Source organism: Bacillus sp. 5B6, assembly GCF_000259405.1.
In the GTDB taxonomy this organism is placed as follows: Bacteria; Bacillota; Bacilli; order Bacillales; family Bacillaceae; genus Bacillus; species Bacillus velezensis.
In genome coordinates, this window is record NZ_AJST01000001.1 from 2,655,003 (window position 1) to 2,712,673 (window position 57,671).

At 47.2% G+C, this 57,671-nt stretch carries 56 protein-coding genes, 1 riboswitch and 1 other annotated feature (2 of these 58 cut by a window edge); of the genes, 17 read left to right on the top strand and 39 right to left on the bottom strand.

Annotated features, from left to right (window positions below; all coding sequences use genetic code 11):
• The 3 genes from MY7_RS12435 to trmB all read right to left on the bottom strand — a co-directional run.
• On the bottom strand, positions 1 to 1,411 hold the 5' portion of the coding sequence (locus MY7_RS12435; RefSeq protein WP_007613173.1) for an NAD-dependent malic enzyme. The gene continues 287 nt to the left of window position 1, outside the view; the window shows 1,411 of its 1,698 coding nt (coding positions 1-1,411); it begins with the start codon at positions 1,409 to 1,411; the stop codon falls past the left edge of the window.
• A 78-nt stretch (positions 1,412 to 1,489) separates the two neighbouring features.
• On the bottom strand, positions 1,490 to 2,335 hold the full coding sequence (locus MY7_RS12440) for a YtnP family quorum-quenching lactonase (protein WP_029326242.1): 846 nt from the start codon (positions 2,333 to 2,335) through the stop codon (positions 1,490 to 1,492).
• Between the two features lie 58 nt (positions 2,336 to 2,393).
• On the bottom strand, positions 2,394 to 3,047 hold the full coding sequence (gene trmB, locus MY7_RS12445) for a tRNA (guanosine(46)-N7)-methyltransferase TrmB (protein WP_003152359.1): 654 nt from the start codon (positions 3,045 to 3,047) through the stop codon (positions 2,394 to 2,396).
• A 185-nt stretch (positions 3,048 to 3,232) separates the two neighbouring features.
• Here trmB and MY7_RS12450 point away from each other — a divergent pair, with 185 nt between their 5' ends.
• Positions 3,233 to 3,511 carry a YtzH-like family protein gene (locus MY7_RS12450; protein WP_003152357.1) on the top strand — a complete coding sequence of 93 codons (279 nt, stop codon included), beginning with the start codon at positions 3,233 to 3,235 and terminating at the stop codon, positions 3,509 to 3,511.
• Here the strand turns inward: MY7_RS12450 and MY7_RS12455 are convergent, their stop codons facing one another.
• The 4 genes from MY7_RS12455 to thpR all read right to left on the bottom strand — a co-directional run bounded on the left by MY7_RS12455 (position 3,512) and on the right by thpR (position 7,071).
• Positions 3,512 to 4,309 (bottom strand): phosphotransferase family protein, encoded by a 798-nt coding sequence (locus MY7_RS12455; protein WP_003152355.1) that lies wholly within the window; start codon positions 4,307 to 4,309, stop codon positions 3,512 to 3,514. It lies immediately after the preceding gene.
• 269 nt (positions 4,310 to 4,578) lie between these two features.
• Positions 4,579 to 5,508, bottom strand: coding sequence for a YegS/Rv2252/BmrU family lipid kinase (locus MY7_RS12460; protein WP_007613175.1), 930 nt, complete (start codon positions 5,506 to 5,508; stop codon positions 4,579 to 4,581).
• A gap of 52 nt (positions 5,509 to 5,560) precedes the next feature.
• Positions 5,561 to 6,493, bottom strand: coding sequence for a hypothetical protein (locus MY7_RS12465; protein ID WP_007613176.1), 933 nt, complete (start codon positions 6,491 to 6,493; stop codon positions 5,561 to 5,563).
• A gap of 26 nt (positions 6,494 to 6,519) precedes the next feature.
• The gene (gene thpR / locus MY7_RS12470) at positions 6,520 to 7,071 is read right to left on the bottom strand and encodes an RNA 2',3'-cyclic phosphodiesterase (protein ID WP_007613178.1); all 552 of its coding nucleotides are present in this window, start codon (positions 7,069 to 7,071) and stop codon (positions 6,520 to 6,522) included.
• A gap of 89 nt (positions 7,072 to 7,160) precedes the next feature.
• Between thpR and cysK the strand changes: the two genes are divergently transcribed.
• A complete protein-coding gene (gene cysK, locus MY7_RS12475) occupies positions 7,161 to 8,132 on the top strand; it encodes a cysteine synthase A (RefSeq protein WP_007613180.1) in 972 nt (323 codons plus the stop codon).
• Positions 8,133 to 8,169: 37 nt separating this feature from the next.
• Here the strand turns inward: cysK and pepV are convergent, their stop codons facing one another.
• Entirely contained in the window at positions 8,170 to 9,561 is a 1,392-nt protein-coding gene (pepV, locus tag MY7_RS12480) for a dipeptidase PepV (RefSeq protein ID WP_007613182.1), read from the bottom strand.
• 95 nt (positions 9,562 to 9,656) lie between these two features.
• Between pepV and MY7_RS12485 the strand changes: the two genes are divergently transcribed.
• Positions 9,657 to 10,961, top strand: a complete 1,305-nt coding sequence (locus MY7_RS12485; RefSeq protein WP_029326244.1) for an NCS2 family permease — start codon at positions 9,657 to 9,659, stop codon at positions 10,959 to 10,961.
• A gap of 31 nt (positions 10,962 to 10,992) precedes the next feature.
• Here the strand turns inward: MY7_RS12485 and MY7_RS12490 are convergent, their stop codons facing one another.
• Both MY7_RS12490 and MY7_RS12495 read right to left on the bottom strand, forming a co-directional pair.
• The gene (locus MY7_RS12490; protein WP_007613190.1) at positions 10,993 to 12,153 is read right to left on the bottom strand and encodes an ABC transporter permease; all 1,161 of its coding nucleotides are present in this window, start codon (positions 12,151 to 12,153) and stop codon (positions 10,993 to 10,995) included.
• Positions 12,150 to 12,854 carry an ABC transporter ATP-binding protein gene (locus tag MY7_RS12495; protein ID WP_014418670.1) on the bottom strand — a complete coding sequence of 235 codons (705 nt, stop codon included), beginning with the start codon at positions 12,852 to 12,854 and terminating at the stop codon, positions 12,150 to 12,152. The genes MY7_RS12490 and MY7_RS12495 overlap by 4 nt, the downstream gene beginning before the upstream one ends.
• Positions 12,855 to 13,134: 280 nt before the next feature.
• Between MY7_RS12495 and MY7_RS19310 the strand changes: the two genes are divergently transcribed.
• Positions 13,135 to 13,356: a DeoR family transcriptional regulator gene (locus MY7_RS19310; RefSeq protein WP_003152337.1), complete on the top strand. Its 222-nt coding sequence runs from the start codon at positions 13,135 to 13,137 to the stop codon at positions 13,354 to 13,356.
• A gap of 127 nt (positions 13,357 to 13,483) precedes the next feature.
• On the opposite strand, the gene MY7_RS12500 is transcribed toward MY7_RS19310, so the two are convergent.
• Entirely contained in the window at positions 13,484 to 14,203 is a 720-nt protein-coding gene (locus tag MY7_RS12500; RefSeq protein WP_007613195.1) for a pseudouridine synthase, read from the bottom strand.
• A gap of 55 nt (positions 14,204 to 14,258) precedes the next feature.
• Positions 14,259 to 15,896, bottom strand: a complete 1,638-nt coding sequence (locus tag MY7_RS12505) for a putative polysaccharide biosynthesis protein (RefSeq protein WP_007613197.1) — start codon at positions 15,894 to 15,896, stop codon at positions 14,259 to 14,261.
• 206 nt (positions 15,897 to 16,102) lie between these two features.
• Between MY7_RS12505 and MY7_RS12510 the strand changes: the two genes are divergently transcribed.
• Both MY7_RS12510 and opuD read left to right on the top strand, forming a co-directional pair.
• A complete protein-coding gene (locus MY7_RS12510) occupies positions 16,103 to 17,368 on the top strand; it encodes an NAD(P)/FAD-dependent oxidoreductase (protein ID WP_007613200.1) in 1,266 nt (421 codons plus the stop codon).
• Between the two features lie 179 nt (positions 17,369 to 17,547).
• On the top strand, positions 17,548 to 19,083 hold the full coding sequence (gene opuD / locus MY7_RS12515) for a glycine betaine transporter OpuD (RefSeq protein WP_007613202.1): 1,536 nt from the start codon (positions 17,548 to 17,550) through the stop codon (positions 19,081 to 19,083).
• Positions 19,084 to 19,118: 35 nt separating this feature from the next.
• Here the strand turns inward: opuD and MY7_RS12520 are convergent, their stop codons facing one another.
• Positions 19,119 to 19,301, bottom strand: coding sequence for a sporulation protein Cse60 (locus MY7_RS12520; protein WP_003152309.1), 183 nt, complete (start codon positions 19,299 to 19,301; stop codon positions 19,119 to 19,121).
• A gap of 200 nt (positions 19,302 to 19,501) precedes the next feature.
• Here MY7_RS12520 and MY7_RS12525 point away from each other — a divergent pair, with 200 nt between their 5' ends.
• Genes MY7_RS12525 through melA form a run of 5 tightly spaced genes read left to right on the top strand, consistent with a single transcriptional unit; the run spans position 19,502 to position 24,896 of the window.
• Positions 19,502 to 20,527 carry a LacI family DNA-binding transcriptional regulator gene (locus MY7_RS12525; protein WP_007613205.1) on the top strand — a complete coding sequence of 342 codons (1,026 nt, stop codon included), beginning with the start codon at positions 19,502 to 19,504 and terminating at the stop codon, positions 20,525 to 20,527.
• A gap of 41 nt (positions 20,528 to 20,568) precedes the next feature.
• Entirely contained in the window at positions 20,569 to 21,846 is a 1,278-nt protein-coding gene (locus MY7_RS12530) for an ABC transporter substrate-binding protein (protein WP_029326245.1), read from the top strand.
• The gene (locus tag MY7_RS12535) at positions 21,843 to 22,757 is read left to right on the top strand and encodes a carbohydrate ABC transporter permease (RefSeq protein WP_007613207.1); all 915 of its coding nucleotides are present in this window, start codon (positions 21,843 to 21,845) and stop codon (positions 22,755 to 22,757) included. The genes MY7_RS12530 and MY7_RS12535 overlap by 4 nt, the downstream gene beginning before the upstream one ends.
• Complete coding sequence (locus MY7_RS12540) at positions 22,754 to 23,575, top strand: carbohydrate ABC transporter permease (protein ID WP_007408803.1); 822 nt, start codon at positions 22,754 to 22,756, stop codon at positions 23,573 to 23,575. The genes MY7_RS12535 and MY7_RS12540 overlap by 4 nt, the downstream gene beginning before the upstream one ends.
• Positions 23,576 to 23,597: 22 nt before the next feature.
• Complete coding sequence (gene melA / locus MY7_RS12545) at positions 23,598 to 24,896, top strand: alpha-galactosidase MelA (RefSeq protein ID WP_007613208.1); 1,299 nt, start codon at positions 23,598 to 23,600, stop codon at positions 24,894 to 24,896.
• 36 nt (positions 24,897 to 24,932) lie between these two features.
• Here melA and MY7_RS12550 read toward each other — a convergent pair whose 3' ends face one another.
• The 4 genes from MY7_RS12550 to MY7_RS12565 form a co-directional block, all read right to left on the bottom strand.
• Entirely contained in the window at positions 24,933 to 25,409 is a 477-nt protein-coding gene (locus tag MY7_RS12550; protein ID WP_080266219.1) for a GNAT family N-acetyltransferase, read from the bottom strand.
• Between the two features lie 83 nt (positions 25,410 to 25,492).
• Complete coding sequence (locus MY7_RS12555) at positions 25,493 to 25,804, bottom strand: rhodanese-like domain-containing protein (protein WP_007613212.1); 312 nt, start codon at positions 25,802 to 25,804, stop codon at positions 25,493 to 25,495.
• 116 nt (positions 25,805 to 25,920) lie between these two features.
• On the bottom strand, positions 25,921 to 28,335 hold the full coding sequence (gene leuS, locus MY7_RS12560) for a leucine--tRNA ligase (protein WP_007613214.1): 2,415 nt from the start codon (positions 28,333 to 28,335) through the stop codon (positions 25,921 to 25,923).
• 109 nt (positions 28,336 to 28,444) lie between these two features.
• Positions 28,445 to 28,658: a binding site (T-box leader), on the bottom strand.
• 102 nt (positions 28,659 to 28,760) lie between these two features.
• On the bottom strand, positions 28,761 to 29,096 hold the full coding sequence (locus tag MY7_RS12565) for a DUF4257 domain-containing protein (RefSeq protein WP_015418038.1): 336 nt from the start codon (positions 29,094 to 29,096) through the stop codon (positions 28,761 to 28,763).
• A gap of 388 nt (positions 29,097 to 29,484) precedes the next feature.
• Here MY7_RS12565 and MY7_RS12570 point away from each other — a divergent pair, with 388 nt between their 5' ends.
• Positions 29,485 to 30,270, top strand: a complete 786-nt coding sequence (locus MY7_RS12570) for a PAS domain-containing protein (protein ID WP_007613218.1) — start codon at positions 29,485 to 29,487, stop codon at positions 30,268 to 30,270.
• A 41-nt stretch (positions 30,271 to 30,311) separates the two neighbouring features.
• Here MY7_RS12570 and MY7_RS12575 read toward each other — a convergent pair whose 3' ends face one another.
• From MY7_RS12575 to MY7_RS12640, 14 genes are all read right to left on the bottom strand, one after another.
• Positions 30,312 to 31,496, bottom strand: coding sequence for an MDR family MFS transporter (locus MY7_RS12575; protein WP_007613224.1), 1,185 nt, complete (start codon positions 31,494 to 31,496; stop codon positions 30,312 to 30,314).
• Between the two features lie 196 nt (positions 31,497 to 31,692).
• Positions 31,693 to 32,412, bottom strand: coding sequence for a YwaF family protein (locus MY7_RS12580; protein ID WP_007613225.1), 720 nt, complete (start codon positions 32,410 to 32,412; stop codon positions 31,693 to 31,695).
• Positions 32,413 to 32,519: 107 nt separating this feature from the next.
• Complete coding sequence (locus MY7_RS12585) at positions 32,520 to 34,460, bottom strand: FtsX-like permease family protein (protein ID WP_007613226.1); 1,941 nt, start codon at positions 34,458 to 34,460, stop codon at positions 32,520 to 32,522.
• Positions 34,457 to 35,209, bottom strand: a complete 753-nt coding sequence (locus MY7_RS12590) for an ABC transporter ATP-binding protein (protein WP_007613227.1) — start codon at positions 35,207 to 35,209, stop codon at positions 34,457 to 34,459. Before MY7_RS12590 ends, MY7_RS12585 begins: the two co-directional genes overlap by 4 nt.
• 105 nt (positions 35,210 to 35,314) lie before the next feature.
• Positions 35,315 to 36,319: a sensor histidine kinase gene (locus MY7_RS12595; protein ID WP_007613228.1), complete on the bottom strand. Its 1,005-nt coding sequence runs from the start codon at positions 36,317 to 36,319 to the stop codon at positions 35,315 to 35,317.
• Entirely contained in the window at positions 36,312 to 37,007 is a 696-nt protein-coding gene (locus MY7_RS12600) for a response regulator transcription factor (protein WP_007613229.1), read from the bottom strand. The genes MY7_RS12595 and MY7_RS12600 overlap by 8 nt, the downstream gene beginning before the upstream one ends.
• A 63-nt stretch (positions 37,008 to 37,070) precedes the next feature.
• Positions 37,071 to 38,381 carry an ABC transporter permease gene (locus MY7_RS12605; RefSeq protein WP_029326246.1) on the bottom strand — a complete coding sequence of 437 codons (1,311 nt, stop codon included), beginning with the start codon at positions 38,379 to 38,381 and terminating at the stop codon, positions 37,071 to 37,073.
• The gene (locus tag MY7_RS12610; protein WP_007408816.1) at positions 38,371 to 39,066 is read right to left on the bottom strand and encodes an ABC transporter ATP-binding protein; all 696 of its coding nucleotides are present in this window, start codon (positions 39,064 to 39,066) and stop codon (positions 38,371 to 38,373) included. Before MY7_RS12610 ends, MY7_RS12605 begins: the two co-directional genes overlap by 11 nt.
• 14 nt (positions 39,067 to 39,080) lie before the next feature.
• Positions 39,081 to 40,061: a hypothetical protein gene (locus MY7_RS12615; RefSeq protein WP_007613234.1), complete on the bottom strand. Its 981-nt coding sequence runs from the start codon at positions 40,059 to 40,061 to the stop codon at positions 39,081 to 39,083.
• Positions 40,062 to 40,097: 36 nt separating this feature from the next.
• Positions 40,098 to 41,084, bottom strand: coding sequence for an ABC transporter permease (locus MY7_RS12620; protein ID WP_007613236.1), 987 nt, complete (start codon positions 41,082 to 41,084; stop codon positions 40,098 to 40,100).
• A gap of 15 nt (positions 41,085 to 41,099) precedes the next feature.
• On the bottom strand, positions 41,100 to 42,086 hold the full coding sequence (locus MY7_RS12625) for an ABC transporter permease subunit (RefSeq protein ID WP_007613239.1): 987 nt from the start codon (positions 42,084 to 42,086) through the stop codon (positions 41,100 to 41,102).
• A complete protein-coding gene (locus MY7_RS12630) occupies positions 42,080 to 42,958 on the bottom strand; it encodes an ABC transporter ATP-binding protein (protein ID WP_007613240.1) in 879 nt (292 codons plus the stop codon). Before MY7_RS12630 ends, MY7_RS12625 begins: the two co-directional genes overlap by 7 nt.
• Entirely contained in the window at positions 42,951 to 43,343 is a 393-nt protein-coding gene (gene ytrA, locus MY7_RS12635; protein ID WP_003152275.1) for a GntR family transcriptional regulator YtrA, read from the bottom strand. The genes MY7_RS12630 and ytrA overlap by 8 nt, the downstream gene beginning before the upstream one ends.
• A gap of 348 nt (positions 43,344 to 43,691) precedes the next feature.
• Positions 43,692 to 43,964 (bottom strand): YtzC family protein, encoded by a 273-nt coding sequence (locus tag MY7_RS12640; protein ID WP_003152272.1) that lies wholly within the window; start codon positions 43,962 to 43,964, stop codon positions 43,692 to 43,694.
• A 236-nt stretch (positions 43,965 to 44,200) separates the two neighbouring features.
• Between MY7_RS12640 and MY7_RS12645 the strand changes: the two genes are divergently transcribed.
• The 3 genes from MY7_RS12645 to MY7_RS12655 all read left to right on the top strand — a co-directional run bounded on the left by MY7_RS12645 (position 44,201) and on the right by MY7_RS12655 (position 46,064).
• Positions 44,201 to 45,169 carry a TIGR01212 family radical SAM protein gene (locus MY7_RS12645; protein WP_007408822.1) on the top strand — a complete coding sequence of 323 codons (969 nt, stop codon included), beginning with the start codon at positions 44,201 to 44,203 and terminating at the stop codon, positions 45,167 to 45,169.
• Positions 45,166 to 45,747, top strand: a complete 582-nt coding sequence (locus MY7_RS12650) for a tRNA (mnm(5)s(2)U34)-methyltransferase (RefSeq protein WP_007613246.1) — start codon at positions 45,166 to 45,168, stop codon at positions 45,745 to 45,747. The genes MY7_RS12645 and MY7_RS12650 overlap by 4 nt, the downstream gene beginning before the upstream one ends.
• Positions 45,748 to 45,869: 122 nt before the next feature.
• The gene (locus tag MY7_RS12655) at positions 45,870 to 46,064 is read left to right on the top strand and encodes a hypothetical protein (protein WP_003152265.1); all 195 of its coding nucleotides are present in this window, start codon (positions 45,870 to 45,872) and stop codon (positions 46,062 to 46,064) included.
• Positions 46,065 to 46,081: 17 nt separating this feature from the next.
• Here the strand turns inward: MY7_RS12655 and MY7_RS12660 are convergent, their stop codons facing one another.
• From MY7_RS12660 to MY7_RS12670, 3 genes are all read right to left on the bottom strand, one after another.
• Entirely contained in the window at positions 46,082 to 46,891 is an 810-nt protein-coding gene (locus MY7_RS12660) for a glycerophosphodiester phosphodiesterase family protein (RefSeq protein ID WP_007613248.1), read from the bottom strand.
• 107 nt (positions 46,892 to 46,998) lie between these two features.
• Positions 46,999 to 48,078, bottom strand: coding sequence for a tetraprenyl-beta-curcumene synthase family protein (locus MY7_RS12665; protein ID WP_025285155.1), 1,080 nt, complete (start codon positions 48,076 to 48,078; stop codon positions 46,999 to 47,001).
• A 20-nt stretch (positions 48,079 to 48,098) separates the two neighbouring features.
• Positions 48,099 to 48,878, bottom strand: coding sequence for an alpha/beta hydrolase (locus tag MY7_RS12670; RefSeq protein ID WP_003152261.1), 780 nt, complete (start codon positions 48,876 to 48,878; stop codon positions 48,099 to 48,101).
• Positions 48,879 to 48,924: 46 nt separating this feature from the next.
• Between MY7_RS12670 and MY7_RS12675 the strand changes: the two genes are divergently transcribed.
• The gene (locus MY7_RS12675; RefSeq protein WP_029326247.1) at positions 48,925 to 49,440 is read left to right on the top strand and encodes a gamma carbonic anhydrase; all 516 of its coding nucleotides are present in this window, start codon (positions 48,925 to 48,927) and stop codon (positions 49,438 to 49,440) included.
• A 176-nt stretch (positions 49,441 to 49,616) separates the two neighbouring features.
• Here the strand turns inward: MY7_RS12675 and alaP are convergent, their stop codons facing one another.
• From alaP to metK, 3 genes are all read right to left on the bottom strand, one after another.
• The gene (alaP, locus tag MY7_RS12680) at positions 49,617 to 51,020 is read right to left on the bottom strand and encodes an alanine permease AlaP (RefSeq protein ID WP_007613254.1); all 1,404 of its coding nucleotides are present in this window, start codon (positions 51,018 to 51,020) and stop codon (positions 49,617 to 49,619) included.
• Positions 51,021 to 51,223: 203 nt separating this feature from the next.
• Complete coding sequence (gene asnB, locus MY7_RS12685) at positions 51,224 to 53,122, bottom strand: asparagine synthase (glutamine-hydrolyzing) (RefSeq protein ID WP_003152255.1); 1,899 nt, start codon at positions 53,120 to 53,122, stop codon at positions 51,224 to 51,226.
• Positions 53,123 to 53,265: 143 nt separating this feature from the next.
• The gene (gene metK, locus MY7_RS12690) at positions 53,266 to 54,468 is read right to left on the bottom strand and encodes a methionine adenosyltransferase (RefSeq protein ID WP_003152253.1); all 1,203 of its coding nucleotides are present in this window, start codon (positions 54,466 to 54,468) and stop codon (positions 53,266 to 53,268) included.
• Between the two features lie 169 nt (positions 54,469 to 54,637).
• Positions 54,638 to 54,777, bottom strand: a riboswitch (SAM riboswitch).
• A gap of 197 nt (positions 54,778 to 54,974) precedes the next feature.
• Here metK and pckA point away from each other — a divergent pair.
• On the top strand, positions 54,975 to 56,558 hold the full coding sequence (gene pckA, locus MY7_RS12695) for a phosphoenolpyruvate carboxykinase (ATP) (RefSeq protein WP_007613256.1): 1,584 nt from the start codon (positions 54,975 to 54,977) through the stop codon (positions 56,556 to 56,558).
• A 42-nt stretch (positions 56,559 to 56,600) separates the two neighbouring features.
• Here the strand turns inward: pckA and MY7_RS12700 are convergent, their stop codons facing one another.
• On the bottom strand, positions 56,601 to 56,843 hold the full coding sequence (locus MY7_RS12700; RefSeq protein WP_003152249.1) for a DUF2584 domain-containing protein: 243 nt from the start codon (positions 56,841 to 56,843) through the stop codon (positions 56,601 to 56,603).
• A gap of 57 nt (positions 56,844 to 56,900) precedes the next feature.
• Positions 56,901 to 57,671: the 3' portion of an alpha/beta hydrolase family protein gene (locus MY7_RS12705; protein WP_029326248.1), read on the bottom strand. It continues 3 nt past the right edge of the window; 771 of the gene's 774 nt are visible here — the last part of the coding sequence; its start codon lies beyond the right edge, outside the window; its stop codon occupies positions 56,901 to 56,903.

Sequence of the window (57,671 nt, forward strand, 5' to 3'; positions counted from 1 at the left end):
ATACGAGCGCGTTATTCGCCTGTCCGATATGGTAGGTAACGCCGTTATACGCGACAGGCGGGAATGGACTTCCCGTCGTGACAAGCGCGCGGCCTTCCGTCCATTTAATTAAATCTTCAGGTTTTGCTTCTGATAATGTGGTCGGGTTTGACATCGGCAAAATAGCGGGCCGTTTGACATGCGAGGCCATTTCTTTGACGATTTCTTCCGTAAATGCGCCTGATACGGTGGATGTGCCGATCAGAATCGTCGGCTTGGCCTGACGCACCGTCTCCGCCAGATCAATTGATCCGCCTTCACCGCTACGGCCGTACTCTTTCACTTCATCAGCAGAGCGGGCGTACGGAACCTGAAAATCACGCAAGTCCTTCATATCATCCGTTAACAATCCGTTTCTGTCGATACACCAAAAATGGCTGTAGGATTCATCTTCGCTTAATCCGTCATGCACCATGGCTTCGCGCAGCTGCTCAGCAATTCCGATACCGGCCGTTCCCGCGCCGAAGACGACGACTTTATGCTCTTTTAAAGGCACTTTTGATGCTTTCGCACACGCTAAAACAGCTGCAAGCGATACCGCGCCCGTTCCTTGAATGTCATCATTAAACGTACAGACTTTATCTTTATACCGTTTTAATATGCCGCGGGCGTTAGCCGTACCGAAATCCTCCCAATGAAGCAGCGCATTCGGGAATGTTTCCCGGGCAAGCGAGACATACTCATCAATAAAGCGGTCATATTTCTCGCCGCGCACTCTTGAATGCTGGTTTCCGACGTAAAGTGGGTCATTTAAGAGGCTTTCCTGATTTGTCCCCGCGTCCAACACGACCGCAAGCACTCGTGACGGATCAATTCCGGCCGCCGCCGTATACACCGCAAGTTTTCCGACAGAAATGGCGATGCCGCCGACGCCCCAGTCACCGATTCCCAGAATGCCCTCGGCATCTGTGGCAACGATTAAGTCAATGTTTTCATTTTTTCCGAACTGCTGAAATGCGGCGCGCATTCCTTCAGGGTCATCTATTGACAAATACAGACCGCGGGGTTTTCTGTACTCATGGCTGTAACGCTGGATCGCGGTGCCGACGGTCGGCGTATATACGATCGGCAGCATTTCGCCTAAATGATCATTTAACAGCCTGTAAAATAACGTTTCATTCCGGTCATGGAGAGCGGTCAAGTAGACATTTTTGCTCAGCTCATCAGGCTGCGAACTGAATTGTTCGTAGGCCCGCCTCGCCTGCTCTTCGATTGTCAATACTTTCGGCGGCAGAAATCCCTCGAGGCCGAGTTCCTTTCTTTCCTCCTGTGTAAAGGCCACCCCTTTATTTAAAAAAGGCGTAGAAAGCACTTCTAATCCGCGCAGAGTTGTTTTGATTTCTCCATCTTTCGTCACTTGAAATTGATTCACCTGTCTCTTCCTTTCAAAGCAATTTGTCTTAGGTTTGCTTTTATTCCCGAAATTCATACAGGTAAATCATCGATCCGCCTATTTTTTCTCCCGTCTGACAGATGCAGCCACTTCGCCGTCTTCTCCCCATTTTACCGCTCTGTAAATCGCGTCGTGATAGAAAATCAGCCAGGCGTCTTTTTCTGCCGCAAACGTCTGCCATTTCTGCTTTTGCGGAATAGAGGTCATCGGGTAATCATCATAGGCCAGCACCCATAACGGATTTTTATGCGCGTTCGTCGGCATCAGGTCGGCAAAATGCACAGCCGTTTCCCCTCCGTCTTCTAAGACGATGACGCTGTGGCCGTCGCTGTGGCCGCCGGTGTGGTGCATCGTAATGCCTTCTGTCAGCTGATACTCGTTCTCAAAGGTTTCGACCTGATCTTGTACCGCCTCCCAATTTTCTCTCCAATATGTATTTTTCGATCTGATATTAGGGTTTCTCATTTCGCGCCACTCTGTCGCAGAAGTGATAATGCGGGCATTCGGGAAAACAGAGACAAGCTCCTCTCCGCTGTATTCCGTCAGGCCGCATGCATGGTCAAAATGAAGATGGGTCATCGCCGCAATATGAATGTCCTCACAGGAAAGCCCGAGTTGACGAAGAGATTGTTTCAGATTGGATTCCTGTGTTACGCCGTAATTCCTTTTTTGTTTATCAGAGAATTTCCCTCGGCCGATACCCGCGTCAACCAATATATTCAGGCCGTTTTTTCTGATCAGAATCGGGTCTGTTCTTAATTCGATCTGGTTTTTGTCATTTACGGGGTATTTTCTCGACCATAAAGGCTTCGGGACAACGCCGAACATCGCTCCTCCGTCCATATGCGTTACACCGCCGTCCAGCCATGTTAATGAAATATTCCCAATATTCAATATCTCCATCTTGATCCCTCCTGATGTAATGGTAGCAAATGACGGCATAAAAAAACAGACTCCCGCATCAGAGTCTGTCTTTTGTTCTCCATTCAACTTCGGCCCGGTAAATCGGCTGGCCGAGCGCGGAGAATTTTTCTTCGTATTCTGTCATAATATTGCCCTTCGGATCGCTGTTGTGCAGATCAAGGCTGACTTCCGTCAGAAGCAGGCCGTATTCGGAAAAGCTTTTCAGAGAGTATTCGAATAAACCGCGGTTATCGGTTTTAAAATGAATCTCACCTGTTTCGCCCATCACTTCTTCGTATTTTTTCAAGAACGTTTTAAATGTTAAACGGCGCTTTTCGTGACGGTTTTTCGGCCACGGGTCAGAAAAGTTTAAATATACGCGCTTGATTTCTCCCCGTTCAAATACGTCATTCAGTGTTTCCGCGTCTATATTTAACAAACGGACATTGTGAGCCCCGCTGTCCTTTACTTTTTGGACGGCAGTGACGATGACGCTTTTAAACAGCTCAATGCCGATATAGTTGATATCCGGATTCTGCTTGGCCATTCCTGAAATGAACTGCCCTTTTCCCGTACCGACTTCAATATGGATCGGGTTGTCATTGCCAAAGACCGTGTTCCACCGCCCTTTATACTGAGCCGGATCACTGATGGCGATGTCAGCGTTTTCTGCCAGAAAATCATTCGCCCAAGGTTTATGGCGCATTCTCATATGATTGACACCTCTATCTATAATTTCGAGTAACAACATACCATGAAACATAAAGAGCCGCAAGCGCCTTTTAAAGGCGCCGGCTGCATAAAAAAAGAGGCTCCCCGGTCCGGAACACTCATGTGATGCATAAAACCGCACCGCTTTGCACAATGTATGACACAGAAAGGATGTGTATATGAATCATGGGCTTAACAAGCGAACATCAGGTCCGGTTATTAAAGGACATATTGGCCGACCATCAATTGGATTGCTGCGGCACGGTTGCCGAGTATGAACAGCTGGAGCGCGTCATCAAATCACTGATGGCCAACACCGGGCTTGATTCAAATATAAAAAACGTGCTCGAGGACGTCTACCGCTACAGCCAGTCCGGCATCACGGCCGATTCCATCGACACGCATATTCAGGAGCACCAAAACCATTTGTCCCAATGGGTGGAGCAGATGGATTCGTACTCCTGACTACTTGACAATCCGCTTCATCAGGGCATGAAGCTCTTCCATGGCATCATGATACGCTTTGTCGTTTCCTTTTGATTTGTGCCAGGCGATGAAGGTGATGGTCTCCGATAACATGTACCATGCCATCCGCAGCCGAAGCCCTTCCGTGAGCTTCATGCCGTACATCCCAAGCCAGCTGTCCCACGCTGGCTCTTCGACGTAATGATACAATAAAGGGCCGAGATCCATGGCCGGATCGGCTATCATGGCGCCGTCCCAATCTATTAAATACAGCTGGTTGTCTTCAGACAGAAGCCAGTTATTATGATTCACATCACAATGGCAAACGACTTTTTCACCGAATTGCACCTGATCCACATGAGCTTCCAAATAAGCAAGACCTTCCTGAATAAGCGGCGAAAATTGCCGCACGGCAAAGACGGCCTGCTTCAGCTGCGACAAAAGGGCACCCGGATCAAGCGGTTCTTTTCCCAATCTTTTCAGCATGTCGAGCAAAGCTTTTGATGTGTGGATTTTGCGGAGCAGCTCAGCCACCGGGCGTCCGCTCATATCCTTTGCCTTCAGCTCCCTGCCCGCCATCCAATGCTGAGCCGTAATGACGTCTCCGTTTTCCATCCGTTTCGTCCAAACCAGCTTCGGAACAATGCCTTCGGCGGATAACACGGCTAAAAAGGGCGAGCTATTACGTTTTAAAAAAAGCTGTTGGCCGTTATGTTTCGCATAATATGCATCTCCTGTAGCTCCTCCGGCGGGGAAGATCTCCCAATCGCTACCTAGTAATTGTCCCAACCAGTTCATATCAATGTTCAACCCATCATTTCTTAAAATATTTTAGAATAGGCCTCCAGCCTTTCTCTATTGGCGGAGCGGCCTGTCATAAACAATTTCATGAGAATAAAAAAGACAGCTATTGAGAGTCTCATATGCTAATCAATAGCCGTCCTATAAATTTTAGCGCTACAGCACAAACTTCGTCAAGCAAAACTAGCAAGAACACCTGTGAATTCTGAAGATTTATGCCGGAACCGCTCTTTGCCGTGAAACATTTGACGGGTTTCATTTGTTTATTATGTTTTTATTTTCAACGGCGTACCGCCCGGCATAAGCCGAAACGGCGTCGTTCCGATCAGCTCGCCGTCAGTGTGAAACGGAATTTTCCCATCTGTTTCAAAAACGAATTCCTTCCCCTTTATCATCGTCACTCCGTCCATTTTGATATGCCGGCCGAAGCTCATCGCCCATAAAAAACGATACAGCGAGAAAAAGGACAGGTTTTCTGCGATGACAATATCAAAATGGTTTTGACGGGGATTTGCTGAAGGCGCCGCTTTCATGCCGCCTCCGTAATAAGGGTGATTAGCCGCAATGACAAACCAGACATTGCGGAATTCACGCCTCTGGCCGTCTGCCGTGCAAACAAATCTGAACGGCTGAAACCCCGAGGCCGAATGTAAATGCGCGAGCGGGTAAATCACAAAGCCGAGACGCAAAAACCGAAGAACGCGCGAAAACGGAAAATTCGCGGCGGCCTTCAAAACTGAGGCATCGAAGCCGACAGACAGGTGGTTAATAAAATAAAGTGATTGCGCTTTGTCATGAAAAAAGTTGATGTTTCCCGCAAAAAATTTCCGTGTGAGCGGGCGGTGCAGACTTTTGATTTCTTGGAGAAGCGCCGACTTCTTAATACCGAGCCCCTTGGAAAAGTCATTGTACGAACCGGCAGGCACAAAGGTCAGCTCAATCTGATCCGTTCCTTTCAGTCCGTTAATGACTTCATGCATCGTCCCGTCACCGCCGATGACGAACAGCCGCTTAAGCTTATGATCCTGCATCATTGAAATCTGCCTCGCCAGCACCTCCGCATGTCCGGGATGCCCGGTCAAAAAAGAGCGGTGGCTGACCCCGCGCCTGGTCAGCTCTTTTTGAACTGATTTCCAGACACGCCGGCCCCGCCCGCCTCCTGAGACCGGATTAATAATAAAAAACCATTGACTCATCGTTTGTTTTCACCTGCTTCATAGATGAAGAGACAGCCGCCAAACGTCCGTTTTAATCAAGCCATTCCTGTCTCCGGCTTGAATCGCTCAAACCGTAAGACAAGAGAGCCTTCGCCGCCTTGAGCTGGTGGTGCTTGATCGGCGCCGTATTTTTCTGCTGCTTTTCCAGCCACTCTGCGGCAGTCCGTTTATCAGCTATTTCCAGCCCGTACGGCGGCTCCGGGTAATCAATATAAGACGTTCTGCTGAGCAAAAGCTTCCGCACGGGAATGTCGGCCTGCTTTTCTTTTACGATTTGCGAAACGACCGAGCCTGTCCGGTGCAGGCTGAGAGACGGATTCAATACTTGGCGCGTGCTGCCGGAGCCCCTTTCTTCCCAAAAACGGTGTTTTGATCCGATATATACGCTGTCCTCTTCCGCTTCCATAAAAGCAGCGCAGAAAATCTCCAGCGGCGAGATGATGATAATACTCAGTTCGACGGACGCCTGCTGAATTTGCAGAACCGGATGATACATCACAAAATAGGAATCGGGCAGCTTTTGAGCCAGCATTTTTAACATCCTGTCCCTTTTGACCGCCTGCGAAAGCTCAGACTTTTGAGAAAGCGTGGAGCTCGCCCATTTTAATTGAAAGTCATACAGCTGATCTTTGAAAAAAGGCGCGAGCTCAGACTTTCGAGACGGAAGATTCCCGAACAGCGCCTCTTCTCCCTCCGGCTCATCAAACCATTGGTGCCTCTTTTCATTTATATCGGCCGTATTTTCTTCTTTTCTCTTTTTTAAAGAAAATTTTTTCCTGGCCGGCGCTTGATCGGTTTCCCCGCCTGCAGCCGTTTCCGTTTCTTTTTCTTCCGTCATCCGGTCAAACGCTTCAAGAAGCGCCTCCCAGCGTTCTTTCTTCAGCCGGATAAACTGGTTCATATAATGATATGGATCAAGTTCATATCTGGATATGCAGTCGTGAATTTTGATGATCTGTGCCATGTGATTTCTCCACTCCGAATATTTGTTTATGTCAATTGAAACTGTGCGATTTCTTCGTATTTAGGCGACCGGTCAAGATGGGTCTGAAACAGGGAAAACCGGCTGACGGCACTTTGCACCCTGCCGCTTTCAAACGGCACATCGTCAGGAAACGGCCGGTCTCCCGCCCACTTCCGCGCCATCGTCATATGAGGGTGATAAGGGCGTTTTTCCACTTGAAAACCGGCTTTCAAAACAGCCTGTTTTGTTTTTTCCCGCAAATCAAAGAGCAGTTCATTCCGTTCGGGCTCAAGGTGAAGCACTCTCGGCTGTCTGCGGTCGCCGAAAATATCCAGATGCTGAAATTGTACGGTAAACGGCTGCGCTGCCGACGCAGCATCTGCGAGCAGCGACGATAATGTCGCAAGCCGTTCTTCATCCGCGGCTCCGAGAAAAATGAGTGTAATATGATAGTCATGCGGGTGCACCCATTTTTTGAATGATAACGCCGGTTCCTCTTTGGCTGCTTCCCAAATCGGTTCAGCAATGTCAGCCGGAATCGGAATGCCGATAAAATAATGCGGCAATGAAGCTTTCATACGAGGATCTCCCCCTCTTTGGTTATGGTGTTATTATAAAACGGATAAGCGGAGAGGAGAACCCTGTCCGCTCATTATGATAGGATATTATGTACCGAACGTTTTATACAGAAAGGAATGAACCGGCCTTGAAAATCGCAAACAGCACGGCGGAACTGATCGGCGGCACACCGATCGTAAAGCTCAATCGCCTTCAGCCAGAACATGCAGCGCAAGTCTATTTAAAATTAGAATCGTTTAACCCGAGCGGCAGTGTCAAAGACAGAGCGGCTTACAATATGATCATTGAAGCGGAAAACAGCGGGCATTTAAAACCCGGTTCTGTCATCATCGAACCGACAAGCGGCAACACAGGCATCGGCCTGGCGATGAACGCGGCGGCGCGCGGCTACAAGGCAATCCTCGTCATGCCTGACACGATGACGAAGGAACGCATCAACCTCCTGAAAGCGTACGGCGCGGAGGTTGTGTTAACACCGGGGGCGGAAAGAATGCCCGGCAGCATCAAAAAAGCGAAAGAACTCGCCGAACAGATTCCGGGAAGTTTTATCCCGATGCAATTCGATAACGGCGCAAATCCAGATGCCCACCGAAAAACGACCGCCATTGAAATCTATCAGGCCGTTCAGCAGCTCAACAGACCGCTCGGTGCTTTTGTGGCAACGGCGGGAACGGGCGGAACCATTACCGGAACCGGAGAAACGCTGAGGGAGCTTTTCCCGGATATGATTGTTCATGTCGCCGAGCCTGCGGGATCTCCCGTCCTGTCTGGCGGAAAACCCGGCGCTCATAAGCTTGTCGGGACAAGCCCCGGATTTATTCCCGGCATACTGAATCAGGACGTTTACGATGAAATCATGAAAATATCTGATGAAGATGCGTATACGACAACACGTCGTCTGGCCCGGGAAGAAGGTATACTCGTCGGCCCGTCTTCAGGCGCCGCCTGCTTCGCCGCCATTGAAACCGCAAAACGCCTCCCTTCCGAACAGATCGTCATCTGTATGACGGCCGATACGGGAGAACGTTATTTATCAACGGATTTATGGTCATTTGAATGATAAAAAGGGATGCCGCTTTCGGCGTCCCTTTTTATTATCACTTGGCAAGCTCATAAATGGCTTCGGCGTATAAAGCCGTTGACCGGAGAAGGTCATCAATTTCAATATACTCATCCTTTTGATGCGCGCTGTCAGGCCGGCCGGGGAACAGCGGCCCGAACGCGACGCCCGCCGAAAGGGATCTCGCATACGTTCCTCCGCCGATTGAAATCAGATCCGCTTTCTTTCCCGTCTGTCCCTCGTAAACCTTTTGAAGCGTCTTTACGAGCGGATGATCGGCAGAAACGTGGTGCGGTTTGCTGTCTTTAAATTCTTCAAGCCGGAATTCTTCAGCAGACGTAAAAGCATCACGGATGACTTTGCTGTCTGAAGTGACGGGATAACGGATGTTGATGCCGAGTTCTCCTTCCTCACCCTTTCTGTATGTAAAGGTGCCGACATTCAATGTAAGCTCTCCGCTGATGTCATCCCTGCAATCGATTTTCAGTTTTTTGCCTCGTGTATCATTTAAAAAATAGTCACTGACGGTTTTGACAAAGTGCTTTCCGGCTCCATCCAGCTCCGTTCCGTTAAGGCATTCAGCAAGCTTTAAGCCGGCATTGACACCATTATCCGGTTCCATCGCGTGGCATGATTTTCCGTATACCCGAAGCGTCAGTTTTCCATTTTCTGAAACTGCTTCACCTTGTGTTTTTGACTTCTCAAGCCATTTGCTGAAATATGCGTGCACGGCATCAAGACCGTCCCCTTCAATAACCGCTTCAGCCGCATCCGGCACCATGTTCAAGCGAAGTCCTGAACGGAATGACAGAAGCCCGTTTTTTGCGTCTTTGTCAGAAGCGCTTTTTGCAATGCGCAGTGACGCATCTATAATTCCTTTTTCCGCGTTAATGATCGGAAAATCCGCGTCAGGAGCAAAGCCGATGTCAGGCATTTTTTCGTGTTTGAAGTAGTGATCCACGCATCTCCAATCACTTTCTTCATCCGTTCCGATGATGATTCTCACGCGTTTGGATAAAGGAAGCTGCATGTCTTTGACGATTTTCAGCGCATAAAACGCCGCCATTGTCGGCCCTTTATCATCTATGGCGCCTCTGGCATATATCCGGCCGTCCCTGATATCGGCTGAAAACGGATCGCTCGTCCAACCGTCTCCGGGCGGAACGACATCGACGTGGCACAAAACGCCGACGATTTCGTCACCTGTTCCCCATTCAATATGGCCCGCATAGCCGTCAAGATTCTTTACGGTGAAGCCTTCTTTTTCACCGAATTCCAACAGTGACATCAGGCTGGCATTGACGCCTTCTCCAAACGGCCGGCCGGGACCGGCTGTTGATTCGTCCATTACGCTGTTGATCTGCAAAAACTTCTGCGTGTCACGGATCAGATCTTCTTTGTTTCTGATGACTTCAACTTCCCAGTTCATCACAAATCCCCTTTCTTGATAAAGACTTGCAAAATGTCGATAAAACGAATAATATAGATGATGTTTTGAAAAAATGTTCGTCATTGGAGGTACTTATGTTTCATCTCGACAAGCATCAAACGACAATAAAAAGAGAAATTACCGCGGGATTGACCACCTTTTTCACAATGGTGTATATCATTGTCGTCAATCCGGTAATCCTTTCCAATGCGGGAATTCCGTTTGACCAGGTGTTCACCGCGACGATTATCGCTTCCATTGTCGGAACTTTATGGATGGCTCTCGCTGCGAATTTTCCGATCGCCATTGCCCCCGGCATGGGCTTAAACGCGTATCTTGCCTTTCACGTTGTCGGCACAGGCAGCGGCATTACGTATCAGACGGCTTTCAGCGCCGTTTTTATCGCGGGAGTCATCTTTATTATTTTATCGTTAACGCCTTTAAGAAAACAACTTATAGAAGCGATTCCGGACAATTTAAAATACGGAATTACGACCGGCATCGGCTTATTTATCGCTTTTATCGGCTTACGCCAATCCGGAATCATCACGGCTGATAAATCTAATCTGGTCGCACTCGGCGATCTTCATTCGCCCGCCGTCATTTTAACGCTTATCGGACTTATCATCAGTATTGTACTGATGGTGCTGAATGTAAACGGGGCTCTGTTCATCGGAATGGCGCTGACCGCCGTCATTGCCTTTTTGACCGAACAGATTCATTTCGCGAAAGGATTCATGTCCTTCCCGCACCTGCCGGAGGGGCTTTTGATCACAAATCCGTTCGGAGCCCTCGGGGATGTCGTGCATCACGGTCTGTACGCCGTTGTGTTTTCTTTTCTTCTCGTTACGATTTTTGACACGACCGGCACCATGATCGGTGTCGCCGAACAAGCGGGACTGATCAAAAACAATCAGCTGCCAAATGCCAGAAGAGCGCTTTTGGCTGATTCAACCGCTACGACGGTGGGAAGCATCTTCGGCACCAGCCCGACGACCGCGTTCGTTGAATCTTCAGCAGGTGTGGCGGCCGGCGGAAGAACGGGTCTGACGGCGCTGACGATTGCCGTTATGTTTGCCGTTTCCATGTTTTTCAGCCCGCTTGTCAGCGTCTTATCGGAAGTGTCCGCGATTACGTCACCGGCTCTGATTATTGTCGGCAGCCTGATGATGGGTGCGGTATCGAATATCCGTTGGAATGAGCTTGATGAAGCGTTCCCGGCCTTTCTCGTCATTTTGGCGATGCCTTTAACGTCCAGTATTTCAACCGGAATCGCACTCGGCTTCATTTCATATCCGCTTGTTAAAGCAGCTAAGAAAAAATGGCGCGAAATCCATCCTTTAGTCATCATCTTCGCCATATTGTTTTTTATTCAGCTTTTTATTTTGAACGGACATTAAGAAAAATCCCTTTCCTTTTGGAAAGGGATTTTCACATATAAAGAACGGAAAGAATCGCGGCAATGAGACACCAGGCGGAACAGATGACTTGTATGACGGTTAATGCGCTGTTTCGCGCCCTGAAATAGTCATCACTGTCTCTCTTGATACCGCTTAAAACCGGTTTATCCGTGATCCGGTCAAATAAAAGCGACGCGGCATAGCGGCTGACGATCGCAAACAAAATGAGGACTGCCGGCTTCACTAAGAGCGGAAGAACGAGAATAAGAGCCGTAAAAGCCGCGGTTAAAAGGTAAAGCTGCCGGAGATACCCGCCGTTTCGGATCAGCACTTTAAAGAACAATTCTTTCCACGCCGTATACGCCGACCGTTTTGTAAAGATGTGCTTGGAGCCGGGATATAAAAACGGCTTGCTCCGCCCTTTATTTTTACCATTCGGGAGCTGCACATCATGGCTGAGCATCAAAACAAAGGCCGCGAATGAAAGCTTGCGCCTGTTCTCCTCAAGCACTTCTTCCTCAAAGGCTGATAATGTCTCCGTCCCTTTCCAAGTCAAAAGAGCGGAACAGATGAACAATATACATCCCGCCGGACAAAGCCAATACCATTCGGCGGCAAAGACGATCATGAATAACGCACCCGCCATCAGAACCATCACTTTCAGCCAGCCCGCCGCCTGGTTCCCGAATGTCCGCCTGCTGTTTTTTCTGTGCCGATGTACGGCTAATATCGCGGTATGGAAGCCGAACAGACAGCAAAACATACCTGAATATGCCGGTAAGGTACAGTCACCGTACTGGCGCCATAAGGGAAATAACAATACGGCAAGCGCACCCCATTTGATAAGGGAAAGGAGCATCGAATACAAAAGCGCGTACCGTTTCAGCTTTTGCATCAGATGTTTTGCATGCACCAAAAATACGTGATCCGCTTCCAGCAAAAAGGTATGAATAAAACCCGTGCACAACATCAGGGCACTGAATACATACAGCCAGCCCCATCCTAATACTCCTGCCGCTCCATTAAAAAGCCCCCTGCCGTTCAGCCAATCAGCATATTGATAAACGGCAAATGCGGCAGCGGGAAGAACGATATACAGCGCGACCGTCCAATCAATGACCGTCTGAAACACCTTCCATTGATACCGCCAATAATGAAACAGCCTTTGAAAAAACAAAGCCCGCCCGGTCATCGCTGACTGCTCCGAACCGCTGAATAAAAGCAATCCAGCAGTGAACGGCTCCCCGTTTTTTCCTGAAGCTCCTCTAACGTGCCTTGAAGAAGCAGAGCGCCCTGATCCAGCAAATAAAAGCGGTCGCAGATTTTTTCCGCCGTATCCAGAACATGAGTGCACATCAAAATCCCCGCGCCCCTTTCTTTCTCAGCAATCAGCATGTCGGTAAACAGCTTCGTTGAGATCGGATCAAGTCCGATAAAAGGCTCATCAATGATGTAAATATCCGGCTTCGCCAAAAATGCCTGTATGAGCATCAATTTTTGCTGCATCCCTTTTGAAAAACCGGAAGGCAAATCATGTTTTACAGACGTCAGCGAAAACTCTTCAAGCAGCCGCCCTGCCCGCTCACGGCATTCTTCCCCTTCTATACCCCGCAATGACCCGGTCAGCTCGAGGTGCTCCCAAAGCGTCAGTTCATCGTAAAAACTCGGACGCTCCGGTATGTAAGCATAAGATGAATCATTCCACTCAATACCGCCTTCTATATCCCGGGACAGCCCGAGAACCGCCTTTATCACTGTGCTTTTTCCCGCGCCGTTCGCTCCGATTAAACCGGCAATTTCACCAGCGTTGACTGACAGAGATACATCAGAAATCACCTTCGGCCTGTCAGCATAACCGGCGCAGACAATGTTTGCATTCAATAATTCTCCCAAACTTCTCACTCCCCCGTTTTCATACGGACATGTATAAAAAAAGTTTCAGTTTCCATAATAATAAAAGCGGACCGGGCATAGTAATGCACCAAGGCGGCACCTATTTGGAAAAAATTATCTGCGCTTATTCCTAGATTCATGTTGTCCATATCGTGTATAATGGAGTCAGTTAAAAGAGAAAAAACAGAATGTCATCCTTTGTTGCTTATTCGTACGAAGTTTTAGAGTCGAAAGTTGTGGTATATCAAGTCCATCCGATCTTATGATAGGGAGTGGTTTTTTGAAACCTTCAACAAATCGTATGCTGACTCGGATTAAATCAGTTTACATGTTCATCCAGGAAAAAGGCCTTGTGACAACACAGGAACTGGTTGATGAATTCGGCATTACACCTAGAACCATTCAGCGAGACTTAAATGTGTTAGCATACAATGATCTTGTTCATAGTCCTAGCCGAGGCAAGTGGGAGACAACACGAAAAAAAGTGAAAATTACATCTTAAGCGAACAATTACATAAGGCCCTTTTCGGCCTGACATGCTGCAAGGCAAAGCAGCGTCTTTGCCTTGTTTTTTGTTCCTCTATATAAAAAGCCCAAAACAAATCTGTTTTGGGCTTTTCTGATATCGATTACACTTCAGCGCCTCTCAGCGTTTCAAGCTCCTCTTCAGTCAGCTCGCGGAATTCTCCCGGTTTAAGATCCGGGTCAAGAGAAACAGCCCCCATCGAAAGCCGCTTCAAATAAGCCACTTCATTTCCGACAGCCTTTGCCATCAGCTTCACCTGATGATATTTGCCTTCTGTAATGGTCAAGTGAATCACCGTTTCATCCGGGCTTTCTGTAATGATTTCAACGGCTGCCGGCTTCGTCTTATAGCCTCCTTCAATGACGACGCCTCTTTCCAGATGAACGATGTCTTCCGGTGACAGAGGTGAAATTAATCGGACCTCATATGTTTTGGGCACATGCTTTTTCGGAGAAAGCAGGCGATGAGCGAGCTGCCCGTCATTGGTCAGAAGCAAAAAGCCTTCCGTATCCTTATCAAGACGTCCCGCCGGAAACGGTTCAAATCGCTGTTCTTCAGGCGTCAGCAGATCAACCACCGTTTGCTGGCGGCTGTCTTCTGTAGCGGACAGCACTCCTTGCGGCTTATTCATCATGACATAAATAAATTCACGATAGTCTGCCGGCTCTCCGTATACCGTGATGTCCTGTTTTTCCGGATCGACATGGGTTTTCACATCTTTCGCCGGCTCTCCGTCAATCATGACAGCCCCAGCCTTGACGATTTTTTTCACATCTTTTCTTGAGCCGAATCCGCTGTTGGCAAGCAGCTTATCAAGTCTCATCCTGATCCTCTCCTTTAAAAAGAAAAGCCCGCGATAAGCGGACTATTCATTATTCTTAATGGGCGGAATGCCTGCCTCTCCTCAAAACGCGGGGCAGACGGTTCCCAAACATTTTCTGTAAAAATCCGATTCGGTACGCGGCAAACATGTACACCGCACCGCCGACAGCGGCGCAGACAAAGACGACAATCGCCGCATGCACCTGGCCGCTTTGGTATGTTACAAAGAAGCTGAGCAGCCATTGAGTCAGCTTGACCGCGACTCCCATCACGACAGACAGGACCGCAATTAAAATGACCCGTTTCATAAGTACCGTATACGAATAGCCCGCATGGCGCTTAATCATGATAAAACCGTACAGAAGAGAAGCGATATAACCGAGCGCCGTTGCCAAGATGGCCCCGTCTCCCTGAAACAGCTTGATCAGCGGCACGTTCAGCACCACTTTTATAATGACGCCGATGAAAAGGCTCACGACAGCAAATTTCTGCTTATTAATCCCTTGCAGGATCGCCGCGTTTACGGTAAACAGAGAAAACAGAATCGCGACAGGCGCGTACCAGAACAATATATCCTGTCCGATATCCGGGCGAAGGCTTTCAGAGCCGTAGAAGAACGTATAGGCCGGACCCGATAACACGGACATCCCGACAACAGCGGGAATAACCAAAAACAGAATGATTTGCATCGTCTGGTTAATCTGCTGGTTCAAAAGCTTATAATTCCTGCTCGTAAACGATTCAGTAATCGTCGGAATCAGCGTCAGACCGAAAGCGGTCGCCAGAGAAACCGGGATCATCACAAGCTTCGGCACATAAAGGGTGACAATCGCTAGCATGTCCTGACTGATATCTTTATGACCCGCCGCAATCATCGCTTTATTAAACGTATTCGTATCGATATACGAATACAAAGGAATCGCCAGTCCGACAAATACGTAAGGAGCGGCATAACTGAAAAGCTCAATGAACATTTTTTTATAACTTAAGTTTGCAGACGGGACGAGATTCGGCTTCATCGCCAGAAGATCGCCCTTCCGCTTATTCCAGTAAATATAAAGGACGACAAGCCCTCCGAATGATCCGATCAGCGCCGCGAAAGTCGCGTATCCGACTGCGATGACAAGGCCGCCGTTGATCACTCTTAAAATCAAATACGTGGCGCCCAATAAAAAGATGATCCGGGCAAGCTGCTCCACAACCTGTGAAACGGCTGTCGGCCCCATCATCTGATGACCTTGGAAAAAACCGCGCACAAGACTCATAATCGGCACGACCAAAAGTGCCAGACTGACCATCCGGATAACATAAACGACGTGGTCAATCGTAAGTCCGTTGTTACTCGTGCCGCCGAGAGATGTTTCCGCAAAAAACGGCGCCGAAATATAAAGAATTGAAAAAGCGATCATCCCGGTTACGAGCATAACCGACATTCCCGCTCTCAGCATCCGCCTGCTCGTCTCATAGTCTCCCTTGGAATTATATTTCGAGACAAATTTTGAAACCGCGGCGGGAAATCCCATCGTGGCAATGTTTAAAAACAGTGTATATTGATTATATCCGTATTGAAACAAAGCTCCGCCCGTCGCTCCGACCATCGCTCCGAACGGGATCAGATAAATCATCCCTAAAATCCGCGATATATAGGTGCCGAGCGTCAGCACGAACGTGCCCCTTAACAATTTGCTTGACATGTTTCCTCATCACCATTTTCTACGAAGATTCAACTTTTCTATTTTAACACAACTGGGCAATTAGACGGTAATAATTACAGCGGGAAACTTTTTGGGAAAACTCTTTAAAAACAAAATACGTTTAAGGATTCCCTTTCTTTCGCTATAATAGCAGAAAGCGGACATTTCCGCCTATTATACGTGAAAAAGAAAGTTGTTGATGAAATATGAAACACTATGACGTGATTGTGATCGGCGGCGGCCCGTCCGGTTTAATGGCTGCGATTGCCGCAGGCGAAGAAGGGGCGGACGTATTATTAATCGATAAAGGAAACAAGCTGGGACGGAAGCTGGCGATTTCCGGCGGCGGGCGCTGCAACGTGACCAACCGTCTCCCCGTTGAAGAAATCATCAAACACATCCCCGGCAACGGCCGCTTTTTATACAGCGCGTTTTCCGAATTTAATAATGAAGATATCATCGCCTTTTTTGAAAAACTCGGCATTCAGCTGAAAGAAGAAGACCACGGGCGCATGTTCCCGGTGACGGACAAAGCGCAAAGCGTTGTCGATGCGCTTTTGAACCGATTAAAACAACTGAATGTCACCATCCGCACAAATGAAAAAATCAAAGAGGTGCGGTACGAGAACGGCAGGACAGCGGGCATTACGACAAACAATGACGAACACATTAACGCAGACGCCGTCATTATCGCGGTCGGCGGAAAATCAGTCCCGCATACCGGCAGCACCGGAGACGGCTATGCATGGGCGGAAGCGGCCGGTCATACCGTGACCGAACTCTTTCCGACGGAAGTGCCGGTTACGTCGTCAGAACCGTTTATTAAACAAAAAACACTTCAGGGGCTGTCTCTTAGAAACGCGGCCGTCAGCGTCCTGAATAAAAAAGGCAAACCAATCGTCACACACGTGATGGACATGCTGTTTACCCATTTCGGCTTGTCAGGCCCCGCCATTCTCCGCTGCAGCCAATTTGTCGTCAAAGAACTGAAAAAGCAGCCAGAGGTCCAACTCCGCATCGATCTGTTTCCCGGCATCAACGAGGAAGAGTTATTTCAAAAGATGCACAAGGAACTGAAAGACGCACCGAAAAAAGCGCTCAAAAACGCGCTGAAGCCGTGGATGCAGGAACGGTACCTGCTTTTTCTTCTGGAACGGAACGGTCTTGATCCGCAGACAAGCTTTACGGAACTGCCGAAGGATCAATTCAGGGCTTTCGTCAAAGACTGCAAACAATTTACGGTTGCCGCTGACGGAACGCTTTCTTTGGACAAAGCGTTTGTCACAGGCGGAGGTGTTTCCGTAAAAGAGATTGAGCCGAAACAAATGGCGTCAAAAAAAATGGAAGGCTTATATTTTTGCGGAGAAATACTCGATATCCACGGCTATACCGGGGGCTACAATATCACTTCAGCCTTTGTCACGGGGCGTCTTGCCGGTTTGAATGCAGGACGTTTCTCACGCTCGCTCTAAATGGTTTAAAGCGCACTTACCTGAGCGTCCCCGTTGATAATTGACCAAAAACATGATAGAGTTTTCTGCGTTTTGTTTCACCTGATTGAGGGAATAGGAAGAAAGGAATGATCTGCAATCGTACGACCATACTAAAACAAAATGGCGTATTGAAAAAAATAGTCAGAGGGTGAGAACGTTTGAAGAAGAACATCTCCAGTGTTTTTTGGATTGTGATTGTCATCACAGCCGCTGCGGTTTTATGGGGGGCCATTTCTCCTGACAGCCTGCAGCAAGTCACTGATACGGCACAAAAATTTATTACGGATTCTTTCGGCTGGTATTATCTGCTGGTCGTTTCTATATTTGTCGGTTTCTGTCTCTTTCTCATTGTAAGTCCGATCGGCACAATAAAACTCGGAAAACCCGGGGAAAAACCGGAATTCGGCTTATTATCATGGTTTGCCATGCTTTTCAGCGCAGGCATGGGAATCGGTTTGGTATTTTACGGGGCTGCGGAACCGATCAGCCATTACGCCATCAGCTCTCCCTCAGGTGAAACAGAAACGCCCCAAGCATTTCGTGATGCGCTCCGGTACACATTTTTCCACTGGGGGCTGCACGCTTGGGCCATCTATGCGGTTGTCGCTTTATGTATCGCATATTTTCAATTCAGAAAAGACGCGCCCGGTTTGATCAGCAGCACACTGACACCGCTTTTGGGCGATAAAGTAAACGGGCCGATCGGCAAAGCGATTGACTGTATCGCGGTGTTTGCGACCGTTGTCGGTGTGGCGACAAGCTTAGGGCTCGGAGCGACTCAGATCAACGGCGGTCTGCATTATTTATTCGGCATTCCGAAAACATTTTCTATTCAGCTGATCCTGATCGCTGTCGTGACCGTGTTATTTTTGATTTCTGCATGGAGCGGAATCGGCAAAGGGATTAAATACTTAAGCAATACCAACATGGCGCTCGCGGCTATTTTAATGATCTTTATGCTCATTGCAGGCCCGACGGTGCTGATTATGAACTCATTTACCGATTCTATCGGCCAATACATCCAAAATATCGTGCAGATGAGCTTTCGCTTGTCTCCGAATGATCCCCAAAAACGCGAATGGATTAACAGCTGGACCATTTTCTATTGGGCCTGGTGGATATCCTGGTCGCCGTTTGTCGGCATTTTTATCGCCCGTGTATCAAGGGGCCGGACGATCCGGGAATTTTTAATCGGGGTGTTGGTGACACCTTGTATATTGGCTTTCTTATGGTTTGCGATCTTCGGTGTATCCGCGATGGATCTTCAGCAGAAAGGCGTATTCAATGTCGCAGGAATGTCAACGGATACGATGCTGTTCGGCGCACTCAGCCACTATCCGCTGACAATGGTAACATCCGTATTAACGCTTGTTCTGATCGCTGTATTCTTTATTACATCAGCGGATTCAGCGACATTTGTGCTTGGAATGCAAACGTCTTACGGCTCATTAGACCCTTCAAACCGGGTGAAAATCATCTGGGGCATTATCCAGTCTGCCGTAGCAGCGGTTTTATTATATTCCGGCGGTCTTGCCGCACTGCAAAACACGGCCATTCTCGCCGCGGTTCCGTTTTCAGTCGTGATTCTTCTGATGATTGTGTCTCTGTACAAGTCATTAGCGAGCGAGCGAAAAGGAATCAAACAAGCGGAGAAATACCAAAAACCGAGAAGTCCCCGCGTCAAAAAAGCATAATGCACAAAGAAGCCCGGCATTTCGTCCGGGCTTTTTTATTTTCGGTATAAAATGAGAGCGGAAAAACAATAAAGCTGCTCACCTTCAGGATCACAGGCCGCCGCTACCGTATATTTAATATCAACGAGCTGTTCATCAGAAATCCCCTTTAAAAATGTATTGACTTCAGTCTGCAGATCCTTTTCATGCTCCTCATCAAAAACAGCTATCTTCAGCACATCACCCTCTCCTTTCTCTATCAATTTATTCCGGTTCAATTGAAATATGATAGAGAAAAACAGATTTTCTTTTTTACTGATTTTTACTAAAAGTAACCGAAAATAGTTATTGAAAACGCTTACTCACGTATGATAATATCACTTTAACAATAACCAGGTCATTGCTGTTTAGTAAATATTTAGTAAAAAGGAGATGCGAAATGGTCCGTCTCAAAGATATTGCCTTACAGGCATCTGTATCCAGCGCGACAGTATCGAGAATTTTGAATAAGGATGACTCTTTAGCCGTGACTGATGAAACAAGAGAAAAAGTTCTGAGGATCGCTGATGAGCTGGGCTATCAGCCGTCGGCAAAAAAACGGAAGAACCGCAGCCGCAGCGATTCAGCGCCCCTGATCGGCGTTGTCAGCTGCCTGTCACCCGAAGAAGAACGGCAGGATCCTTATTTTTCAGCGATCCGTAAAGGCATTGAGGAAGAATGCTTTCGGCAAAAAGTTTTTATCACATCTTCTATCCATCTCGGTTCTTTTCAAGAGCATATGTTTCACGAACTGGACGGCGTGATCGTAATCGGCAGCCTGCAAGACGAGGCGCTTACGAATATCAGCGCCGCTTTCAGGCACGCGGTATTTGTTAACGGCACCCCCGATCCCGCCCGCTACGATTCCGTCAGCGTGGATTTTTATGCCGCAGCGCAAAAGGCGATAGAACATCTTCTGTCGCTCGGTTACCAGCGGCTCGGTTATATCGGCGGCCGGGAGCGGGAGCATACCGTCATAGACGGTGTAAACAGCAATGAAACGATTGAGGATAAGCGTCTGACCGCTTTCTTACAAATGGCCGGCGCCGAGCCGGAGCATGTACTGATCGGCGAATACAGCATGCACGAAGGGTTCCGGCTGATGAATGAAGCCATCAAAGGCGGAAGTCTCCCCGATGCCTTTTTTATCGCAAGTGATTCGATGGCTGTCGGCGCTTTAAAAGCCTTGCAGGAAGCCGGCCTTCAAGTCCCGCGCGATACGGCGGTTGTCAGCTTCAACGGAATTGATGAGGCAGAATACGCCAGCACGCCGTTATCAACGGTAAAAGTATACACGGAAGAGATGGGCCGGACGGGTGTCAAATTGCTTCTCGACCGTTTAAACGGCAGAACCGTCCCGCTGGCCGTGACGCTCCCCACTTCATTGATTGTCAGACAAAGCTGCGGCTCACAAGAAAGGAGGTGACGTGTCCCGCAGCGTTTATATCATATTTAAAGGAGGAAAAGATGAAACGCTTACTGGCTTTGTTTCTTTCTTTTACTTGCATGATCCTTCCCGGCTGCTCGGCAGAACAGAGCGGCGCCGGAGAAAAGCAGAAAACATTGACAGTCTATTCCACCATATCCTCAGACAGCGAACGCGCCGTATTCAGAAAGTTGGCTGATTCATTCCAAAAAGAACATCCGGACATTCAAGTAAACGTTCATTTCCCAGGCAATGACTACGAAAATATGATGAGGGTCAGAATGGCAGCCGGTGACATGCCCGACCTTTTCGACACACACGGCTGGGCCAAAATCCGCTACGAAGAATATACCGCCGACCTCAGCGGCATGTCTTGGACGAAGCGGCTCGATCCGAATTTAAACAGCATGCTCAAAGACGCCAAAGGCAGAATATACGCCTTCCCTCTGAATCAGGCAAAGGACGGACTGGCCTACAACCGCACGCTGTTGGAAAAATACGGAATAAAACCACCGGAAACAATGGATGATTTTATGAAGGCATTGAGACAGATTAAAGAAAAAAGCGGCGGAACAGTCACCCCCTTCTGGTTTGCCGGCTATGAGAAAAGCTCATTTGCCCAATATTACGATCAATTCGCCGCACCGCTTCTCATCACAGATCCCGCACACCGTTACAAAAAACAACTGTTAAACGGAACCTTCCGCTGGACACACTTCACCTATTTATCTGACAAACTGAAAGAGATGCAAAAGGAAAACCTGCTCAATATAGATGCCGTGACGGCAAAACGGTCCCAGCTCATTGAACTGATGGCGCAAAACAAAATCGCCTTTACGCTGCAGGGCGGCACCCTCGGCCAAGATGTCGCTCAAATCAATCCGAAGGTAAAAGTCGGCATCATACCGACCCCGGCCGTCCACAAGGGAGACGCGCCGGTTTGGATCGGAGGCGAACGTTACACGCTGGCGGCGTTCAAGGATTCCCCGCGGCTTAAAGAAGCGAAACAGTTTATCGCATTTATGGCCCGCCCCGAGCATGCAAAATCAATTGCCGAAGCGACCTCGCTTCCGGCCGGATTAGTGAATGTGCAAACGGACATTTTCTACGCAAATGACTATAAGCGCTATCAGCATATTAAGGTGCAGCCTTATTTTGACCGCCTTTATTTGCCGAACGGAATGTGGGATGTGATGGGAACAGCCGGGCAGGAGCTGATGGCCGATATCTTAACCCCCGCTGAAATTTCAGCGAAACTCGGCAGGGAATATAAGCGGCTCCGGCTTCAATCTGATTCACAGGGAGCTGAAAAAGAATGAGTGATCTTGCAAGAGAAACCCAAGGATTTCAACATCAAAAGCCGGTAAAACCCGCGTCACTATGGTGGATGTACGTTCCCGCTCTTGCCACGGTTTTTATTTTCATGATTTTTCCGTTTGTCAAAGGCGCTTTTATCACATTTACAAACTGGAACGGCTTCTCACAGACGCATCAATGGGTGGGGGTCACTCAATATAAAAGGCTTTTTACAGATCCGGACACGTGGCTTGTTGTGAAAAACACTTTGCTTTACGGCATCGGAAGCACTTTTTTTCAGAATATGCTCGGACTTTTATATGCGCTGCTTTTGAATCAGAGCTTAAAAATGAAGGCGCTCACAAGAACGATCGTCTACTTGCCCGTCATTATCAGTCCGCTGATAATGGGATACATTTGGTATTTTATTTTCTCATATGACGGGGGTGCGCTGAATGATGTGCTTGCCGCACTGGGAATCGGTCCTGTCAACGCCTTGGCAAGCCCTGCGGCAAACCCGTGGATTATCGTCATGATTAACACGTATCAATACGCAGGCATTGCGATGATTGTATATTTGGCGGGGCTGCAAAGCATTCCGAAAGATTATTACGAAGCTGCAAAAATGGATGGCGCGGGAGGTCTTCAGCCGTTTTTCACCATCACCCTGCCTTTATTGATGCCGGCTGTCACCATCAACATGGTCATCAATATCATCGGCGGGCTGAAGCTGTTTGATGTCATTTTCGCGCTGACCGCAGGCGGGCCGGGCAATTCCTCTCAATCGATGTCGACGTTTATGTATGATTTATATTTTAAACGGCAGGATGCGGGATATGCCGCCGCCCAAGGCGTGTTTATGTCCGTCATTATTCTTGTCATCAGCTTTTCGGCGCTCGTGTATTTCAAGCGAAAGGAGACGGAAATGTCATGAAAACAGCCCGAATGCGGATTTTTACGCTGTTGGCAGCCGTTATCTCGTGCGTTCATATTGTCCCCTTTTATATTTTGCTGACCACGTCATTAAAAGCAAAAGGAGACTACAGTTCAAAATGGTCGCTGCCATCCGCCTTTTCATTTCAGAATTTTCGTGAAGCATGGGAACGTGCCTCTCTCGGGCAATCCTTTCTGAACACGATCATCATTACAGCCGTTTCCGCCGCTTTGTTAATTTTCATGGGTTCGCTTGCCGCATATCCGCTCGCAAGAAGAAATACAAAGCTGAACAAAATCGTCTTTGGCCTTTTGATTTCAATCATGATCATCCCGCCTTTGACTTCCATGGTTCCTTTATACAAGATGGTCGCTGATGCAGGGCTGATCAATACGCATGCGGCAGCCATTCTCATTAATACTGCTGCATATATGCCGCTGACCGTTTTCTTATATTCAGGGTTTATCCGCTCTTCCATTCCGAAAGAGCTTGAGGAAGCCGCCAGGATGGACGGCGCGGGATTGATCAGGACTTTTTATACGATCGTGTTTCCTTTGTTGAAACCGATTACCGCAACGGTCTGCATTATTTCCTGCGTGTTTATCTGGAACGATTACCAATTTGCGATTTTCTTTTTACAAGATCAAAAGGTGCAGACATTGACCGTGGCCATGGCGGGATTCTTCGGCGAAAATGCGAACAATCTTCACTTAGTCGCCGCAGCCGCAATTATGGCGATGCTGCCGATGGTCGTATTGTTTTTGGCGCTTCAAAAATATTTTATCTCAGGGCTGTCCTCCGGGGCGGTCAAAGGCTGAGAAGAAAAGGGAGGAATTTCTGTTGAAGAAAATTACGTTTATCGGAGCGGGGAGCACGATTTTCGCAAAAAATGTACTGGGGGACTGCTTACTGACTGAAGCATTAAACGGGTTTGAATTCGCGCTTTATGATATTGACGCTGTACGGCTGAAAGAATCCCAGCTCATGCTGGAAAACATGAGAGACCGCTACAATACGAGTATATCCATCATCTCCTACGATGACCGAAAACAGGCGCTTACACACGCCGGCTATGTGATAAACGCCATTCAGGTCGGCGGTTATAAACCCGCGACGGTCATTGACTTTGACATCCCGAAGCGGTACGGTCTCCGCCAGACGATTGCCGATACCGTCGGAATAGGCGGCATTTTCCGTTCCCTTCGCACCATCCCCGTTTTATTTGACATCGCAAAAGACATGGAAGAGGTCTGCCCGGATGCGTGGCTGTTAAACTATACAAATCCGATGGCCTCTCTGACCGGAGCGATGCTCAGACATACAAATGTCAAAACGGTCGGCCTGTGCCACAGCGTCCAGGTATGTACCAAAGATCTGTTTGACTCACTCGGCATGGATCCCGAAGGTACGGAAGAACGCATTGCCGGCATCAACCATATGGCTTGGCTTTTGGAGATTAAAAAAGACGGAATTGATTTATATCCTGAAATCAAAAGACGGGCACGCGAAAAACAAAAGACGAAACATAAGGACATGGTGCGGTTTGAGCTGATGGATAAATTCGGCTGCTACGTGACGGAATCATCTGAGCATAATGCCGAATATCACCCGTATTTTATAAAAAGCCGGTATCCGGAGCTGATAGATGAATTCCAAATTCCGCTTGATGAATATCCGAAGAGATGCGCGGAACAAATCAACAATTGGGAAACGATGAGAGACGGCATCATCAACAACCAAAACCTGACGCACGAACGCTCAAAAGAATACGGTTCGAGAATTATTGAAGCGATGGAGACGGGCAAACCGTTCACATTCGGCGGCAATGTGCTGAATACCGGGCTGATACCGAATCTGCCGGCGAAAGCGGTCGTTGAAGTGCCTTGCACAGCCGTCAAAAACCACATTATGCCGTGCTATTCCGGCGAACTTCCGGAGCAGCTCGCGGCGCTCAACAGAACAAACATTAACACACAGCTTTTAACCATCGAAGCGGCCGTTACATTAAAAAAGGAAGCTGTATATCAGGCGGCCATGCTTGACCCGCATACGAGCGCCGAGCTTTCCATGAATGACATCATATCTTTGTGTGATGACTTATTCGAAGCGCACAAAGACCGGCTTCCGGCTTATCACTGATCATTCGCGATCCGGTCCTGGGCGGGCTGGATCGCTTTATATGTTCAGCACCAGTTTGACCGTCTGTAAATTGTGTCCTTTAAAATCTTCTTCAAATTCACATACCCATTGAAACCCTTTCGCTTGATAAAAGGACAAGGCGATGCGGTTCTCTTTTTCTGCATGGACATAAAGCTTTTTTACCCCGCCGGACTGCCTGATGCATTCTTTAAGGAGTGCCGTGCCTATCCCGTTTCCCTGGCAATCCGGGTCAATATAGATGGCGGTCAGCTCCGCATTTCCGTCTTTTTGAACCGGGGTGGCATTTGCAAAACCGAGCACTCGTCCCTCTTCTTCTGCCACAAAGAACAGAGAATGCAAGAGCCGGCGTTCCATTATCTCATCCTGATAGGCCGATTCGAGAAACTGATCCTGAATGTGTCCGGGAATAATCCCTTCATACGTATGATGCCAGCTGCGTTCTGCGACTTGCCGGACCTGTTTGATATCGTTTGTTTTCATCGCGCGGATCATCGGTTTCACCTGATTCGCCTCCCGTTTTTTTATAAAAAAAGAAGAAAAAGACGCACGTCCTTTTTCTTCTTCACTTCAAAGCGTTATTTCTTCGGCTTTGTTTCGCCTTCCCACTCCAGCATGCCGCCTTCAACATTAACCGTACGGAAGCCCTGCTCATGTAAATACATACAAACGTTCATGCTTCTTTTTCCGGAACGGCAGATAAATACATATTCCTTGTCCTTGTCTAACGCATCCATCTTCTCAGGGATGTCTCCCATGCGGATGTGAACGGCCTGCGGAATCATTCCTTCGGCAACTTCTTCGTCTTCTCTGACATCAATCAGATACAGCTCTTCTCCCGCTTTTAATTTTTCTTCCAGTGCGGCTGTGCTGATTTCATTTATTTTCAATGTGTGACACTCCCATTCATCTTTATGGTGTTAAGTATACCAAAGCCCGCGGTGCAATTTCTATGATAGAGGCCTGATAAAAAAGCCCCTCTCTGTAGGAGAGGGGCTTCGTCCGGTCAGTTTGCCACGATATTGACAAGCTTGCCCGGTACGGCAATGATTTTTCGGATCGTTTTTCCTTCAAGCTGCTCTTTTACTTTTTCGTCAGCTTGTGCGAGCTGTTCTAACGCTGCTTTATCAGCATCAGCCGGAACCATTAATTTCGCTTTTACTTTTCCGTTCAGCTGTACGACGATTTCCACTTCATCGTCCACCAGTTTTGATTCGTCATAAGCAGGCCAAGCCTCGTATGCAATCGAACCTTCGTGGCCGAGTTTTTCCCACAGTTCTTCGGCCAAATGCGGCGCAATAGGAGAAAGCAGCTTCACAAAACCTTCGATATAGTCTTTCGGCAGTTCATTCGCTTTGTAAGCTTCATTAATGAAGACCATCAGCTGAGAAATGCCCGTGTTAAAACGAAGGGCTTCGAAGTTTTCTGTCACTTTCATGACCGTTTCATGATAGACGCGCTCAAGAGTTTCGCCCGCGCCTTCTGTCACTTTGCCCGTCAGTTCGCCGTTTTCCTCGATAAACAAACGCCATACGCGGTCAAGGAAGCGGCGCGCTCCGTCAAGACCTGATTCAGACCAGGCGATAGATGCATCAAGCGGTCCCATAAACATTTCGTACAGGCGGAGCGTATCTGCTCCGTGAGACGCCACAATTTCATCCGGATTGACGACGTTTCCGCGGGATTTACTCATTTTTTCATTATTTTCCCCGAGAATCATTCCTTGGTTATACAGCTTTTGGAACGGTTCTTTCGTCGGCACGACACCGATGTCGTAGAGGAATTTATGCCAGAAACGCGCGTACAGAAGGTGAAGCACGGCATGCTCCGCTCCTCCAATGTAAATATCAACAGGCAGCCATTTATCCAGTTTCTCAGGTGATGCGAGCTGATCCGGATTTTTCGGGTCGATAAAGCGGAGGAAATACCAGCAGCTTCCCGCCCATTGCGGCATCGTGTTCGTTTCTCTTCTGCCTTTTTTGCCCGTTTCAGGATCAGTGACTTCCACCCACTCTTTAATGTTGGCAAGCGGTGATTCACCTGTTCCGCTCGGTTTGATCTCATCGGTTTTCGGCAGAATCAGCGGCAGCTCTTCCGCAGGAACGGCTGTTGACGTGCCGTCTTCCCAATGAATAACCGGAATCGGCTCGCCCCAATAGCGCTGGCGGCTGAACAGCCAATCACGCAGACGGTATGTCACTTTTTTCTCACCGTTTTTCGTTTCTTCAAGCCAGGCGATCATTTTTTCAATCGCTTCCGCTTTATTCAGTCCGTTCAGAAAGCCGGAATTGACATGCTCTCCGTCTCCCGTGTACGCTTCTTCTTCCGTGTTTCCGCCTTTTACGACTTCTTTGACAGGCAGGCTGAACACTTTGGCGAATTCAAAATCACGTTCGTCATGCGCCGGCACGGCCATTACAGCGCCCGTTCCGTAAGAGGCGAGGACATAATCCGCTATCCAGATCGGCAGCTTTTCTCCGTTTGCAGGGTTTACGGCATATGCGCCCGTGAAGACGCCCGTTTTTGTTTTCGCAAGATCCGTCCGTTCCAGATCACTTTTCGCCTGAACTTCTTTAACATAAGCGTCTACCGCTTCTTTTTGTTCAGGTGTCGTGATGGCCTCCACAAGCTCATGCTCAGGAGCCAGTACGGCATAAGCCGCGCCGAACAGCGTGTCCGGTCTTGTCGTAAACACCGTAAACGTGTCATCAGTGCCGTCGATCGCGAAATGCACGTTTGCGCCTTCTGAGCGTCCGATCCAGTTGCGCTGCATGTCTTTAATGCTTTCCGGCCAGTCAAGTTCTTCTAAATCTTCAAGAAGCCTGTCCGCATAAGCGGTGATTTTCAGCATCCATTGTCTCATCGGGCGGCGTTCAACCGGATGGCCGCCCCGCTCGCTTTTGCCGTCAATGACCTCTTCGTTCGCAAGCACCGTTCCGAGCGCCGGGCACCAGTTGACCGGCACTTCGTCTACGTAAGCGAGCCCTTTTTCGTACAGCTTGGTGAAGATCCACTGCGTCCACTTGTAATAGTCCGGATCAGTCGTATTGATTTCACGATCCCAGTCATAAGAAAATCCGAGCGATTGAATCTGGCGGCGGAAATTATCTATATTTTGTTTTGTGAACTCAGCCGGATCATTCCCCGTGTCAAGCGCGTATTGCTCAGCAGGAAGCCCGAATGCGTCCCATCCCATCGGATGAAGCACGTTGTATCCTTGCATGCGTCTCATGCGCGAAAGGATATCGGTTGCCGTATAGCCTTCCGGATGTCCGACATGAAGGCCGGCTCCTGAAGGATACGGAAACATGTCAAGCGCGTAAAACTTCGGCTTGTCATTCTCTTCACTGACGGCGAACGTTTTATGATCCAACCAGTAATTCTGCCATTTCTTTTCTATTTTTTCGTGCTGAAAACTCAACGTAAAAACCTCCTTCTGATTGAATACGGCGTATGTAGTCCAAGTATTGACGGGATGAGAAAGATTATATTCAGATTATTCTAAAACTAAAAAAAACTCCCTCATCCCAAAAAGGGACGAGAGATTTTTATTTCCCGCGGTACCACCCTCGTTAGCGCGGTTTTAAGCCGCACTCACTTGATACTTTTAACGCAGTTATGCGTCAGCGGTTTTGCCGCTGCAACTCTGAGGCGAGTTCGGAAACAGACTTGATTGACTTGCACCGGCCGTCAACTCTCTGATTGCAAAATCTGCTTCTTACTGCTCCTCTTCACTGTTCTTATCGCTACCGTAATCTTACCTGTATTTTATAGAATTCTGTTCATAAGTGCAAGCAGGTTTGTATACAATGGGAATGTACCCGGAACGGGTCATGAGCGGGGATATTATTTTGATGGAGGATTTTTTTGCTGGTGTGGTTTTGCTTCGGCCGAATCACTGTTTTGTTCTCTGACAAAATCAAAGCTCCTGAGAACAGCTTCTCCGCCGTAGCCTGCGATTATGGATAAGATGACGAGTTGAATTCCTGAATCGGGGTCAGCGGATAAGACAAGTAAGATGGAAGCAGCCATTCCGATAAAACCATCTTCCAAAAAACCGAGATAGATAAACCGCTTTGTCATTCTGGGTTTCTCCAGCCTGCCTCTCTTTTTCACATGACCGAGAACCCCCATGATGCCTCCAATTACACAAGCAATTATTACCTGATGCAGCATCTTCATCACCTTCCTAAAGCCCTTATTTAGTAAAGCGACTTCAGGCCATCCAGCCCCCTTACGAATACGATGATATTCGATATCTACATACCGGCGATTGAGCAGGAAAGTAAAAAGCTTGTTTCTTCCATTATATGTGAACACATGATCGGTAAGCTTGATGCATTAGATTCATTTTTCACCCAGTGACAATGACCTAGTCACTTACTTAGCGATGATGTGCCTTCCCCTTATATATTCAGTGTATATGAGGACAAGCCCGAATGACAAATTGCAAACTTCGGCTGCTTGAATCAGAACATATGTTATGCTACGGTTACTGTAGATTCATTTAAAAAGGGGAGAAACAACGGCTGAAAAAGCGCACAGCTTTACGGCCAAAAGGGGGTTTTACATGGCTGACTCAAATGTATTCGGAAAACTGGAGCAGCTGGAGCTTATCAAAAAGGCGCTTGATCACGCACGCATCGGCGTGGTGATTACAGACCCCTCTCTTGAGGACAATCCCATCATATATACAAATCAGGGATTTATGGATATGACAGGCTACTCTTCCGAAGAGATATTAGGTAAGAACTGCAGATTTCTGCAAAGCAAAGAAACCGACCGTCAAGAAGTCGCGAAAATCAGAAAGAGCTTAAACCAGAAAGAAAAGATCACGGTGAGGCTGAAAAACGTCAAAAAAGACGGCACCCCGTTTTGGAATGAACTCAACATTGATCCTCTGTATGTTGAAGACAAGCTCTATTTTGTCGGTTTTCAAAAAGACATCACAGAGCAGAAAGAATACGAAAAACTCCTTGAGGATTCCCTCGCAGAAATCACGACGCTGTCAACGCCGATTGTTCCGATCCGAAACGGCATCTCCGCTTTGCCGTTAGTGGGAAACTTAACGGAAGAACGATTTGATTCAATCGTGACAACTTTGACGGACATATTAACCGCATCTAAAGATGATTACTTAATTATAGACTTATCAGGTCTGGCCGAGGTAAACGAACAGACCGCAGACCGGATTTTCAAATTGCACCATCTGCTTAAATTAATCGGCACGGAATTGATTATCACCGGGATCAAGCCTTCCCTCGCCATGAGAATGAATCAGCTTGATGCCAGCTTTTCTTCATTAAAGACATATTTAAACGTTAAGGACGCGGTCAACGTGCTTCCGGTCGTATAAACAAAAAAATCCCGCCGAAACAGCGGGATTCTTTTATGTCGTCATCGCACTTGGACGTTTTGTTTATTAACGGTTTTCAAGCGTTTGTCGTACAGCACCGTCGCTGCGATGCTGACAACAAGAAGCACCATCAGGATCAACAGCAGCACGCTCATTCCGTACTGATCAACCAGCACGCCGCCAAGGAGCGGCCCGATCATTCTGCCGCCCGTCGCCGCACTGTTGACGAATCCTTGGTAAAACCCTTCTTTCCCCTTAGGCGCAAGCTGATTGGCAATGGTAGGCACGGCAGGCCAGACAAGCATTTCTCCGACGGTTAAAATCACCATTGCGGTGAGGTACATCGGAAATTGCTTGGCGCTGAGAAGCACGCCGAACGAGACGATAAAAATACAAAAGCCGATGACCATCTGCGTTTTTAACGCACCGGACCATTTTTTCAGAACAGCTCCTATGAGAGGCTGTCCGGCGACAATTAATATTCCGTTTACGGTCCAGAGCACACTGTATAATGAAAGCGGCATACCGATGCTTTGAGTATGTGACGCAACGGTTGTGGACCACTGCGAATAGGCAATCCACCCGAGAACATACCCGCCGCTCAATATGAGAAGCGCCGTAAATTTCGTTCTGCTGCTGACAGGCTCGTAGTCCAGAACAGAGACCTGACTCGCATTTCCGGTTTTGATATTTCGAAACCCGAAAAATACGATAAGGAAAAACAGCACATACAGCAAAGCATTGGCTAAAAACACGTACGTAAACGAGTACGCCGCAACCATCCCGCCGAGTGCCGAGCCCACGGCGACACCTGCGTTCTGAGCTACATAGATCGCATTAAAAGCTCTCCGCCCGCCTTCTTTCCATACCGCTCCCGCCATGGCGTAACTGGCCGGAAACACGATACCTGAACCGAAGCCGACAATGGTGAGCAGCCAAATGTATACGGGCCATTGGTGAAACAGAACGAGTCCGAGAAGACTAGCCAATGTGATCATAATGCCCAGCATAATGGATTTGAATCCGCCGATTTTATCAAACAAAAATCCGCCGCATAAATTCCCCGCCACACTGGCCCCGGAATTCAGCATCAGAACAATCCCCGCAACAGTCAGCGATTTCCCTAAATGATTATGAATATAGATCGTATTCAGCGGCCACAAAAAAGATGCGCCCGTCACATTGATAAACATTCCGATGATTAATATCTTCAAAGCGCGCGGCATACCGATCCCCCCTCTCTCTATAAAAAACCCCATGAAAAAACGGAAACCGCAAGCCGCGGCTCCGTATCGAACACGTTATCATAGCACATTCATTCTATCGCCGCGGACGTCTTTTTTCAACATCAGAATCTGAAAAAAATAATGCCGGAATGTTGAAAAAATTACAAATGATTGGATTCGCAAAAACAGGCCGGCCTCACGCTCTTTTCCTCAGCAGCCAAAACGGAATATACAGAATGAAAAAGCTCAATATCACCGCCGCTTCCATTGATAGAAGATACCACGGCCAAGGTCCGAATACGTTCAGAAGCGAAGCGGTCTTCGGTTTTTTCATTAAATATAGGTAATTTGCATTCAGCACACGATCAATAAAAAAGACACACGCCCCGTACAGATTTACGATCAGCACCGATACCCACAGCCCGCACGCCGACGGCCTGTACCTTTCTGAAGCAGCCATGAATAGACAGGTAAGAAAAACACAGCCGTGGGAGACGAAAAACACGATGTACCGAAAATGAGGGAAAGAATACGCCCCTAAGTCAGGTGTTGCCATCGCCTGTATGGCGCTGCCCAAACCGGCAAAATAGAGGAAGGCGAACAGTTTTTTGCTTTTTGTCATGACCATCAGCATCGCCAAATAGACGGAAAGGTCGCTCAGCTGCAGCGGCAGAGCTGTTTTCAGCGACCAGGCATGATGACATAGCAGCCATATATGATAGCTGATCTGCGACACGGCAAGGAGAATGAACAGTACATAGCGGAAAACGCAATTCGACCGGCCGTGGTTAAGCTTTTTCCGGAATACGATCACGCCCGCCCCCAGCAATCCGATGATCAACAGCGTGAAAATGTGTTCCTTGGAAAAAAGATGAAAAGCCCCTGTTTCAGGTTTCAATTGAAAATACTTCTGCATAAGGCTCCCCCGCGCGAAAAAATGACGTATGTCTATTCTTTTAAAAATCGCTTTCTTCTATTCATACAAAAAAAGCCTCCGCTTATGCGGAGGCTCCTCAACTTGTTTTACAAGGCGGATTGAATGACCTTTTTATAGTATAGCACCGACAGCATGCCGAAGATGGAGTACAGCAGCGTATACAGCGCCATGACGATGATCATCGGCGTCCACACTTCCGTTCCGAATAAAAACCATCCTGACTGAACGGCAAAATAGCTATGGAACAGCCCTAGAACGAGCGGAATCCCGAAATGATACGCCTGCTTCCGGCGGATGCCTTTCAGCAGATCTCCCGTTGTGAAGCCGAGCTTCCGCAATATCGTGTAATCAGCCTTCTCATCCTCACACTCGCCCATTTGTTTAAAATAAAGGATACAGCCTGAGGTGATCAGAAAGGTCAATCCCAAAAAGCCGACAATAAACATGATCAGCCCCATGTTTTTCTTTTGAGTGTCAGCCGTTTCAAATTGCGAAAGCGCGCCGTCTGAATAGTGCTGCGCCTGAAACAGACCATCAGCTTTTTGGATGTCCTCTTCACGTTTGAGTGTAATGCCGAAAAACCGATTTGATTTTCCCTGAATGGACGGGTCGATATCTTTCTCGATCCGATCAAATACCTGCTGCGTGACGATAACGGTCGGCAGCCCTCCGCTTGTAAATGTATATGACAGGAGGAAGTCGTTCTTCAAGCCCTTATACGCCAGCGGTATTTTATCCGTTTTGCTGTTTATATCAATGGAACCTGACGTTTTCAGGTCGAGAAATCTTTTCATCATATCATTATATCCGGTAAACACGGCTTCTCCGTCAGAAAGCTCCGTCCCTTCTGCGTCTTTCTCGCTTATAATCGGCAGCGCCAAGCTGGACGGGTCTTGTTGAAAGCTTTTCATGTCGCCGTTTATGATGTTCTTCATATTGACACCGGCTTGAATGGTCTTGATTGTTTTCACTTTGTGTTCAATTCCGTTTTTCTTCAATAAAGCGGTAAATGAGTCAGTCTCCTTTTGGTTATCAAACGCAAAGTCCGCGGCTGTATTTTGCTCAGCCGATTTTTCCGCGGAATAGTACGAGATATAGCTTAGAGACAGCAAACCGATTGCCAGCGCCGAAAGAGTCGTAATAATCGTCAGCAGCACGGCGTTTGACTTCATCCGGAACATGATGGATGACAAAGACAGCACTTCACTGACATTCAGATACCCGCCTTTTGATTTTCGGATGAGATTTGCCAGAAAGCTGACCGAACCTTTATAAAACAGATAAGTTCCGATAATGACCGAGCCGAGAATAAACACCATGGCCGAAAACAGTTCATTCATGCTCGTAAAACTGCCTCCGAATAAATCCGCGGACACGGCATAGCCGGCGATAATGGCCGCAATACCGACAACGCCGATCGCCATCTGCACCCAAGAGAGCCGTCTTATGCCGCTTTCTGACGATGACGCGGTTTTAAATAAAGACAAAATGCTTTGCCGTTTAATAAATAAGTAATTCATCATCATAATCAGCAGGTAAATTGCCCCGAACACAATTAACGTCTGAACGAGCGCCTTGCTTGAAAAAAACAGTGAGACAGAGGCTTTCACACCGACTGTATGAAACAGCATCATCATACATAATTTCGAGAGAGAAAAGCCGGCAAAAATACCGATCCAAATCGATCCGAAATACAAAATGAAATTTTCTGTGCTGAGTATGCGGAAAATGTGCATTTTCGTCATGCCGATTAATCGGAATAAGCCGATTTCCCGGCCGCGCCGTTTAATAAAAATGGTGTTGGCGTATAAAAGAAATACCGACACGATCGCCACAAGCAGTACAGAGGCGGCCCGGATTGCCGCCGCTCCTTTTATGGAGCTTTTCATTTCATCAAGCGCCGGATCGTATTGCATCGTGACAAATGCGAAATAAAGGGCGGCGCTGAACACCAGCGCAAAAACGTAAAGGTAATAGTTTTTCATATTCTTTTTCAGGTTCTGGAAGATCAAATGATGAATACTCATGCCTGAACCCCGCCCAATACACTTTGCGTTTTCATAATATCCTGAAAAAAGTCCGGTCTGTCCTGGCCGCCTTTATTCAGCTGTGTATACACACGGCCGTCTTTAATGAAAACCACACGTCCGGAATAGCTGGCGGCAACCGGATCATGCGTCACCATCACAATGGTGGCGCGGCGTTTTTGATTCAGACGGCTGAGTTTATTCAGTAAATCCATGGCAGCCTTTGAATCGAGCGCTCCGGTCGGCTCATCAGCAAAAATAATGCCCGGTTCGTGAATAACAGCTCTTGCGGCAGACGTCCGCTGTTTTTGCCCGCCGGAAATTTCACTCGGATACTTATGTCTCAAATCATAGATCCCAAGCTCCTCTGCTGTCTCGGCAAATCGCAGGTCCGCCTCTTTCTTAGACATTTTCGTAATGGATAACGGCAGGAGTATGTTTTCCTTCACGGTCAGCGTGTCCAATAAATTATAATCCTGAAAAATAAAGCCGAGATGCCGTTTTCTGAATTCGGCAAGCTGTTTTTCTTTCATGGATGTAATCTCCGTCTCATTCAGTTTAATGGTGCCCGCGCTCACTTTATCAATGGAGGAAAGCACATTCAAAAGGGTCGTTTTCCCTGATCCCGACGGGCCCATAATGCTGACGAATTCCCCTTTGTGAATCTGAAGATCAATTCCTTTCAGCACCTCTTGTTTATTCAGCTTGTTTCCGTAGCTTTTTTGGATATTGCCTGCTTCTAAAATCATCGCGTTATGATTCTCCTTTTACATTGGTTATCTTTATTTTAAAAACAGAAGCCGTTTTTTTCGTTTGATTAAGCGAACAAAAGAGAAAAGCATGTGACACTTTTGTCACACGCTGAACATGCTGACGGCATCGTTCTGTTTCGGAAACACCAAGGTAAAAACCGTGCCGCTTTCCGGCTCAGAGCGCACGCTGATCTGGATGAGAAGAGGAGCCGCAGCTTTTCGAGCCAAATACAGGCCCATCCCCGTTGACGCGTGATCTCGCCTCATTCGCGTCGAGGTAAATCCCTTTTCAAAAATGCGCGGAAGATCTTTGGGCTCGATGCCGATACCGCGGTCTTCAATATCCACGTGCACCCGGCCGTTTTGTTCATAGCTTTTTACGGTAATGTCATCCGCCTCACTGTATTTGACGGCATTGCTTAACAGCTGCCTGATGATGAAGGAAAGCCATTTTCCGTCACTGAGAACGTCCGGTGAATCGAGCTGAATGTCGAACCCGATCCCTTTTTGTATACACCATGATTGCAGATTTTTAATTTCTTTGAAAACGAGCGGTCTGAGCTGAATGCGCTGGAATGATAAATCATTTTCAATAAAGGACAATCGTTTCTGATGAAGCTGCTGGTCCAGAAGATGGTGAATCCGCAGCCATTCATACAGCAAAGGGGCTTTCAGCGGCTGTTCATCAAGACGCTCAATCATGAGATGCATCGCTGTCAGCGGTGTTTTGACCTCGTGAATCCATGACATCAGATCGTCCTTTTCATGCTCTGAAGCCGCCTGAAGATGAAGTGAGCTTTTTCTTAACTGCTCTGTCTGCCCTTCAATGCTTTCTTCAACGATAGACTCAAACGGACTTTCAGGCGCTTTAAGATAAGACATGTCTAAATTGGCGTCCCACTCTCTTAAGCTTTTATAATAGGCGGTCTCTTTACGATAGCGAAACAAGAGAAATACAAGAAACACAAGGAGCGACAGGTAAACGAAATACAGCACTGAAAGAAACGGAATAGACGGATCAATATATGCCGCAAAAAGGAGCACAGCCTGCTGAAAAAGAAACATCGCAATCCAGCTTTTTCTTTCGAGCAGAAATGATTTAATCATAAAGACCGTCTTCTTCCTTTGCGATGTATCCCTGCCCCACCTTAGTTTCAATCATTTTCCCGATGCCTAATTGTTCGAGTTTTTTCCGCAGCCGGTTGACATTCACCGTCAGCGTATTATCACTGACGAAACGCTCATCATTCCATAGGCTTCTGATGAGTTCTTCCCGGCTGACGATTTTATTTTTCTGCTCAGCCAGCAGTTTTAAGATCAGCATTTCGTTTTTGGTCAGCTCGACCGAACCGTTTTTACGGCTGACCGTGTTGGTTTCTGTGTCAATGACCGCCCCGCACCATCTTTTCATCAGCGCCGGTTCTGTGCCGTATTGATGCACACGGCGGAACACCGCCTGTATTTTCGCGATTAACACATCAAAGTGAAAAGGCTTCTGAATAAAATCATCTGCCCCGAGCTGCATTGACATGACCATATCCGCGGGATGATCGCGCGAGGACAAAAAGAGAATCGGCACGTTTGATTGAGAGCGTATCATTCTGCACCAATGAAAGCCGTCAAATTTCGGCAGCTGCACATCAATAATCACCAAATCAGGCTTAATTTCGGAAAACTCCCGGATGACCCGGCTGAAATCTTTTATTCCGTGCACCGCAAATGACCAGCCCGTTAATCTCTCTTTCATCTCGTGAAATAAAGTGTTATCATCTTCTATTAACAAAATGTGAAACATGGTATCCGCCCTTTTCTGATAAATAGAGGAAAAACCGGCTGATGTCCAGCCGGCTTTTTTCCTTTACAGTTCTCTTCTTAATGCGGTCAGAACGTTGGTTTTTGTCGCTTTGCGGGCCGGGTTCATACCGGAAATCACCGCGACCCCCGCACAAATGACAACTGCGATCGCAACGAGGCTGAGCGGGATATAGGAGAAGGTATAATGAAGATCTTCAGCTCCGGTATTTCCCCCTACCGCTTTCAAAATAACCGGCACAGCCAGATTGACGGCAAAACTCACTCCGTAAGAAATGATAATCCCGATGACAGAACCTAATATCCCGATATAGGCGCTTTCCATCAGGAACATTCTGCGGATGATGGACGGGCTTGCGCCGATCGCTTTCATAATCCCGATTTCCTGCGTTCGTTCCGTCACCGCCATCGTCATCGTATTGAAAATACCGATAGCAGAAATCACGACGGCGATAAAGCCGACAAAGATCAGGCCGATTTTAAAGACGAGGAAAAAGGTGTTGACGCCCTTCAGCTCGGTAGTGACAGACCTGACATAAAAGCCGTCATCCGTGAGGTCATGGGTAAGCTGATCGACATGATCGAATTTGTCCGCATACACATTGATGCTTTTTTCCGCATTTCCATTCTTCAGATCCAAGAATGTCGAGAAGTCTTTCTTGAATTGATTACTCACAAAAATATTTGTATCCTCCATCCAATCTTGGGACGGTTTTTTTGTAATTCCGACTACTTTAAAGTCGTACGTTTTCGTTTTCTCAACGTCTCCGTCTTTGTTTGTTTTGGAGATGCTCAGCTGTATCGTTTTATTAAGCAGGTCTTTCGTATAGCCTTTTGGTTTTTTTACCTCCGACATGTCGCCTTGGTGATCCTTTAACTCTTTGTCGTAAGCGTCAGCCTCTTTTTTCGTCAATAGGTTCTTCGCAAAATCATAGCCGACCACGATTTCATTCTCTGTGCGGGCGACCCTTCCCTGATCAAGCTCCATATTGGCTTTGACTTCATCGTTCATGTTTGTCAGCACAATGGCTGAATCTTCATTTGTTCGGTTTCCCAATGACGCTTTATTCGGTTCATACACTTGTGTTCTTTCAACGACAGACTTGACATTTTTATACTTTTCCAAGTCTGATTTCTTCACGGCTTTTCCGTTTTCTTGGCCGAGTACGTTGATTTCCGTAACAATCTGCTGGCTCATCGTAATGTCTGTAATCGTTTTTTGGATGCCGAATCCGACGGAAGCCAGCACCACTAAAAACGCGCACGCCATTGTCGTCGCCAGCACCGTCATGAAAACACGCAGCCGGTTTTTCTTCATATTTCTTCTGATAAAGTGAATCTGATCCTTAAATCTCAACAGTAACGCCCCCTTTTAATACACCGTCATGCAGCTGGAATTTTGAATGCGCGATCGAAGCGACTTCATCGTCATGCGTAATGATGACAAATGTAATCCCGCGCTCCCGGTTCAGCTGCTGAATTAATGCAAGCACCTCAAGTTCCGTTTCTGAATCAAGGCTTCCCGTCGGCTCATCAGCTAAAATAATTGACGGATTTAAAATCAGCGCTCTTGCGATACTGACACGCTGCTGCTGGCCGCCTGACAGCTCATTCGGATAATGATTCGCATGATTCTCAAGTCCGACCCGTTTCAGCATGTCCGCGACTTTCTGCTTGCGTTCAGACGGTTTGACGCCTTTTAAGGCAAGCGGCATTTCAACATTTTCATAGGTTGTCAGACTCGGAATGAGCTGAAAACTTTGAAAAATAAAGCCGAAATGCCCGAGGCGGAACTGCGCCCACTCTTTTTCACTGAAGCCCGTCACATCAGTGCCGTTAATGACGATACGGCCCTTCGTCGGCGCTATGTATCCGGATATTAAATTCAGAAGTGTTGATTTTCCGGAACCGCTCCGCCCGACGATACAGGCGATTTCCCCTTTTTCAACGGTCAAAGAGACATCCTTCAATACCGGAACCTCACTCTCTCTGCCTTTCCTGCCGATTTTAAATGAATGATCAATATGCTGTACTTCTATCACGTACACCACTCCCCTTATATCTGTTTCGTTTTTTTATAGATGAAGTAATAACTGATGAAAAACCCGATAATCGCACCGAGAAGCATGCCGAATATGTAACCGGTATACGAACCGTTATAAGCATATCCGCATACCCCCGCACTTCCCAGCATACTGAGCACCATGACGAGCACTTGAATGGTGCGTTCAATGTGTTTGCTTAGGATAAAATGTCCGCTTCGTTCACTCGGCATTTTCAGGAAATTCGCATAGCCGAATAGATAGAAACAAAATCCCATTAATGCGGAGATTAACAATGCGTGTTTCATGTAATACATCCATGATATATGGATGTAAGCGGCAGGCATGAAATAGATCAGAAACCCGCTCCAAGGGAAATCAATATCCGGCACAGCCTGCCTGCCAAAAAGGAACTCAGCGTTTAACAGGTAAATCGTCATAACCACGATCGGAAAGACGGAAACCGTGAACGCTGTGATCAGCTGCGCCGCTAAATTGCCCGTTATCGTGCCGGCAGCTGTCACTAATGCATAAATCATCAAGCTGATGACCAGCATCCCTGCGCTGAACGATTGAAAATGATGGACAGCGTCAGGTTTAAGCGCTAGAAACAATATGTCAGATACTCCGTAAGAAACAAACTGCGAGCCGGCTAACACGGCTGCTCCCAAGAAAAACTTCGTATGAAATATCCGGCTTCTCGAATACGGAAGACTCAGTGTAAACATCCTTTCAGCCCGGCCTCCTCTTATCAGAAAAAGCCCCATCATAACCGGAGGAATGAAATGCAGCCCAATCAAATTCCGATTGCTGTAATCAATACTGAACGTACAAACTGAACCTGAATATTGATGAAGCGCACTCAAACAATCCTTATAGTGAAAATACTCATTTATAATTGCCAAAGGGCCTAAAATAGCTAAGAACCCCGCTGTAAGAAGCAGCAGCGTCTGCCGCTGCTTCCATTCTTTATAAAGCAAACCGCTAATCGGCACCTTGCCTTCCTCCAAACTGCTCATTTTCAAACAGATCTACATATGCTTTGACTTCCTGTAAACCGTAAAATAACTGATGAAAAACCCGATAACCGCGCCGAAGATAATGCCGGCTAAATAGCCGAACATCGTGTCTGTGACCCCATATCCGAAAACGCCGAAACCCATAACAGCAAAGGCAATCACCAAGATCTGCACCGGACGGTCCAATTTTCTCCAAAGAAAGAATCTGCCGTTCCGTTCATTCGGGTGTTTCAGAAAGCTGACATAACCGATCAGATAAAAGACAAGGCTCATCACAATCGGAATGATTAAAACCAAATCCCTTTCTCTGATCCAGTCGTTAAACACATATCCAATAGGGGTTACAAATATAAAAAGACGGGATTCGATATAACTGCTGATAAAAGAAAATTGATCTCCGACACTAAAATCGAAAACGACCTCCAAATTCGCGGCCGGCAGACCGATGAGTAAAAAGGGCAGAACCGTTACTGTAAACGCCGTTAACAGCTGGGCGAATATCTGTCCCGTTAATGCGCCGGATGCCATTAACAAGGCGTAAGCCATAAAACTGATGACAATCATTCCGATTGAAAAATGATCAAAATCGTACGTATGGCTCGGTTTCAGCAAAGATATCAGCAATGACGCCGCTCCATAGCCTAACGCCTGAGGAACAACAATGACGGCCCCGCCGAGCCAAAATTTCGTCTGAAAGATTTGGCCTCTGCTGTAAGGCATGCTTAACAAAGCATCCATCGTTCCCTTTGTCCGTTCCAAGCCTAATAAGAAGACAGCAATGATGACACTTACACTCCAGCTGAAGGAAAGAGGCGACCCATTCGTATAATTGACAACAAATTCACAATCTTGAAGAGCTGGGTTATTCAAACATTCTTGATATGTTGAGTAGTTGTTATAAACCATAAAAGGGTTTGCCGCCATTAAAAGAATGCCGCTGCATAAAAACAACCACTGATTTTTTTTCCATTCTGTGTACAACAATCCCCGCGGTATCATTCCGGTCCTCCTCTCTTACACATGCTTCGTTTTTTTATAAATCACAAAATAACTGACCAAAAATCCGATCGCTCCTCCGACCAGCATCCCGGCCACATACCCTGTCATCGTATGTCCAGTCGAGTACCCCGCCAGGCCAAAACCGAGAACGGCGATTATGATCACCACAATCTGAATGGGCCGGTCAAGCTGTCTCCAGAGGAAAAAACGGCCGTTCCGTTCCACCGGCTGCCTGACATAGCAAAAGTACCCGATGGCATAAAATACAATGCTCATCACTGCCGGGATGATTAATATATACTTGCTGGCAGATACCCAATCTGTATCAATGTACATGATCGGATTCAAGTATTGAAAAAGATTGTATACTTTGATATAAGCATCGACTGACGGCATCAGCTCATACATGCCGGCTCCGAAGATGACTTCTACATTGGACAACGGCAACGTAATGATCAAGTATGGTGATATCGACACAGTAAACGCCGTTAACAGCTGGGCGAACGTATTCCCCGTTAAGCAGCCCGCGCTCGCAACCAATGTAAAAGCCAAAACACTCACAATAATCTCTCCGACGCTGTAATGGTGAAAGAAATATACGCGCTCAGGCTTTAACAGAAGAATGAGCAGCTCAGCCAGCCCGTAGCCGATCACCTGAGCGCCGGTAATGATCGCCGCCCCGAGCCAAAATTTAGTGTGAAACACCTGAGCGCGGGAATAAGGCAGACTGAAAAGCGTATCAATCGTACCTTTCGTACGCTCCAGTCCGAATAAGCAAACCGCTAAGATGACAGCGGGCGCCCAGTTCAAGTTCAGCATTCCGCTATCCAAAGAATTCACATAAAAGTTACAATATGCTTCCGGGGTGTCCAGACAGCCTTGATAGACCAGATAGGTATTTAACACTTCAAACGGATTGACCGCCGCTAAAAAAATGCCGACCATCACAAGAACAGTTCGATTCTGCATCCATTCCCTGTACAGCAATCCCCTGTCTACCATCTCCGGTTCCCTCCAAACTTCGCGATGAAGACTTCTTCTAAGTTCACAGGAAGTTCGTTCCATACTTTCGGTTGCAGCTCTTGCAGAAAGTTCTTTTTCTTCTCATCGTTCTTTTGGATCAGCACCGTATAAAACACACCGGCATGGTCGAGAATCGGTATGTTTTGTTCTCTGATCTTCAAGGCGACGTTTTCTTCAAATGCCATTTGGATTTTCATGTACTCTTCCTTCATATCATCCAAGTCCATCACATTCGTCAGCTGATTTCCTTCCAAAAACCCGATCCGGTTGCACATTCGCTCAATATCTTCTAAACGGTGTGAGGTAATCAGAATGCTCGTTTCCCGTTCAGCCACTTCATCCACCATAAGCTGCAGCACGTCATGACGCGTTACGGCGTCAATTCCGTCCGTCGGTTCATCCAAAAGAATAAGTGCCGGGCGTGAAGCAAAGGCAAGGACGAGCGCAAGCTGTTTTTTCAGGCCTGTCGATAATTCACGGTATTTCTTCGTTTCCGGAATGCCGTATCTGTTCATCAGCTCATTGGCGTAAGTCACATCAAAATTCGGATAGATTCTGCTTACAATCGCAACAAGCTGTTTATATGTATACTTGTCATAAAAAGGATTTTCAACAGGCATATAAATGATGTTCTGTTTTACTTTCGGATGCCGCTTTATTTCCACCTGATTAAATAAAACCGTCCCTTGATCCGGCAGCAGAATCTGCTGAATGAGCCGGAGCAGTGTTGTTTTCCCTGATCCGTTTCGCCCGAGCAGCCCGAAAATCTCCCCTTTTCCGATGGTGAGCGAAATATCCTTGAGCACTTCTTTACCGTCTATCGTTTTTGAGAGATTCCGCAATTCAATCATGATCCTTGCCTCCTTTCACATCAGCGCTGATTTCCTTTATCCATTCCTGCAGCTTCTCCAGCTCAACTCCCGCGTAATGGGCATCGATGATGAGCTGTTTCAATTGCTCTTTTATCATCGTCATCTTCCCTTCAACCAATGTCGTTTTTGCATTCTCCGATATATACGTTCCTCTTCCCCTCAGCGTTTCAATGACACCATCGCGTTCGAGCTCCTTGTACGCTTTGCTGACTGTGTTCGGATTGGCGATAATGATCGTTGCCAATTCCCTGACAGAAGGAAGTTTATCCCCCGGCTTCATGATCCCTTTTAAACAAAGCTCTTTCAGTTGCTGTATGATCTGCTCATAAATCGGAGTTGAGCTTCTCGGATCGATTTGAATCATTTACTTCCCTTCTTTCTTTTACGAGCTGCTCTCTTTCTTTAAATGTTCTGCCATTGAAAACCGATGACGACAAGAACGACAAACAGACTGCTGGCCAAAACCGAGGCGGCGATAATAAGAGGCACATCTTGTTTTACGGACCTTTTGTTTTTCATGAAAGTTCCCCTTCCCTATGCTTAACATTTATATGTCGATTTCATTTTTCGAGTGTTTTATGTGTATTACATCAAGTAGTACACGTAATACAATAAACACACTCCGCCCTATTGTCAATTCTTTTTTTAAAAGAAATACAAAAAAACCCGCCGGGATTCCGGCAGGTTTGCTGAACCATTTGAAACGGCGCGGTCAGTAATCAAAATTACGCTGCAAAATCATATTGTTTTGCAAGGTCTGCAGCTGCAATCTCATTCGGTAAAGCTGCTCTCTTTGCTGATCATTCGCAGATAATGACAGCTTGTTTAATTCATTCACGGCGTTTTCAAGCATCATTTGCGCTTCACTGTACTCATTATCATTATAATGCTCTTGTTTCGAAGCGGTCATAAATTGCTCATTCGCAAATTCATACGCCTGTTCGCTTCTTTGGAGATGTTCATCTACTGATTGTCTTGTTGCCAACGAAACCCCTCCTCAGTGAATGGGAAATCAAACTTAGTTTGAGCGGACCAAAAATAATAACACCCGAAGGTTGAAGGAAAGAGAACCAAATTTTCCGTGTTTAACTAAAGGAATGAGAATCCTGCCTGCAGTCATAATAAACAAAAGAAAGCCGCATCCTGTTTTCAGATTGTGAACCCCCATCATTCATGCTACAATTTTAGGATGCATCTGATGTGAGGGAGGCTTTTTGAACATTGAACGAGAATAACCCTTTTCCTTATTCAAATACGGAAAAACGGTACCATACATTAAATTATCATCTGCGGGAGCATTTCGGGCATAAAGTGTTTAAAGTCGCGCTTGACGGCGGTTTTGACTGCCCGAATCGGGACGGCACGGTTGCACACGGAGGCTGCACATTCTGCAGCGCGGCGGGCTCCGGCGATTTTGCCGGCAATCGGGCCGATGACTTACTCACGCAATTTCACGATATCAAAAACCGCATGCACGAAAAGTGGAAAGACGGCAAATATATCGCATATTTCCAAGCGTTCACGAATACGCATGCCCCGGTAGAGGAGCTGCGTGAAAAATTCGAATCCGTCCTCAAGCTTGACGGCGTTGTCGGCATGTCGATCGCGACCCGTCCGGACTGTCTGCCGGACGATGTCGTGGAATATTTGGCCGAACTGAATGAGCGGACGTATTTGTGGGTTGAACTCGGGCTGCAGACCGTGCATGAGCGGACCGCCCTTCTGATCAACCGCGCCCATGATTTTGACTGCTATGTTGAGGGTGTCAATAAACTGAGAAAACACGGCATCCGCGTTTGTTCCCATATCATTAACGGGCTTCCGCTTGAAAACAGGGACATGATGATGGAGACGGCCAAAGCCGTCGCTGATTTGGATGTACAAGGCATTAAAATTCACCTGCTTCACTTATTAAAAGGCACACCGATGGTGAAGCAATATGAAAAAGGAAAGCTGGAGTTCCTTTCTCAAGAAGAATATGTAAGTCTTGTATGTGATCAGCTCGAAATCATTCCCCCGGAAATGATCGTTCACCGCATTACGGGAGACGGGCCGATCGAATTAATGGTCGGACCGATGTGGAGCGTCAATAAGTGGGAAGTACTGGGCGCCATTCAAAAAGAGCTGGAAACACGGGGAAGCTATCAAGGGAAGCTCTTCAGAAAGATCGGGGAGGAGACCGCCCTATGACCTTAATGCACATCCTCCCTTTCAGTAAAGAATTGCTGAAGTCCGCCGCACAGGAAGGTGATATCACGGTTGACGCGACGATGGGCAACGGACATGATACATATTTCCTGGCCGGCCTTGTCGGTGAGACAGGACATGTCCATGCCTTTGATATTCAAGCGGACGCACTCGCTAAAACGAAGGAGCGGCTCGGTGCCGACTTCGGCCCGCGCGTCACGCTTCACCATAAGAGCCATGATCAAATAAAGGCATCGCTGCCTGAAGATGCGCACGGTCGTGTGGCTTGCGCCGTGTTTAATCTCGGCTATCTGCCCGGCGGCGATAAAAGCATTACGACAAACGGTCACTCAACCATTTCCGCGATCGAACAGCTCCTTGAACTGCTGAAGGAGAACGGGCTGATCGTTCTCGTTGTGTACCACGGGCATCCTGAAGGCAAGACGGAAAAAAGTGCATTACTGGAGTACTGCAGCAATCTTGATCAGGAAAAAGCGCGCGTGCTGAGCTACGGCTTTCTCAACCAGCGAAACGACCCTCCGTTTATTATAGCGATTGAAAAGAAATCTGCCGGCAAATAAAGAATCGGCCTGTCATAAGCGGGCCGATTCTTTTTGTGTTTACTTTTTCTGAAAAATCAATTACTATGAAATAATGGAAAAAAGTTCATCTTTTAAGTGTAACATCTGGGAGGAGCGGCAGTTTGAATATTCTTCGCATCATATTTTCAAGTGTTCCCTATGTGATGTTCGTCATCATTTTATCAAGACATTTAGGATTTGAGTTCGCAAAAACCTATTACTGGTGGTTTGCTGCATTTTTTGTCATCGGGCTGATCGGCAAATTCGCAATGCACCTTGCGGCAAAAAAGAAACCGTTAAAAAAAGAGACAGCGTAAAATGCGCATGTCTCTTTTTATTTACTGTTTTGCAGCGCGCTGCGTGTATAAGCGGGATTGTTTGTAAAGATACCATCTGCTTTTTGTTTCAGCATAATAGGCGTCAGCGTATGCTCGTCTTCCTTATCAAAAAACACGTGCACTTTCATCTTATTGTGATGAATGAGCTTCACGACTGCTTCATTTGCCAATTTGGCGTTGAGCCCGACTGTATCAGCATACGTTTTGGTGGTTTGCAGCTGCTTATCATTTATCTCCTCAGCCTCGTTATCTTTTAATAATCGAACAAGAGGAACTTTTTTATTCAGAGATCGAACTTTCTTTAAGCTCTTCCCGCTAAAAGACTCAATGACTGCTTTTTGGCTGGAAATCAGCTTATGTTTTTGTAATATGTCAATCAGTTTCTTTTCCATCACCAGGCTGCCGTTGCTTTCTCTTGTCTCAATATAGTAATTGGCAGTTTGTCCGAATTTCTGTATGATTTCTTCTAATGTTAAAATCTTTTCTCTTTTTCCCGCATTCAGTTTCTTAACCTGAGCCAAAGACAGATCATCTGTCATCCCTTTACCATCTGTTGTCCGATCTACCGTTTTATCGTGAATTGCAATCAGATGGCCGTCCTTTGTCTCCCGTAAGTCTATCTCAATATAATCTGCTTTGTCTTTAATGGCACGCGCATAAGACAAAGCTGTATGTTCCGGCTCAATCGCAGAAGAGCCCCTGTGCGCTATCAAGACAGGATGATAGCCGGCGGAAGCATGGATGACGGAGCAGCCTCCAGAAATGGAAAGTAATGCTATGACCGCTAAATACTTTAATTTTTTCATAAAATTAAAGTATCATATTCTGCAGGAGGAAACAATGTTTCATTCTTCACGTCATAAATAAAAAAAACTGCGCCGTCATGATTTACACGAGAGGCGCAGTTCACCCATTACGAACTTTTCGTCCAAGCCATCTTCTGAAATTTGCGGTAGGCTCTTCCGTTGATATAAAAGAAAAATGACGTTTTTCCGCTTGCCCTGATCAGCTTTCGCGCGAGGCGGCCCATTTCTTTTTGGCCGGCGACTTTGTCATCGGATAAATAGACGCCGAGAAGCCCCCTGTTGATCAGCCGGTGAAAATTTTCATGCGGAATGCCTTGTAAATGTTCATCCGCTTTTTCAATAAAATGCTGCAGTCTCTGCATCATTTCTTCATGAGACTGATAATACGTACAGAAATTCAGATCGCCTTCAAGCAGATCCTCTTCCTGGTCAATTAAATAATCAAGCAGTATATGCAGCCCTTGTATGTACGGAAAATAACTGCTGCGGATTTTCTCAGCGGTATGTTCGTTAAAATCAGGCTGGAATGAGTAAGCGACGAGACAGAAAATACCTAACGTCGATCCGGCGCAGGCCGAGAATTCAAACCACTCCATTTCCGGAAGCTGTGACCGGTACTGCTCAAACCAGCCTTTAAGCCTCGGAACGCGTTCATGCTCAACGACATGCTTATGAACCTGAAGGTCGCAATAATAATCACACAGCTCAAGCAAATAAGGTTTAATGATACCGTAATGTTCTATTGACCCGAGCACCCGCTGGCATGTTCTGACCAGCTCATGAAGATAACCGCCATCATCCCGCTCATCTCTGTACTGATAGTACGGCCGCACCTCGGCACCGACCGTCAGCGCGTCACGCATGGAAAGATGAAGCATGCGGAAGTCCTCGGGATCGAGCGAGGTGCTGCGGTCGCACAGATTGTCCAGATAATCACTGATTGTCTGATACGCGATGATAAATTGAACGCATTTCTGTTTCTGCTCTCCCGAAAGCAGGGCTAAAATGCCGCCGCCTTCACAATGAAACGATTTATCGCGGATACTTGCGGCCGCCTGCTGCCGCAGTTCGGTATTTTTAATGGAATCTGATTTTTCCCGCCACATGTTCAATTCCTGATGAACGAGCGGAAAAATTTCCCGATACACTTTTGCCATAAGGTTAAAAGGATGTTCCGGTACTGTCAACATATGCACCCCCAGCGAATTCAAATATACTGATCTGTAAAGGCTTTTGCCGCCTTAAACACAGTTTCTCTTTCCGGTTCATTAAAAATTTCATGATAAAGCCCTTCCCATTCCCGGTACGATTTATTATGGGAAGCCACACCGGAAAACCATTTGCGGACCTTCATTTTATCGACGATTTTGTCATCACCGCCCTGCATAAGCAAAAGCGGCACCTTTAAAAACGCATCAGTCGGCACCATAGCGGCATCAATGGTTTTTAAAAGCTCTCTGTACCATCTTACGGATACCTTCGTGACATATAAAGAATCGTTTTGATCCGCTTCAATCATATCCGCATTCCTCGTTGCCATATCAGGTGATAAGCCGGAATCCACTCTGAGGGACGGAGCGAGGACGTTCAGTCCTTTAGACGCAAAATCAAGGACTTTATTGACTTTTATTTGCAGACCCAGACAAGGTGATGATAAAATGAGTGCCGTAATGCGGGGATTTCTCTGCTGCTTAAACCATTCTATCGCAATCAGCCCGCCCATGCTGTGGCCCAAAAGGAAAACGGGCGCTTCAAGCGTTCTCGCTTTATCAATCCATATATCTACTTCATCAATGTATTCTTGGAAAGAGCGAATATGCCCTCTGGCGCGGGTCGACGTTCCCTGACCGGGCAAATCACCCATCACCACGTTATATCCGGAAGATCTCCACATTTCAACGAGCCATTTATAACGCCCGTGGTATTCGCTCGCCCCGTGGATAATGACAATGGTACCGACGGGCCTGTCTGCTTTCCAAGTCCACATGCAGTTCACCTCTTACATAAATTTAGAGAAAGAAGGATGAGACATGATAATCTACCCTTATAAACAATTTACGCCTGACATACATCCTGAAGCGTTCATTGCGGATAACGCCGTCATAACGGGCGACGTCGTGATCGGAGAACAATCGAGCATTTGGTTCTCAGCCGTCATCCGGGGGGATGTTGCGCCGACAAGGATCGGAAAAAGAGTCAGCATACAAGACTTGAGCTGTCTGCATCAAAGTCCGAACCGCCCGCTTCTTATTGAAGATGACGTCACGATCGGCCATCAGGTTACACTGCACAGCGCAATCATCAGAAAGAATGCTTTAATCGGTATGGGCTCCGTCATTCTTGACGGGGCGGAAATCGGAGAAGGCGCGTTTATCGGCGCCGGAAGTCTCGTTCCTCCGGGCAAAACCATTCCTCCCGGCTGTCTTGCGTTCGGCCGGCCCGCAAAGGTTATCCGCCGGCTGACAGAAGAAGACATACGGGACATGGAAAGAATCAGAACGGAATATGTTGAAAAAGGCCGATACTATAAAACACTGCAAGAGAAATAAAAATGGATCAGCTTTGTTTTACTACTGTACCATTTTTCAAAATATTATTTAAGTAAAAACCATTTGCATTCTCCCGATTGTCAGGAAACAGAAGCAAAATGTTCAGGAATTTGTTTTATTCTTCCCCCGCCGGCCCGATCCTATGAAAAAAAGAGCCCATGTCCCGGGCTCTTTTTTTACGCTTTTTCAGCGAATGTCTGTCCGTTTTCCAGATCTATGTCTTTTCTTTTATGGAAACCTTTTCCGTAATAGGCGGCTAATAATATGCCGAACCAGACAGGACCGATGATGACGGCCACCCGGGTCTCTGCATCAAAAGCCATCAGCACAACGACAAAAGCCAGAAATGCCAGCGAGATATATGAGGAAAAGGGGTATAAAGGCATTTTATATTTCAGTTTTTTCCGTTGTTCCGGCTGTAAGCTTTTACGGTATTTCATTTGGGAAAGCAAAATAATCGACCATGTCCAAATCGCCCCGAACGTCGCAATGCTCGTCACCCACGTAAACACTTTCGCCGGCACCACGTAGTTCAGCAAAACGCCGATGCACAACGCGCCCGCTGAAACCAATACCGCTTTTCCCGGCACACCGCCTTTTGTGACCGTACCGTATGCTTTAGGCGCTTCATTTTGCTCCGCCAGATTGAACAGCATGCGCCCCGTGCTGAAGATCCCGCTGTTGCAGGAAGAAAGAGCCGCCGTCAATACGACAAAATTAATGATTCCGGCTGCAGCGGGTATTCCGATTTTTTCAAATGTCAAAACAAACGGGCTTCCGCCTGAACCGATTTCCTGCCACGGATAAATTGACATAATGACAAACAAAGCTCCGACGTAAAAAATGAGAATGCGCCAAAAAACAGTATCTATGGCCCGCGCCAGTGATTTTTCCGGATTTTTGACCTCACCGGCTGTGACACCGATCAGCTCAATCCCGAGATAGGCAAACATGACCATTTGAAGCGACAGCAGCACCCCTTTAATCCCATTCGGGAAAAAGCCGCCGTGACTCCATAAATTGCTGATTCCGAGCGCAACGCCTCCGTTTCCGAGACCGAATACGATCATCACCAGACCGATCGCGATCATTGACAGAATCGCCAAGACTTTAATGAGCGCAAACCAGAATTCAAGCTCACCGTACGCTTTAACCGCCAGAAAGTTGACAGCCGTCATAATGATGAGTGCACAAAGCGCCCAGATCCATGACGGCACGTCAGGGAACCAGTAGCCCATATAAATGCCGACCGCGGTGATTTCCGCCATGCAGGTAACAACCCATAAAAACCAATAATTCCAGCCTGTTAAAAACCCGGCAAGCGGACCGAGATAATCTCTGGCATACCGGCTGAATGAGCCGGCTACAGGCTTTTGAATCGCCATTTCCCCTAATGCCCGCATAATAAAAAACATAATCAGTCCGCTGCAGGCGTAAGCGGCTAAAATCCCCGGCCCGGCAAGCTTTATGGCAGAAGCCGACCCGAGAAACAGCCCGACTCCTATCGCGGCGCCCAACGACATAAGCGAGATATGCCGCTCTTCCAAGCCGCGGTGAAGCGTTTTTTCTTTGTTTTGCATAACTCTCCCTCCCCCTGATTTTGACAAAGAAACAACAAACCGAGACGAAATAGCCAGAAAACACTTTCCGGAATCTACCCGATTAGTCCTATTATAACCTTTTTCTGAATATTGCGTAATACTTTGTCGAAAACAGAGCGGAATAGACGGTTTACAAAAAACAATAGAAAAAAGGCTTTCGATAACATCGAAAGCCTTTTGGATTAAACGAAAATGACTTCTTTCGGCTGATGATTCAGCTCTTCCGGCACCAGTCTTTTTTCGACATTGATGCTGTGCCAGATCATGAAGATCAGCACGGTCCAGATTTTGCGGCTGTTGTCCGCTCTGTCGGCACAATGATCTTCCAGAAGCTGAAGGACATAATCCTTTTCAATATAAGCATCTGTTTCACTTTCACGAATGATGTTGCGAACCCATTCGTTCATTTCATTTTTCAGCCAGTGGCGGATCGGCACAGGGAAGCCGAGCTTTTTGCGGTTAAGCACATGATCAGGCACTACCCCTTCAGCAGCTTTGCGCAGAAGGTATTTCGTCGTGCCGTTTTTCGTTTTCAGTTCATCCGGAATTTTAGAAGCCACGTCAAACACAACTTTATCAAGGAACGGCACGCGCAGTTCCAATGAGTTAGCCATCGTCATTTTGTCAGCCTTTAACAGGATATCGCCGCGCATCCACGTATGGATGTCAACATACTGCATTTTATTAATGTCGCTGTATGAACGGCTTTCCGTAAAGTACGGCTTCGTGACATCACGGTATGAAAGCTCGGGATTGTAATGTTTGAGCAGCTGTTTTTTCACGGGCTCTTCAAAAATCTTCGCATTACCGATATAGCGCTCCTCAAGCGGTGTGCAGCCGCGGACTAAGAGGCTTTTCCCTCTCATTCCTTCAGGCATGACGGACGCCACATGAAGAAGCATTTTTTTCAGACCGGACGGAATGCGTTCAAACGGTTTAAGCGAAAGCGGTTCGCGGTAAATATTGTACCCGCCGAACAGCTCGTCCGCGCCTTCCCCGGATAACGCGACTGTTACATGTTTTTTCGCTTCTTTCGCGACAAAGTACAAAGGAATCGCCGCCGGATCTGCAAGCGGGTCATCAAAGTGCCAGACGATTTTCGGAAGCTCGTTCATATACTCCTCGGGAGAAATGACTTTGCTGATGTTTTCAATCCCGAGCGCGGCAGCCGTTTCCTTCGCTACGTCAACCTCACTGAAGCCCTGCTGCTCAAAACCGACGGAAAATGTTTTAAGGCTCGGGTGAAATTCTTTCGCAACTGAGACGATAAAAGAAGAGTCGATACCGCCGGATAGAAACGAACCGACAGGCACGTCACTTCTCATGTGAACTTTGACAGAGTCAAAGATTGCGTCTCTGACTTCTTTCACCAATTTATCTTCATCAGACTGAACAGGCTTAAAGTTCGCTTTGAAATATGTTTTAAACGCGATGTCGCCTTCCGGGCGGATCGTAAACTGGCTGCCCGGCTCGACTTTTTTCACTTCAGCGTCAAGCGTGCTCGGTTCAGGAACGAATTGGAAAGACATATATTGCTGTAAAGAAGCTGTATCAAGATCAATTCCGTTTTGAGCGGCCATTAAACTTTTTCTTTCAGATGCAAAATATACTTTGTCCCCGATGGTTGTGTAATACAGCGGTTTAATGCCGAACGGGTCTCTCGCGCCGTACATGACGCGGTCAGCTTTGTTCCAGATTAAAAACGCAAACATTCCGCGAAGCTTTGAAGCAGCTTCTTCTTTATAATGACGGTATGTCGCAAGGAGCACTTCGGTATCGGAATCTGTATTGAAAGTGTAGCCTTTCGCTTCAAGCTCTTCTCTCAATTCAATGTAGTTATAGATTTCGCCGTTAAAAATGATCCAATATTTTTCGTCTTCATATGATAAAGGCTGTCCGCCGTTTTCTACGTCAATAATACTGAGCCGTCTGAAGCCGAATCCGACGTGCTCATCATGATAATACCCATCGCTGTCAGGACCGCGGTGAACGATCATTTGGTTCATTTGTTTGATTAGCTCTTCTTGATCTGCGGTTTGAGTTAATGGATGCTTATTAAAAACACCGACAAATCCACACATAGTATAGCCTCCATAAGTGTAATTTTCTAATTGGACCCCCTTTTTATAGACGCTTTGTTACGCCATTGGTTTCACGCTATGTAAAAAATAAGCATGGCAGCATCTACAAAAAGGGAAAGCCGCTTAAGTAAGCGGCTATAAAATTATTCTCCTAGTGCTTCTTTGCGAAGCGCATCCGCCTTGTCAGTACGCTCCCAAGGAAGATCCACATCATGACGTCCGAAGTGGCCGTAAGCAGCTGTCTGCTTATAGATCGGGCGGCGCAGATCAAGCATTTTAATAATGCCGGCAGGTCTCAGGTCGAAGTTATTCCGTACGACTTCGATCAGTTTTTCTTCAGAAGCTTTTCCTGTATCAAATGTATTGATGGAAATAGAAACAGGCTGTGCCACGCCGATTGCGTATGCAAGCTGCACTTCACAAGAATCAGCAAGACCTGCTGCCACGATGTTTTTCGCTACGTATCTCGCAGCGTATGCCGCAGAACGGTCTACCTTCGTCGCATCCTTACCGGAGAATGCGCCGCCGCCGTGGCGTGCATATCCGCCGTATGTGTCAACGATGATTTTACGGCCGGTAAGACCCGCATCACCTTGAGGTCCGCCGATTACGAAACGTCCCGTAGGGTTGATGAAGTATTTTGTTTCTTCATCGATCAGTTCCTCAGGCACGACAGGATTAATGACATGCTCTTTCAGATTGCGCTGAATCTGCTCAAGCGTAATTTCCGGATGATGCTGAGTTGAAATGACGATCGCATCGATGCGGACCGGCTTGTTGTTTTCATCATATTCAACGGTAACTTGCGTTTTGCCGTCAGGGCGAAGGTACGGAAGAATGTCTTCTTTGCGGACTTCGCTCAAACGGCGGGCTAATTTATGCGCCAAAGAGATCGGAAGCGGCATAAGCTCTTTCGTTTCGTTACACGCATAACCGAACATCAGGCCTTGGTCTCCCGCTCCGATTGCTTCGATTTCAGCATCGCTCATTGTGCCTTCACGCGCTTCAAGAGCCTGATCGACACCCATTGCGATATCCGCAGACTGTTCATCAATTGATGTTAAAACAGCGCAAGTCTCCGCATCAAATCCATATTTGGCGCGTGTGTAGCCGATTTCTTTAATCGTTTCACGGACTGTTTTCGGAATGTCAACGTATGTTGATGTAGTAATCTCTCCGCTTACCAGCACAAGTCCTGTCGTTACAGATGTTTCGCAGGCCACGCGCGCGTTCGGGTCATTTTTTAAAATCTCATCTAAGATACTGTCAGAAATTTGGTCACAGATTTTGTCCGGATGACCCTCAGTAACAGATTCAGATGTAAATAGTCGACGGTTTTTACTCATTCACTTTTCCTCCTGAAAAAAGATCTTTTGCAAGACCTTCTCATATGATACGGAACTCGCTCCCTCTTAATACAATGTCATACTATATCAGAGAATGTTAATTGGCATATTTTATGAAATAAAAAAACCTTTTCCACTCGAGGAAAGGGTTTGGTCTGTGTGCCTTTCACTCTTATCGCTCAAGGAAAATATTAAACCTTGCATCAGGTTAGCACCTTGGTTTCCCACAGTGTTTTCACCTGCTTTTTTACAGAGAAACCGGTTGCTGGGCTTCATCGGGCCTGTCCCTCCGCCAGCTCGGGATAAGAGTATCCGCTCAATGAAATATCTTATCGTAAAAGGGCGGAAAGTGTCAATATGAATTAAAGCGATTACGCGCCTTTATTTCGGGAAGCAATGGAAAAACACAAACAAAAAACCTCAAATAGTATAGACTATTTTCAGATATATGTTATACTAATTCCACATTCAGCGAAATACAAATAAACCGGCAAAGGAAGGTTTTTATGAAATTAGTTGATTTAACCGCAGATCTTCAAGCATTACTTGCAAGTCCGAATGTGCATCATAATTTATCGGCTCCAAAACTTACCGAAAAAGTGATCAGCCGAAATGAAGGAACGCTGACATCAACGGGCGCCGTACGCGCCACCACCGGCGCATATACAGGCCGGTCACCTAAAGATAAATTTATCGTCCGTGAACAAAGCACAGAAAATCAAATTGATTGGGGCGCGGTGAATCAGCCCATTTCTGAAGAGGCGTTTGAAAAGTTGTACGCCAAAGTCGTCAGCTACTTAAAACAGCGGGATGAACTGTTTGTTTTTGAAGGGTTCGCGGGAGCGGATGAAAAATACAGACTGCCGATTACGGTCGTAAATGAATTTGCGTGGCACAATTTATTCGCGCGCCAGCTGTTTATCAGACCGGAGACGGATGAAAGAGATCCGCAAGCGCAGCCTTTCACCATTCTCTCGGCTCCGCATTTTAAAGCAGATCCGGAGACGGACGGCACGCATTCGGAAACATTTATCATTGTCTCTTTCGAAAAGCGCGTCATTTTAATCGGCGGCACCGAATACGCCGGAGAAATGAAAAAATCAATATTCTCCATTATGAACTTCCTGCTTCCGCAGCAGGATATACTGCCGATGCACTGCTCAGCCAATGTCGGTGAAAAAGGCGATGTCGCCCTGTTTTTCGGCCTTTCCGGCACAGGGAAAACGACGCTTTCAGCCGATGCGGACCGCAAACTGATCGGCGATGACGAGCACGGCTGGTCAGATTCCGGCGTTTTCAACATTGAAGGCGGATGTTACGCTAAATGTATCAATCTGAGCGAGGAAAAAGAACCGCAGATTTTTCGTGCGATCCGCTTCGGGTCTGTTCTTGAGAATGTCGTGCTTGATGAAAAAACGGGTGAAGCGGATTACGACAATTCCTTCTACACGGAAAACACAAGAGCCGCATATCCGATTGAGATGATCGGCAATATCGTGCAGCCGAGCATTGCCGGCCATCCGCAGGCGATCGTCTTTTTAACGGCGGACGCATTCGGCGTGCTTCCTCCGATCAGCAAACTGACGAAGGAACAGGCGATGTATCATTTCTTAAGCGGGTACACCAGTAAACTCGCGGGAACCGAGCGCGGCGTGACATCTCCGCAAACGACTTTCTCGACGTGTTTCGGTTCACCGTTCCTTCCGCTTCCGGCACATGTATATGCCGAAATGCTCGGGCATAAAATCGACGAACACGGCGTTCAAGTCTTCCTGGTCAACACAGGCTGGACCGGCGGAGGGTACGGAGTCGGAGAACGGATGAAACTTTCGTATACAAGAGCGATGGTCAAGGCCGCTATTGAAGGCAGGCTGAACCAGACTGACATGACGGCAGACAGCATTTTCGGCCTGCGCAGTCCCGTTCATGTTCCGGGCGTTCCGGATGAAGTTCTTCAGCCTGAAAACACGTGGAGCGATAAACAAGCATACAACGAAAAAGCGCTGTTTTTAGCCAATGAGTTTAAAGAAAACTTTAAAAAGTTTTCCCATGCAGACTCGATTGCCAAAGCCGGCGGACCTCTCGTGTAATCAAAAAAGCCAAGGGCGTTTATGCCCTCGGCTTTTGTTTTTTCAGTTTGTCGAATGAAGCGAAGTGAGTCTGTATGTAATGCTTGTCCGGCCGTTCGCCCATTCGAGCTTTTGGACCTCACCGGTGCCGGATTTCTCGCCGGTTTTCGTTTTGCGCACGTCCATCGGAATATCAAGAGGATAAACGCGGTAGCCCTCTTTCTCCAATAAAAAGATATTTTCCTCTATCCGTTTTTCATTGCCTTTTGTCACAATCATGGTATTAAATTCAACAGGCATTCCCAAAATGAAAATCCCCTTTCATTCTCTTATTCTTTATTATCATATCATAAATCAGGCATCTTACCGTGTCTTCATCCATTCCGCCAGCCGCCGGACAATGCGTCTGTTTTCCTGCGGCGGGAAATAATGCGTAAAACCGCTGTAATACCAAGTTTCCACCGGTTTCCCCGCCTCTTTCAGCTTGTCCTCGATCATTCGGGCGTGTTCGATCGAAACATTCTCATCATTCTCTCCATGGATGAGCAGCACAGGGGCCTGAATGCGGTCTGCTTTTTCAAACGGCGAACGCCATCTGTATTCATCCGGCACCTTTTTCGGCGTGCCGCCGATCACCCGCTTCATCATCCGCCGCATATCCTTCCGCTCTTCATAAGTAAGCACCATGTCGCTCACACCGCCCCATGATACGAGCGAAGCCGCTTGATGCCCCATTTCAATTGCGGTTAAAAGCCCCATGATTCCGCCCCGGGAAAAACCGAAAATATGCACCCGCCCTTCCCTGACGTTCGGATGCTCCCGAAGCAGGCGAAAAGCGGAAAACGCGTCCTCTCTGTCCTCTCCCGCAAAATCTTCATTTCCCTCGCCGCCCTGGTTGCCTCTGTAATAAGGCGCAAACACGACAAAGCCTTGGGAAGCGAATTGAACGATTCTTCCGGGGCGTACCATGCCGACATTTTTTAAGCCGCCGCGCAAATATAAAAAACCGTCATATGTGCCCGGCTCCGCAGGCTCGGCAAGGAGCCCCTTTACCTTCAGTCCTTCTGACTCATAGCATACCTCAAAGAGGCGGACATGCGGACTCGGAGACGGGAACCTTTTCTTTTCTGCCAG

Coding starts and splice junctions, on each gene's coding strand:
- MY7_RS12620 (WP_007613236.1), bottom strand. CDS start 41,084: ATGATACCGCGGGGATTGTTGTACACAGAATGGAAAAAAAATCAGTGG.
- MY7_RS12450 (WP_003152357.1), top strand. CDS start 3,233: ATGGGCTTAACAAGCGAACATCAGGTCCGGTTATTAAAGGACATATTG.
- MY7_RS12490 (WP_007613190.1), bottom strand. CDS start 12,153: ATGACCGGGCGGGCTTTGTTTTTTCAAAGGCTGTTTCATTATTGGCGG.
- asnB (WP_003152255.1), bottom strand. CDS start 53,122: ATGTGTGGATTTGTCGGTGTTTTTAATAAGCATCCATTAACTCAAACC.
- MY7_RS12660 (WP_007613248.1), bottom strand. CDS start 46,891: ATGAAAAAATTAAAGTATTTAGCGGTCATAGCATTACTTTCCATTTCT.
- ytrA (WP_003152275.1), bottom strand. CDS start 43,343: ATGATTCAAATCGATCCGAGAAGCTCAACTCCGATTTATGAGCAGATC.
- thpR (WP_007613178.1), bottom strand. CDS start 7,071: ATGAAAGCTTCATTGCCGCATTATTTTATCGGCATTCCGATTCCGGCT.
- MY7_RS12650 (WP_007613246.1), top strand. CDS start 45,166: ATGACCTTAATGCACATCCTCCCTTTCAGTAAAGAATTGCTGAAGTCC.
- MY7_RS12575 (WP_007613224.1), bottom strand. CDS start 31,496: ATGCCGCGCGCTTTGAAGATATTAATCATCGGAATGTTTATCAATGTG.
- MY7_RS12510 (WP_007613200.1), top strand. CDS start 16,103: ATGAAACACTATGACGTGATTGTGATCGGCGGCGGCCCGTCCGGTTTA.
- MY7_RS12580 (WP_007613225.1), bottom strand. CDS start 32,412: ATGCAGAAGTATTTTCAATTGAAACCTGAAACAGGGGCTTTTCATCTT.
- MY7_RS12565 (WP_015418038.1), bottom strand. CDS start 29,096: ATGAAGATGCTGCATCAGGTAATAATTGCTTGTGTAATTGGAGGCATC.
- MY7_RS12590 (WP_007613227.1), bottom strand. CDS start 35,209: ATGATTTTAGAAGCAGGCAATATCCAAAAAAGCTACGGAAACAAGCTG.
- MY7_RS12550 (WP_080266219.1), bottom strand. CDS start 25,409: ATGATCCGCGCGATGAAAACAAACGATATCAAACAGGTCCGGCAAGTC.
- MY7_RS12585 (WP_007613226.1), bottom strand. CDS start 34,460: ATGAGTATTCATCATTTGATCTTCCAGAACCTGAAAAAGAATATGAAA.
- MY7_RS12525 (WP_007613205.1), top strand. CDS start 19,502: ATGGTCCGTCTCAAAGATATTGCCTTACAGGCATCTGTATCCAGCGCG.
- alaP (WP_007613254.1), bottom strand. CDS start 51,020: ATGCAAAACAAAGAAAAAACGCTTCACCGCGGCTTGGAAGAGCGGCAT.
- MY7_RS12535 (WP_007613207.1), top strand. CDS start 21,843: ATGAGTGATCTTGCAAGAGAAACCCAAGGATTTCAACATCAAAAGCCG.
- MY7_RS12460 (WP_007613175.1), bottom strand. CDS start 5,508: ATGAGTCAATGGTTTTTTATTATTAATCCGGTCTCAGGAGGCGGGCGG.
- MY7_RS12440 (WP_029326242.1), bottom strand. CDS start 2,335: ATGGAGATATTGAATATTGGGAATATTTCATTAACATGGCTGGACGGC.
- MY7_RS12540 (WP_007408803.1), top strand. CDS start 22,754: ATGAAAACAGCCCGAATGCGGATTTTTACGCTGTTGGCAGCCGTTATC.
- MY7_RS12570 (WP_007613218.1), top strand. CDS start 29,485: ATGGCTGACTCAAATGTATTCGGAAAACTGGAGCAGCTGGAGCTTATC.
- MY7_RS12600 (WP_007613229.1), bottom strand. CDS start 37,007: ATGTTTCACATTTTGTTAATAGAAGATGATAACACTTTATTTCACGAG.
- MY7_RS12455 (WP_003152355.1), bottom strand. CDS start 4,309: ATGAACTGGTTGGGACAATTACTAGGTAGCGATTGGGAGATCTTCCCC.
- MY7_RS12670 (WP_003152261.1), bottom strand. CDS start 48,878: ATGTGGACTTGGAAAGCAGACAGGCCCGTCGGTACCATTGTCATTATC.
- MY7_RS12505 (WP_007613197.1), bottom strand. CDS start 15,896: ATGTCAAGCAAATTGTTAAGGGGCACGTTCGTGCTGACGCTCGGCACC.
- MY7_RS12595 (WP_007613228.1), bottom strand. CDS start 36,319: ATGATTAAATCATTTCTGCTCGAAAGAAAAAGCTGGATTGCGATGTTT.
- metK (WP_003152253.1), bottom strand. CDS start 54,468: ATGAGTAAAAACCGTCGACTATTTACATCTGAATCTGTTACTGAGGGT.
- MY7_RS12465 (WP_007613176.1), bottom strand. CDS start 6,493: ATGGCACAGATCATCAAAATTCACGACTGCATATCCAGATATGAACTT.
- pckA (WP_007613256.1), top strand. CDS start 54,975: ATGAAATTAGTTGATTTAACCGCAGATCTTCAAGCATTACTTGCAAGT.
- MY7_RS12630 (WP_007613240.1), bottom strand. CDS start 42,958: ATGATTGAATTGCGGAATCTCTCAAAAACGATAGACGGTAAAGAAGTG.
- MY7_RS12530 (WP_029326245.1), top strand. CDS start 20,569: ATGAAACGCTTACTGGCTTTGTTTCTTTCTTTTACTTGCATGATCCTT.
- pepV (WP_007613182.1), bottom strand. CDS start 9,561: ATGAACTGGGAAGTTGAAGTCATCAGAAACAAAGAAGATCTGATCCGT.
- trmB (WP_003152359.1), bottom strand. CDS start 3,047: ATGAGAATGCGCCATAAACCTTGGGCGAATGATTTTCTGGCAGAAAAC.
- MY7_RS12485 (WP_029326244.1), top strand. CDS start 9,657: ATGTTTCATCTCGACAAGCATCAAACGACAATAAAAAGAGAAATTACC.
- MY7_RS12625 (WP_007613239.1), bottom strand. CDS start 42,086: ATGGTAGACAGGGGATTGCTGTACAGGGAATGGATGCAGAATCGAACT.
- cysK (WP_007613180.1), top strand. CDS start 7,161: ATGTACCGAACGTTTTATACAGAAAGGAATGAACCGGCCTTGAAAATC.
- MY7_RS12500 (WP_007613195.1), bottom strand. CDS start 14,203: ATGAGACTTGATAAGCTGCTTGCCAACAGCGGATTCGGCTCAAGAAAA.